The organism is Agrobacterium vitis, from assembly GCF_037039395.1.
Taxonomy (GTDB): Bacteria; Pseudomonadota; Alphaproteobacteria; order Rhizobiales; family Rhizobiaceae; genus Allorhizobium; species Allorhizobium vitis_E.
The window spans coordinates 456928-514598 of the sequence record NZ_CP146242.1; the positions used below are offsets into that span (position 1 = coordinate 456928).

The following is a 57671-nucleotide window of genomic DNA, read 5'->3' on the forward strand; positions in this document are numbered from 1 at the left end:
GACGTGTCGCGCGAGACGCAATTGGACGTCGCCCGCATTCTCGATGAAGCAGCCAGCAAGATTGAAAGGCTTTGACCATGCCCAAAACCATTGCCACCATCCCGACCCAAAACGGCTGGAAATATGTCCAGCAACTCTGCAAGCATTGGAGCCACAAGCTGACCGTCGAGCTTGGCGACAACCAGGGTACAGTGACCTTCGACACGGCCACCGCCGTGATGACCTGCGACGAGGCAGGACTGACGGTCACCATCGAGGCAGAAAACGACGAGTTGCTGGAGCGCTACAAAGGCGTGGTCTCCAGCCATCTCGACCGCTTCGCCTTCCGCGAAGCGCCCCTGCCCTTCGACTGGAAGCCTGCGTGAACCAAACTTATTCGCGATAGTGATCGCGCAGCCAATCCAGCGCCTTGCCCAAAACCTCCACCGCCTGATCGACCTCGGCACGGGAGATAATAAACGGTGGCGAAAACAGCATGCGGTCGCCGGTGGCGCGGACAATCACGCCACCCGCGACGCAATGATTGCGCACTTGCGCGCCGACATCATCGGGCTTGGCGAAGCGACGGCGCGATGCCTTGTCCGCTGTCAGTTGCACTGCGCCGATCAGCCCAAGGCTGACCACTTCCCCCACCATCTGATGATCGGCAAGCGAAGCCAGCGCCGTCGCGAAATACGGGCCGATATCGTCGCGCACCCGCTCCACCAGCTTTTCCTCTTCCAGGATGCGGATATTTTCCAATGCCGCCGCCGCGCAGACTGGATGGCCGGAATAGGTGTAGCCGTGATTGAAATCGCCGACCTCATTGATCAGCACTTCGGCCACCCGATCCGAGACCAGCACGCCACCGACCGGCAGGTAGCCTGACGATAGGCCCTTGGCAATCGGAGCCAGATCCGGCTCAAAACCGAAATGCTGATAGCCGAACCAGCTACCCAACCGGCCAAAGCCGCAGATCACTTCATCCGAGACCAAGAGAACGTCATAGTGCTTGCAGATCCGGACAATCTCCGGCCAATAGGTCTGCGGCGGAATGATCACGCCGCCCGCTCCTTGCACCGGCTCGGCCACGAAAGCCGCAACGTTTTCGGCACCCAATTCCAGAATTTTCGCTTCCAACTCCTGCGCGGCCTTCAAGCCAAACTCGTCAGGCGACAGGGTGCCGCCCTCACCATACCAATAGGGCTGGTTGATGTGGTGAATGCCCTCGATCGGCAGATTGCCCTGTTCATGCATATATTTCATGCCGCCTAGCGAAGCGCCCGCAACGGTCGAGCCGTGATAGCCATTCTTACGGGCGATCACCTGGGTCTTGCTGGGGTGGCCGAGCGCCTTCCAATAGACCCGCGCCAGGCGAAACCATGTATCGGTTGCCTCGGAGCCCGAATTTGTGAAGAACACATGGTTCATCTGCGGCCCAGCCAGGCTGGTCACCTTCTGCGCCAGCAACGTCGCCGGTGGCGTGGTGGAGCCGAAAAACGTGTTGTAATACGGCAATTCCTGCATTTGCACATAGGCGGCATCGGCAATCGACTTGCGACCGTAGCCGACATTGACGCACCACAGCCCGCCAAACGCATCCAGATATTTCTTGCCCGTCGCATCCCATATATGGACGCCTTCGGCTCGCTCAATAATGCGGACACCCGCTTCATTCAGTTTTTTGGTGTCGTTGAACGGGTGCAGATGATGGGCGGCATCGATGGCGGCAAGATTGGAAAGGGCGGCGGGTTTCTCGTTCATGGCAGGCTTCCTGTGGCGGCGGTGTCGCATTGAAAGGCGGCAATTTATCCGCTACGACCATGACGATATGCCCCAGCTTTGGCAAGAACCGCCAAGGGCTGGCAGACCTCTTTCGAAAGCCCGCCATGACCCAGATCGACGCCTCCACCAGCACCGCTTCCGACCCGCAGGCCCGGATCGAAATCCTGCTGGTTGGCATGAATGGCGACCTGCGCGGCAAGATGATCCCGCTCAATGCCGAGGATAAGGTCTGGAAAAACAGCGTCCGCCTGCCCGCGTCTACGCAGTCGCTGGATATCTGGGGCGATGATAATGACGACCTGACCGGCATTTCGCTGACGCTGGGCGATCCCGATGGCCTGTGCATTCCCGACAAGCGTTCGCTTAGCCCCATGCCCTGGGCGCCGGCAGGCTCCAGACAGGTGCTGGCCACCATGCATACACTTCAGGGCCAGCCGCATTTCGTCTGCCCGCGCGCCATTCTGGCCCGGGTGCTGGAGCGGTTTACGGCATTGGGTCTCACGCCCGTCGTGGCGACCGAGCTGGAATTTTACGTGATGGAAGATGATTGGCGCGAGACCGGTCGGCCAATGCCGCCCAAGGCGCTGACCTATCGCGGCGAGCCGAACGGCTTTCAGCTGTATGACATGCGGGCAACCGGAGCGATGGAGGATTATCTGGCCACCGTACGCGCCTATGCCGACGCCATGGGCCTGCCCGCCGATGCAACGACGGCGGAATTCGGCCCTGGCCAGTTCGAGGTCAATCTTCTGCACCGGCCCGACGCCATGGCTGCGGCGGATGACTGCATCTACCTGAAGCGCGTCGCCGAATTTGCCGCCCGCCGCCATGGGCTGAAATCCACCTGCATGGCCAAGCCCTATGGCGATCAGGCAGGCTCCGGCCTGCATGTGCATGTCAGCATTATCGATACGCAAGGCCACAATATTCTCGATGCCAAGGGCGGCGAACCGGTCAAGCTGAAATCGGTGACGGCGGGCCTGTTGCAGACCATGCGGGAAGCACAGCTGATTTTTGCGCCTTTTGCCAATTCCTATCGCCGTTTCCAGCCCGGCTCCTTTGCGCCCGACCGGATCGACTGGGGTTTCGGCCATCGCGGCACCGCGATCCGCATTCCGGATAAAGACGGCCCGGCAGCACGGATCGAGCACCGGGTGGCAGGCGCCGACGCCAATCCGCATCTGTTGCTAGCCGCCATTCTCGGCGGCATGTTGCAGGGGCTGGAGGCCGACCTCGATCCCGGCCCAGTCACCACGCCGGATGCGCCAGCCACCAGCCCGGACCTGTTGACCCACGACTTCCTGACCGCCGTCGATGCCTTCCGCACCTCGGATTTCATCGCCGATATTTTCGGTCGCCAATATCGCCAGCTCTATGGCGACACCAAGCGCAAGGAAGCGATCACCTATCTGCGTACCGTGTCGGATTTCGATTACAGGACCTATCTGCCACGCCTGTAAAAGGCGCGGCCCGTCCTCTTTGGACTTCGCGCCAGCAGAATCGCTCCGCGAAATGTGATCCCACCGAGATCGCAATCCCTATAATAAAATACTAAAATAATGCTAACACACAGAATGCAGCACCAACTTCCCCCTGAAATCGTGGGGAGGCCAGGCCAGACTGTGGAAAACATTTTGCCTTCTGCGGACAAAGCCCCTGTTGTCAGAAACCGACAATGTTTTTTTGAAGGCAGGGCTTGTTTTTTGGGCAGTTTTACCATTTGGTCAACAACCGAACGAATTCCCTACGGGCGCGGAGACAACAAGAATGACCCAGATGAAAATCAGATTGGCAACGGCAGTGCTGGCAGGTTCCCTGCTGTTTGGTGCAAGCAGTGCATTGGCGGAAGCGGTGCTTCGGCGCGGCAACGCTGCAGAGCCCAAGTCGCTCGATCCAGCCCATATCTCGATCGACATCGAAGGTCATATCATGCAGGACCTTTACGAAGGTCTCGTGGTGTTTGACAATGCCGGTAAGATTCAGCCAGGCGCTGCTGAAAGCTGGAAAATCTCTGCGGATGGCACGGTCTACACATTCAACCTCCGCAAGGATGCCAAGTGGTCTGATGGCTCGCCTCTGACGGCAGGCGACTTCGTCTTCTCCCTTCAACGTGAGGAAAATCCGAAGACAGCCGCCGAATATGCCAATATTCTTTATCCGATCAAAAATGCCCAGAAGGTCAACAAGGGTGAATTGCCCCCCGAACAGCTTGGTGTGAAGGCTGTGGATGACCACACGCTGGAAATCACCCTGGAACAGGCAACGCCATTCTTTCTGCAATTGATGACCCATTATACCTCCTTGCCGATCAGCAAGGCCAATTATGAAAAATTCGGCGACCAATTCGTCAAGCCGGGCAACATGGTGTCCAACGGCGCCTTCAAGCTGCAAGCCCATGTGCCGAATGACAGCCTGACCGTCATCAAGAATGAAAATTACTGGGATGCGAAAAACGTCAAGCTCGACAAGGTGATCTTTTACCCGATCGACGATCAGGCCGCTGCCCAGCGCCGCTATGAAGCCAAGGAACTGGATGTCAGCTACGGTCTGCCGCTTGACCAATTGAAGCGCCTCAAGGCTGCATTTGGCGCGCAAGTCCATGCCACACCGTCACTTGCAACCGAATATTACGCTTTCGACACCCGCGAAGCGCCCTATAGCGACGTGCGGGTCCGCCAGGCTCTGTCCATGGCAGTCGACCGCGATTTCGTCGCCAATGACATTCGCTCTGGCGCGGTGATCCCGGCCTATAGCTTTGTGCCGCCGGGCATGGAAGGCTATGGCACCGGCCCGCAGCCTGAATTCGCCAAGCTTTCGCAGATCGACCGCGAGGACAAGGCTGTTGAACTGATGAAAGAGGCCGGTTACGGCCAAGGCGGCAAGCCGCTGAACATCGAAATCCGCTATAACACCAATGCCGACCACGAACGGCTGGCGACCGCCATTGCCGACATGTGGAAGACAACCTTTGGTGCCACGGTCAAGCTGACCAATCTCGATGTAGCCTCGCATTACTCCTACCTGCAGGAAGGCGGCAAGTTCAACGTTGCCCGTGCGGCCTGGGCTGCCGACTATGCCGACCCGGAAAACTTCCTGGCGCTGCAAATCAGCGACAACAAGACCTTCAATTATCCCCATTGGAATAACCCGGAATTCGACGCGCTGATGGCGAAATCCTATAAGGAAACAGATCCGGCCAAGCGCATGGAGCTGATGAAACAGGCTGAAGCCATTCAGGTGAAGGAACAGCCGATCATGCCGCTTTATTTCCGGTCCAATCTGTGGATGGTCTCTGAAAACGTGCAGGGCTGGGGCGACAGTGGCGTTGATTGGCACCTCTCCAAGTATCTGAGCCTGTCCAAGTAACCTCAAAGGAGAGCGACGCGCGGGGACCGAAAGGTCTGACCGCGCGTCTGCTATTTGACCATGATCAACTTTGTTCTGCGCCGACTAATGAGCGCGATACCGACGATCTTTATCGTCGTGACCATTTCATTTTTCCTGATGCGCTTTGCGCCGGGTGGACCGTTCAGCCTCGAACGGCCATTGCCGCCGCAAACCATGGAAAACATCATCGCGACATTTCACCTCAACGATCCTTTGTGGAAGCAATATCTACATTATCTCGCCAATGCCTTCCAAGGAGATTTTGGTCCGAGCTTCGTCTACAAGGACAATACCGTTGCCCAGTTGATTTCGCAGGCGCTTCCCTATTCCATCAAGCTTGGCGGCACCGCGCTGATTATCGCGCTGATTTTAGGCGTCATTCTGGGAACAATCGCAGCGCTTCGTCAAAACGGCTGGATCGATTTTACCGTCATGTCTTTTGCGACGATTGGCATTACCGTGCCGAATTTCGTAGTCGGGCCGGTATTGACGTTGATTTTCGCCTTGATGCTGTCATGGCTTCCTGCCGGTGGCTGGGGTGATGGCTCGCTCTATTATCTGGCACTGCCGATTACCGTGCTGGCCCTGCCCCAGGTCGCCATTATCGCCCGCCTCACCCGCGGCTCGATGATCGAAGCCTTGCATACCGACCATATCCGCACGGCCCGCGCCTATGGCCTGCCTTCGCGGACGGTCATCATAACCCATGCCATGCGTGGAGCGCTGCTGCCGGTTATTTCCTATCTCGCTCCGGCAGCTGCGGCTCTTTTGACCGGCTCTGCCGTGGTCGAGAGCATTTTCACCATTCCAGGCGTCGGACGCTTCTTTGTCATCGGCGCCCTGAACCGGGACTACCCGCTGGTGATGGCAACAGTTCTGCTGGTTTCGATCTTCGTGATCGTCTTCAATCTGCTTGTCGACATCGCCTACGGCCTGCTCGATCCGAGGGTCCGCCATGACTGATACCACCATCACCTCCCCTTCGATTGAAGGCCGCAGCCTGGGCCAATTGGCGCTCCTGCGGTTCCGCCGGAACAAGGCAGCCATGGGCGGCTGTGTGATCCTGCTGCTCATTGCCCTGTTCTCTTTTGCCGGGCCTTTGTTCAGCAGCCACAGCTATGATCAGGTTTTTTCCTCCTATGTTTCTGTCCCGCCGAGCTTGAAACCCTTTCCTGACCCTGCTTCTCTTCAACAGGTTGCGGAAAGTGCTGCCACACGGGCGCGGCTGAAACTGGACAGTTTTACGGTGGAAAGCGGCACGTTTACCGCCAAGATTTCCTCTGACAAGCCTGTCGATCCACGGACAATCCGCTATTTCGACCGGGTCAATGAGTTTCATGACACCCGAGTCACTGAGACCACGCCCGACCAGCTTTCGATGACGTTGAGCGGACGTGTCAGCCAAGAATATTTCTTTTTCGGCACCGACAGCAATGGCCGCGACCTGATGGTTCGTGTCATGCTGGGCGGACAGATCTCGATTGCCGTCGGCATTGCCGCCAGCCTCGTCTCGCTCGGCATCGGGGTGATCTATGGGGCAACCTCCGGCTATCTTGGCGGACGGGTCGACAATGTGATGATGCGCATCGTCGAAATCCTTTATTCGCTGCCCTTCGTGTTCCTGGTTGTGGTCATGGTGGTGTTTTTCGGCCGCTCTATCCTGCTGATGTTCCTGGTGATCGGGGCCGTACAATGGTTGGAAATGGCCCGGATCGTCCGCGGTCAGACCCTGTCGTTGAAGCGCCGTGAATTTGTCGGCGCGGCAGAGGCCTTGGGCTTGACGGATTGGCAGATCATTCGCCGCCATATCATTCCCAACACCATTGGCCCGGTCATCGTCTTCGTCACCGTCGTGGTGCCGCAGGTGATCCTCACCGAAAGCTTCCTCTCCTTCCTCGGTCTTGGCGTACAGGCGCCACTGGCCAGTTGGGGAACATTGATTTCGGATGGCGCGCAAAACATTCAAAACACGCCATGGCTGCTGATCTTCCCGGCAATTTTCTTCGTCGTCACCCTGTTTTCGCTCAATTTCGTGGGCGACGGGCTGCGCGATGCGCTTGATCCCAAGGACCGATAAGCATGGACAAGACCGAAAACCAGACGGTGCTGACCGTCAAGGACCTGAAGGTCACCTTCACCACGCCCGATGGCGAGGTCAACGCGGTCAAGGGCGTTTCCTTCAATGTCAAGAAAGGCGAAACGCTGGCCATCGTCGGCGAATCCGGCTCCGGCAAAAGCCAGACGATGATGGGCATCATGGGGTTGCTGGCCTCCAACGGCCAAGTCGCAGGCTCGGCCCGCTACGGTGAAACCGAACTGGCAGGCGCCAGCCTCTCGACATTGAATGACGTGCGCGGCTCCAAGATCACCATGATCTTTCAGGAGCCGATGACCTCGCTCGATCCGCTGTACACGGTCGGCAGGCAGATTTCCGAGCCGTTGATTTTTCACCGTCGCATGAGCCGGTCGAAGGCGCGCGCCCGCGTGCTGGAATTGCTGAAGCTGGTCGGCATCCCGGAACCGGAGCGGCGGATCAACAGCTATCCGCATGAATTGTCGGGTGGCCAGCGCCAGCGCGTGATGATCGCCATGGCGCTTGCAAACGAGCCGGACCTGCTGATCGCCGACGAACCGACCACGGCACTGGACGTGACGATCCAGGCGCAGATCCTCGATCTTCTCGCCGATCTGCAAAAGCGCTTCGGCATGGCCATCGTGCTGATCACCCACGATCTCGGCGTGGTCAAGCATGTGGCCGACCGCGTGGCGGTGATGCGGCGCGGCGAAATTGTCGAACAGGGCAGCCGCGACGATATTTTCGAGCGTCCCCAGGCCGATTACACCAAGATGCTGCTGGCCGCCGAACCATCAGGCTCCAAGGTGGCACCGCCCTCCGATGCGCCTGTCATTCTCGAAGGCCGCAATGTCGTGGTGGATTTCAACATCAGCTCCGGCATCCTGTTCAAGGGCAATAAAAAGTTCCGCGCCGTCGATCATGTCAATCTGAAGCTTCGCCAGGGCCAGACCATCGGCATCGTCGGCGAATCCGGCTCGGGTAAATCGACGCTAGGCCGGGCGCTTTTAAAACTGCTTTCGGCCGATGGCCGCTTCAGCTTCGAAACAACGGATATTTCCGGCCTCGACCGCGCCGGGATGCGTCCCTTTCGCCGTCAATTGCAGCTGGTGTTTCAGGACCCCTACGGCTCGCTCTCGCCACGCCAGACGGTTGGCGAGATTATCACCGAAGGGCTTTACGTACATGAACCGAACCTTAGCAAAGCGGAGCGCGACAAGCGCGCCATTGCCGCATTGAAGGAGGTTGGCCTCGATCCGGCCTCGCGCAACCGCTATCCGCATGAATTTTCCGGCGGCCAGCGTCAGCGGATCGCCATCGCCCGCTCGATGATCCTCAAGCCGAAAGTGGTGATCCTCGATGAACCGACTTCGGCCCTGGACCGTTCCGTGCAGCGGCAGGTGATCGAGTTGCTGCGCGACCTGCAACAGAAACATGATCTGTCCTACGTGTTCATCAGCCACGATCTGTCTGTGATCAAAGCGATTTCCGACCATGTGATCGTGATGAAGAACGGCAAGATTGTCGAGGAAGGGCCGACGGAAGACATTTTCGAAAGCCCGGCGGAAGATTACACCAAGGCCCTGATTGCGGCTGCGTTTACGCATTGAACGGCCTCCAAACCGCTCCTTATGCAGCAATGCCCTGAATACAAAAACGCCCGGCTCGACCGGGCGTTTTCATGACATGCTCTATCCTGGCCCTATGCTGGAAAGAGGGGTGGTGCCAAGACCTTCAGTTCCCCGGGATGGATTTTGATCTCTACATCGCGAGGCATGTGCAACAGTTCACCATCGATCACGCAGGCGACGCCGTGACGGTGTTTTGGGAAATGCAGCTTGACGATTTGTGAGGTGGCCGATGTGACAGCCTGGTTTTCCGTGAGTTTGCCGCGCAAAATATCAATCGCCAACCCCACCATTCCAACCGAATCGAGGGGTGCAGCAAGATAAATCCCAAGTTGTCCGGTGGTAATATCATCGGCATAAAACAACGGATTTGTTCCAACCGGGTTGTTGCAAACCGAAACGGCGGACACTTCCTTGCTATCCTGGCGTCCATCGGCGTCGATATCGAAGACGACGTCGAAGCGAGGCGGATTGAACATCACGCTAATCGCCGCGCTGGTACTGGCCCGCATTTTGCCAAAGCGCGACGCATAGTCCATCCGGTTGCGCAGGCGGACCATGCGGGCGTGCAGGCCAGCGGAGAACTGGTGTACATACGGCTGGCCATTGGCAGTGGCGATGTCGACGGATTGGACCTCCGCCGATGCCAGCACCTCCAGAACCTGCCAGATATCGAGCGGCAGTTTCAGTGAGCGTGCAAACAGGTTCATTGTCCCGGCGGGTACGACGCCGAGCGGCAGACCGGTTTTCCAGGCAATGCCCGCCGCCGCCGATATGGTCCCGTCGCCACCACCGGCGATCAGCGCGTCATAGCCCTGCTGTGCAGCAGCCTCAAGGGTCTTGACGATGTCACGGCCAGCAACGGCCATGGTTTCGATCTCATGACCGGCATCGCGGAAGATTTGCTCGGCGCGTGCGCAATAGGCATCCATGTCGGTGGTGCGAAAGGTTCCGCCCTCCCGGTTGAAAACGGCCTTGATTTTCATTCCCGCGCTGCTCCTTTTGACCGCCGCCCAGTTCCAGACTGGTGTGTCTTACGTTGAAACCGCACGACAACGCATTTTAACGATCCGCCGCCAATTATGTTGCATGCGTCTGCTGCAAATCGGGTTTGCAGCCGAAAAGATCAAGATCACCATTATCGTTCTACCGCAACGCACACATGCATGCTAAGGGTAGCGGCATCACGTTTGACCATCCCACCGGCAAGTTTGCGACCTCGACTGTCTTGCCTTGTGCATGACCGCCGCATGGTTAGCGGCTGGATGATGGATGCGCCAAATGGGTTATTTTGCGATTCAGCTGCCTCGAGCAGTCCTCCCTGCTGCCTTTCTATTGAACAGCACCAGCCTTGCTCCGGTGCCGGGATGATTTTATGAACGATACGATCCGCTTTGCACCCTCAGCTGTCAGACCAGGTCCAGACCGGACCGAAGCCGCCCTATCACCGCGCACGGTTCTGTTGATTGAATTTGCGCTGGCCGTCGGTGGGTTTGGTATCGGCACCGGCGAATTCGCCATCATGGGCCTCCTGCCGGAGGTGGCGCAGACCTATTCCGTCAGCGTACCCGAAGCAGGCCGGGTGATCAGCGCTTATGCGTTGGGCGTGGTCGTCGGAGCGCCGATCATCGCCGCGCTGGCGGCAAAGCTGCCACGCAAGACATTACTGCTGATGCTGATGGGCCTGTTTGCTCTTGGCAATATCACCAGCGCAATGGCCCCTAGCTTTCTGAGTTTCACAATCCTGCGCTTCATCACCGGCCTGCCGCACGGCGCTTATTTCGGCGTTGCCGCCCTGGTGGCCGCATCGATGGTCGAGCCGCATAAGCGGGCCCGCGCCGTTGGCCGCGTCATGCTGGGCCTGACCATTGCCACGCTGATCGGCACGCCATTTGCCACCTTCCTTGGCCAGATGATGAGCTGGCGGGCCGCCTTCATGCTGGTCGGGGCAATTGCGGCGCTGACGGCGGTGCTGATCGCGTTCAACCTGCGCAAGGACACGGTAGCGGAAGGCGCCAGTATTCGCCGCGAACTCGGCGCTTTCGGCCGGTTGCAGGTGTGGTTGACGCTTGCCGTCGCCGCGGTCGGCTTTGGCGGCATGTTCTCGATCTTCAGCTATATCGCCAAAACCACCACGGACACCGCCGGACTACCCGCCTCGATGATTGCCGTGGTGCTGGCGCTGTTCGGCATCGGCATGAATGTCGGTAACGTCGTTGGCTCACGCATGGCCGATTACTCGCTAAACGGCACAATCGGCGGCATGCTGGCCTTCAACGTCGTGCTGATGACGATCTTTTCGCTGACTGCCGCCAATCCGGTCATGCTGTGCATTTGCGTCTTCCTGACCGGCTGCGGTTTTGCCGCCTGTCCCGCCGTGCAGACGAGACTGATGGATGTTGCCGCCGACGCACAGACGCTGGCGGCAGCATCGAACCACTCAGCCTTCAACATCGCCAATGCCCTTGGCGCCTGGCTGGGTGGCATGGTCATTTCCGCCGGTTATGGTTATGGCGCCACTGGCTATGTGGGCGCGGTTCTGTCTTTCTTCGGCCTGATCGTCTTTCTCATCTCGGTGGCGCTACAGCGCCGATCAGCATCCTGACCGGTCCTTAAAAAGCCCGCTACCGGCCCGCGCCAGCAGCGGGGCTTGAGCGTGTTCTGTGTGCATGGTTAACTGAGCGTGAGTGCTGCGCCCACCGGTTTTCCCTTTCGAAGGCTTAGCAAGCCACGGTGAAATTTATTGAGCAAGTCCTTGCACCATCTCGGAAATTTCCGCGTGCGCCGCCCAACACGATAGCGGAATAAACCTCGAGATGAGGCCTATATCCAGACAGTACAGGCAATCACCGATTTGTGTAGTGCGCCGCACGCTTTCACCCCGGTTTGAGCCGTTATCCCCCTCTTGACTTTGCGCAGACAGAGGCGCAGCTAATATGAACGGGCGGGAGCTTTCCGCACGGATTTCAACGGAGTCATCGATAAGATGCCAAGCGACAGTAGCAGTCGATTGTCCATGCCGTACGCGGTCGCCCTGCTCTGACGGTTCCGTCAGCTTGCTGGTCGGTTGCGCTACGGCGGATCGACGGAAAGGCAAGCACAATGAATATCCAACGCCTTCCTCTGCGGGCCGGTTATGCTGCCCGACACCTTCTAAACGACAGCCTCAATGTCGTCACCGTTACGGACCGGATCGAACAGCTGAATGCGCTGGACGTTTCCGAGGCCGCCGCCATGCTGGCTAGCCTGCCGCAGCCAAAGGCGCTGCGCGTCATTGCCCGCCCCGAACTGGTGCATGCTGCCGACATCATCGCGGCGTTGCCGGTCGATACAGCCGTACGCCTGCTGAAAGCCACTGCCCACGACCGGGTCGCCGACATTTTCCAGGCGATGGACGACCGCAGCCGCATGGTGATCTTCTCGCGGCTCGATGCGGCCACGGCCCATGCCGTCGAACATCTGATGGCCTATCCGCAGCGCACCGCCGGATCGATCATGACGACGGAATTCGTCAGCGTGCCCGATGATTTTACGGTGGCCGAAACGCTGGCCCATGTGCGGATGGTGGAAAATGCCAGCGAGACCGTCTATGCGATTTATGTGCTGGATCGTATCACCCGGACGCTCATTGCCGTGGTCACGCTGCGGCGGCTGATCACCGTGGAGCCCGAGGCCTCCATTCTGTCGGTCGCCCAATGTCACGGTGTCGTGCATGCAGGCCCGCTGATGACGCAGGAAGAAGTGGCTCGCTTGATCCGCCGCAACAATCTGCTGGCCCTGCCCGTTACCAACGATGCTGGTCAAATGCTGGGCATTGTCACTGTCGATGACGTGATCGACACGATGATTGCCGACACGACCGAAGACGCCCAGAAATTCGGCGGCATGGAAGCACTCGGCAAGCCCTATATGCAGATCGGCTTTGCCGGAATGATCAAAAAACGTGCCGGCTGGCTCGCCGCCCTGTTCCTTGGCGAAATGCTGACGGCCAGCGCCATGCAATATTTCGAAGGCGAGCTGGAAAAGGCCGTGGTGCTGACCCTGTTCATCCCGCTGATCATGAGCTCGGGCGGCAATTCCGGCTCACAAGCAACATCGCTGATCATCCGGGCTCTGGCGGTGGGAGAATTGAAGCTTTCCGACTGGTGGCGCGTTGCCATCCGTGAATTGCCCACGGGCATGACGCTGGGGACCATTCTTGGCCTGGTTGGTTTCGTTCGCATTGCGCTGTGGCAGCACATGGGTCTCTATAATTATGGCGACCATTGGCTGCTGGTTGGCTTCACCGTGTTTGCCGCCCTGATCGGCATCGTCACATTCGGCTCGATGGCGGGCTCAATGCTACCTTTCCTGCTGCAACGCCTGCGGCTCGACCCCGCCAGCGCCTCGGCCCCGGCTGTGGCAACCCTGGTCGATGTCAGCGGCCTGGTGATCTATTTCACCGTCGCGCTTGTGATTTTGAGCGGGACGCTGCTGTAGGCTTGGGATTGAGCGAGTAGCGGCTTGAATGACGCACTCGCTTACACTGTAATGTCTTATACGAAGGGTCATTTTCAATGACACTTCGTATTCCGTTTTCGAATATCTCAAGCCCTTCATGCATTTGAGATATTCGAAATCTCTTCAAAGCGAGGATGCGTCAGCATCTTCGAGCTTTGGTATTACAGTGGACATGGCTCTGTTGCGATTGAACGGAACATGAGTTCGATTGGTCAACATTGGGTCTCCTGCAACCTTATGGCTTATCCCTTGCCGGGGTTGCAAAATTCCACGGAAAATGAAACCTTCCCGACAATGGAATGTTTGGGAGGTTATCCATGCCAACAGAAAATGAAAGCAATGCTCCGATAGACGGGGGATTGGTTATCGCAGTATCTGCCGTTCAGTTGGCGGCGGTCCTTGAAGGGGAAACGGTCGAACAAGGCGGAACGCTGGGCAACAGGGTCATAGGCGGATTACGCTTGCTCGGCTGCGCTGCGGAAGGCCTGACGGCCGGAGCACTTCTTGCCACACCAGAACCGACAATGTTGACCAAGGTCGGTGGAGGAGCTTTAGCGCTTCATGCCGCAGATCAATGCACCACAGGCGGACGGCAATTATGGACGGGGCAAAACGAACGCTCCTGGACGGAGAAAGGCACGTCGTCCCTCGCGAAATCTCTTGGTGCATCGCCCCAGGCAGCAGACAACATCGGCATGGCGATGGACTTTGTGGTGCCAATCGGTGGGGCTGCAATGGCTGGCGCAGTTCGCGCAGCCGCCATCAGATCCGGCCGTATCTCTTTGATGCAGCATGAAGCGCAGGCGGGAAGCCGCCTTGGCGGCCATACGATAGAGAGGCATATTGCCAAGGATGAAGCATTCCTACGCCAACGGATTGCACAAACAGCAACCAATCGCGCGCCCCCTCCCGTTATCTCGTCCTTCAGCAGTCTGCGCATCGCTGAAGATCAAATTTCCAGAGCATTGAGGTTGAACCAAGCACGGATCATGCAATGGTCACAGAATGCCGCCATTGGCTCCAAGCTGGAACCACCCATTGTGTTCGATGCAGGACGGGTGATCGGACAAGGTGTCGTCCGAGCATCAGGGCAAGTTCAACAAATGACGAGGCTCCGGATTATTTTAAAGAAAGAGACTTATAATGGCATGACCCATTATATTCTCACCTCCTATCCCGTTCCGTAAGAGTAACGATTGACCATGCCAACAATGACTGACGATTTCGACGCACTTTCAGGCCTGATTGGCAGCTATCTTCATCAGGATATGGATTTGGAATATCAAAGCGTACCCGAAGCGATTGCTGGCTATGCCCGATTGACCGAGGACACCAGAAAGCAACAATTAGTGCAAGAAATGCACGAGTTCTTGCACCGTTACCACAATGACATCGAAGGCGAATTTTCCAAACGCTACTGGTTTGATTTTTCACCCCAGACACTGGGCCAGACAGTTCCCGAATTCTTTGATATGGTGCGCGACATCCTCACCGACCCCGATAGCTATCACCGATTCCTGCCGACGAACTGATCGTCGTGCGCCTTATACGGCGGCGACATGCTTTTCGTGATCGGTCAGAATATAATCCCGCGTCAGTGGCAGGACGTTGTTTTTCTTGGCTATCTGGATCTGAAAGACGACAAGATCCTCGTGATAGAAGGCGGCTTCGGCGGTGGAGAGATAATAGTCCCACATCCGGCAGAAGCGTTCATCGTAGAGGGCGGCTGCGTCTGCCCATCGGGCGGTGAAGCGGTCGTGCCAGTGGCGCAAGGTTTTGGCATAATGGATGCGCAACACCTCGACATCAGTGATCGTCAGGCCAGCCTTTTCAATTTCAGGAACGATCTCGGACAGTGCCGGAATATAGCCGCCGGGGAAGATATATTTGTCGAGCCATGGCGTGGTGAAGCCCGGCGTTGCGGAACAGCCGATTGTGTGCAGCACCATCACGCCATCATTGGCCAGCAGTGTGCTGCATTTGCTGAAAAACGTCCTGTAAGCCGCAAGACCGACATGCTCGAACATGCCGACCGAGACGATACGGTCGAATGTGCCTTCCAGACTGCGATAATCCATCAGCCGGAAATCGACATTGGCCGCCTCAGTCTCAGGCTTGCGGGGCCGCTTGAGCGCATAGGCTAGCTGCTCTTCTGACAAGGTGACGCCCAGCACCTCTCCGCCGACAGCCCTATCGGCCAGATGAAGCGCGAGACCGCCCCAGCCGCAGCCGATATCCAGCACACGGTTTCCCGGCTTGAGGCGCAGCTTGGCGGCAAGATGGTCTTTCTTGGCGCGCTGGGCGTCGTCCAGGCTCTGATCGTCACGCTCGAAATAGGCGCAGGAATACTGCCGATCTTCATCCAGAAACAGTTCGTAAAGCCGTGCATCCAGATCGTAATGGTGCGCGACATTCTGCTTGGATCTGGCGGGAAGATTGCGGTGGCGAAAGATCCTGAACCGGGTCCTTACATCGTCGATAATCCGGGCGATCAGCGGATGGGTGGCATTTTGCGCCTCCCGTAGCACCATGGAAACGAAATCGAACATGGTTCCCTGATCAACGAAGAACCGCTCATCCATATAGAGATCGCCCAGCCGCATATCGGCATCGATCAGAAACGCCCATTGCGCGCGCGTATCAGCGAAGCGAACGGTGACAGGCTCACCCGTACGGTCACCAAATGACAGCGTCTTGCCGCTGGCTGTCACAATATCCAGACAACCGATGGTGACGATGCGCGACAGTGCCGAGGCCAGGGCCCAATCCGAAATAGTGTTAAAAATGGATCTTGGTGGTTGTTTCAAGCGGTCTGCATTTCCGGGATGCAATGCCATGATCTTCAACAGCCTCTGGAGTGGAACTGAGAAAAGGGGTCCGGCGATACGGCTGCATGATACCTTCCTTAAAGTCAGTCAGGTTCAGACTGAACCACACTGACCCCAAGATCTGTTTGTTTCGTTTGTCTTTTCGGAAAAATCGGTTTCCACTTTTCTCTGACAAACTATAGAACGCCTTGATTTAAGTAGGATATCACCCAGCAAATTCGAAGTTCTACCGCAGCTTATGCGGTTGACGAAGCGAACGAGGCTAAAACGAAAGTCTCGGAGTTTGACATCGTCTCAGCACCAGCCCAGCAGATCCCAATCAACCGGCTAATCATGGTGTAAAAAAGGATCATGCAAAAAATAGGAAGAGCCAGGCGCATGAGGACCTATAACACCCAAAAAAGGACGACCCTCATAGGTTGAATTTTTATTACACAATACCTAGAATTGAGTCCATCTATTTTAGAAAGGCTCAATATGATCGACCGCAGAACTCTTCTCCTCACCTCCATGTCGGCTGCAATCGCCTCTCTGATTGCACCCAAGGGTAGCCGTGCCGCCAATTATGTCCGGTATAATGTCGCGTCGGACAAGGGCAAGGAGATGCTCAAAATCTATACGAGTGCCGTCCAGGAGATGAAAAGCTGGAAGGATTCAGATCCCCGCTCCTGGACATTCCAATGGTATATCCATGCCAGCCCGGCGAGCAAAGACACCGAAATCAAAAAGGTGTTCGGCACATCGTCCTCCAAGGAAAAGGCCTTGGCCGAGGCCAGCTGGTATACCTGCCAGCCCCACGCCCCTCAGGCAAATGGCACGAAGACGCAGCCGGACTATTTCCTGCCATGGCACCGGCTTTATGTTCTCCAACTTGAGAATATCGTCCGCCAGGTTACCCAGAACGACGCGTTCACCCTGCCATACTGGGACTATACCAACGCAAAATACTATGCCATTCCTGAGGAATTCAGGGACCCCAGCAGCCCTCTCTACAAGCAAAACCGCAATATCAATAATGGAAAGGGCTATGCGAACGTTAATGGCGGGCAGCCGATCAACCAATATTATCTCGACAATAACTTGCCCAATCCACTCGCACTGCCGGTCATGCAGGGAAATGAATACACGGATTTCTGTAGTACACTCAACGGGAACCTGCACAACCATGTCCATGACCTCACCGGCAATTCTAACAATATGGGGTATGTGCCGACTGCCGCCGGAGATCCGGTTTTCTGGATGCATCACTGCAATATCGACCGGATCTGGTCCAACTGGAATGCCCTGGGCGGTGAAAACCCCAATAAGACGGTCGACCCCAAAACGAAGGAGGTGATAGACTGGTCTACCGTCAAATTCACCTTCGTCGCACCCGACGGAACCGCATTGGTGGCCGATCTCAGCTCGGTGTCCAACCCGGCGACCCTGCCCTATAGCTATGATTCTCTGCCGCAGCCGGTCAGCGCCAATGTGAAATTGGTCGCAGATTCGGCGGCTGCCGCAAGCCCCCTCACCTTGATGTCGTCAGCGCCCAGCCACAGCGAGCAGACGCAGGCAATGAAAATGGACAGCCACGCCCTAATCAAGCTCGGGCAGACAGCAACAACCGTGACGCTCACGTCGGCGGCGGCGAACAAGGCGGAAAACAAGAACCGGCGGACGGCGCTGAAAGCGGGTCCGCAAAAGGGGCGGATTTACGTCGTGCTCAAGTCCGTTATGGTCGCCAGCAACCCCAACACGTCCTACATGATCAACCTGACGCTGGCGGGTCAGAAGGATAGGCGGTTTGTCGGCTACCTCAACTTCTTTGCCGCAACACATGCGGGGCCGGATGCGACCCATGGCGACAGCAGTGTGCTGTTCGACATCACCGACCTCGTGCCCAAGACGGATCTGGACGGCCTGACGCTACAGGATGCCACAATCACGCTCGAACCGATCGGCGAGCCGGAAGCAGGCTCCGATCCAACGATCATGGGCGGCATCGAGTTGCAGATCCGCTGAAACAGAGCAAGGCCGGAATAGCTTCCGGCCTTGCTCGCTTCTTCTGTCATCCTGGAATGACCGGCAATCAGATCCCGTCGATCTGGCGGACCCAGCCATGCGGGTCATTGCTTTTGCCACGCTGAATATTGACCAATTGCTCGCGGATTTTCAACGTGGCCGAACCGGTTTCGCCATTGCCGATCACAAAGCCACCGTCGGTGAATTTGACCTCGCCGATCCCAGCCACCACAGCCGCCGTGCCGCAGGCGAAGGCTTCCTTCAGCTTGCCGCTTTTGGCATCCGCCTGCCATTCCTCGAAAGAATAGGGCCGTTCATGCACCGTCATGCCTTGGTCTTTGAGGAGCGAGATCAGCGAATTGCGGGTAATCCCTGGGAGGATGGTGCCCCCCAGAGGGGGCGTCACCAGCGAACCATCGTCCATGACGAAGAACACGTTCATGCCACCCAGCTCTTCCAGCCATTTGTGCTCGGCGGCATCCAGAAAGGCCACTTGATCGCAGCCGTGTTCGACCGCTTCCTGCTGAGCAATCAGGCTGGCCGCATAATTGCCGCCACATTTGGCGGCACCGGTGCCGCCGGGCGCGGCGCGGGTGTAGTTTTCCGAAACCCAGATCTTCACCGCCTTGGCACCGCCCTTGAAATAGGGGCCGACCGGTGAGGCTATGACGCAGAAAATATAGTCGCGCGCCGGGCGCACGCCCAGAAATGCTTCACTGGCGAACATGAAAGGCCGCAGATAAAGGCTGCCCTCACCCTCTGGAATCCACTTCGCATCGGCCTTGACCAATTTATCGATGGCTTCGAGAAACAGTTCCTCGGGAATTTCCGGCATCGCCATGCGCCGTGCAGACTCGTTGAAACGGCGGGCATTTTCGTCCGGGCGAAACAGCACGACGCGACCTTCCGCCGTACGGTACGCCTTCATCCCCTCAAAAATTTCCTGGGCGTAATGCAGCACCGCGGCTGCCGGATCGATGGCAAATGGTCCGCGCGCGGTAATCTCCGCCGAATGCCAGCCCTTCACCACATTCCATTGGATCACCGCCATATGATCGCTGAACAGCGTGCCAAAGCCCAGGCTCTGGAAAGCCTCCAGGCGCTCTGCTTCCGGCATGGGGTTCGCATTCGGCTTGACGATGAATTCCGGCTTTGCGGTTGCGGCAGACATGACAGGTGATCTCCTCAAATCAGTCAATAGGTCAATATTACTGACCTATTGACATTTCGTATAGACGATCACCAGCTTTCGCAAGTCATTTCAAGTGCAAACCGGTACGGTTGATAAAAATATCCAACCAACGGCCTGCTCCCCTTAAAGGAGGTCCGTGCGGGCCGCCTTACCCAAATATTACATATTCGGATAAACCGGTCCTTCGCCTCCTTTCCCCAACAGAGGTCCGTGCGGACCGCCTCACCCAAACATTACATGTTTGGATAAACCGGTCCTTCGCCTCCTTGTGGCGGCACCCAGGTGATGTTCTGGTTCGGGTCCTTGATGTCGCAGGTCTTGCAGTGGACGCAGTTCTGGGCGTTGATGACGAAGCTCGGCTCGCCCTCCTTCTCCACCCATTCATAAACCCCGGCGGGACAGTAGCGGCTGGACGGACCGGCATAGACGCCAAGCTCGGAACTCTTCTGCAGGGCCATGTCCTTGACCTTGAGATGAACCGGCTGGTCTTCCTCGTGATTGGTGTTGGACAGAAATACCGAGGACAGGCGGTCGAAGGTCAGCACACCATCCGGCTTGGGATAATCGATCTTCTTATGCTTTGCAGCCGGTTCAAGGCTCTGGGCATCGGTCTTGCCATGCTTCAGCGTGCCGAATACGGACAAGCCGAGAAGCTGGTTGGTCCACATGTCCAGCCCGCCAAGTGCCACGCCGAGCACCGTGCCGAGTTTCGACCATAGCGGCTTGACGTTTCGCACCCGCCGCAAATCCGTGCCGATTTCGCTGCCACGCCAGCTGTTTTCGATCTCGACCGGCTCATCATTGGCGCGGCCTGCGGCAATTGCCTCGGCAATCTTTTCCGCCGCCATCATGCCTGAGAGAACAGCATTATGGCTGCCCTTGATGCGCGGCACATTGACCATGCCCGCCGAACAGCCCAGCAGCGCTCCACCGGGGAAGGACAATTTCGGCACCGATTGATAGCCGCCTTCGGTAATCGCCCGCGCTCCATAGGAAATCCGCTTGGCACCCTCGAAGGTTTCACGGATCGCCGGATGGGTCTTGAAGCGCTGGAATTCTTCAAACGGATAGAGATAGGGGTTCTTATAGTTCAGATGGACGACAAAGCCGACCGCGACCTGATTGTCCTCCAGATGATAGAGGAAGGAGCCACCGCCGGTTTTCATGTCCAGCGGCCAGCCGAACGAGTGTTGGACCAGGCCGGGCTTATGGTGCTCAGGCTTGACCTGCCACAGTTCCTTGATGCCCAGGCCGAATTTCTGCACATCGCTGTCGCGGGACAGATCGAATTTGGCGATCAACTGCTTGGCAAGCGAGCCACGCACCCCTTCGCCGATCAGCACATATTTGCCCAGCAATTCCATGCCGCGCGTGTAACTGGAGCCGGGTTCGCCGTTCTTTTCGATGCCCATATCACCGGTGGCAACACCGATCACTGCGCCAGCCTCATTATAAAGCAGCTCGGTTGCGGCAAAGCCCGGATAGATCTCGACACCGAGAGCCTCGGCATGGCCCGCCAGCCAGCGACAGACATTGCCGAGCGAGACGATGTAATTGCCATGATTGTTCATCAGCGGCGGCATCAGCGCGTTGGGCAGACGAATGGAGCCAGCCGGTCCGAGAAACAGAAAATGGTCGGCCGTGACTTCGGTCTTGAACGGATGATCGGCTTCCTTGCGCCAATCCGGCAGGAGCTTATCGACACCGACCGGATCAACCACGGCCCCGGAGAGAATATGGGCGCCGACTTCCGCGCCCTTTTCCAGAACCACAACCGTCAGATCAGGATTGACCTGCTTGAGGCGAATGGCCGCCGAAAGCCCCGCAGGCCCCGCACCCACAATCACCACGTCGAATTCCATGCTCTCGCGCTCGGGCAGCTCTTGTTCGCTCATCGTTTTTCTCCGCTCGGCTTTTTCCCCATATGGATATCTTCCTTGTCAAATCAAACCGGGCTTGTCGAGCCAGGTTGCGACAGGGCAAGGCGTGAAATCCCTGCGGGGTGCTATGAGGGCCAAGAATATCTTCCGTTTACGTGCACGTCAATTACAGAGCGGCCGGGAAATGGATGATCGGACCTTATCGCTTTCTGCGCCTTTGATTTTGCATCCCCGCTTGTTAGGTTCGCGTGAAAATCGCATCGTCATTCACAAAAAGGAATTCACAATGGATCTCGGCATTTCCGGCAAGCGGGCGGTTGTTCTCGCCGCATCCCGCGGACTTGGGCAAGGCATCGCCAATGCACTGGCCGCCGAAGGCGCACATGTGTTGATCTGCGGGCGCACGAAAGACAGGCTCGAGGCCAATTGCGCTGACATCGTCAAGGCTGGCGGCAAGGCGGATTACGTAGTGGCGGATCTTACCGACCCCGGTTTCGTCGCCACCCTCGTTGACGCCATCGCCGTAAAACTTGGTGGCATCGATATCCTCGTCAACAATACGGGCGGGCCGACACCAGGCACTGTAGAAGATATGGACGATGAAAAGCTCCATACCTTCTTTCAGTCCATGGTGGTGCGGATCATTACGCTGACCAACGCACTGGTTCCCCAGATGAAGGCGCAGGGCTTCGGACGCATTCTCACCGTTGCTTCGTCTGGCGTGATTGAGCCGATTGCCAATCTGGCGCTCTCCAACACATTGCGCGGCGCTTTGGTCGGCTGGAACAAGACACTGTCTTCCGAAATAGCCTCCTTCGGCGTCACCGCCAATCTTCTCCTGCCCGGAAGGATCCATACCGACCGGATCGATGAGCTGGACGGCGCCAATGCCAAACGCCAGGGCAAATCGCTGGAAGAGGTTCGCGAGAGCTCGATCAAGACCATCCCACTAGGACGGCTCGGAAAGGTGGAAGAATTTGCCGCCGCAGGTGCTTTTCTCTGCTCCGTCCCCGCCGCATATATCACCGGCACCATGCTGCGGGTCGATGGCGGCGCCGCCAAATCTCTTTAAATACAACAGCCCAAACCGTCGTATTTAGTGACGAACCAATACTACTGTCACTAAATACGACTTTATTACAAGAATTTAAGGATAACTCACCGCGAGTTGATCGATAGTGTGCTCCGCTGTTATTTTCGCGGTGCATTAATTCAATAATGATAGGATGAACGACCAGCTCAAGCTTCATCAGGCCCTGACACATGAAAAAATTCTGGACCGCCTCCAGCATCATCGCAATCCTTGCCGTCGGCGGGTGGATATATCGCGACCAAATTCCTTATCTCGACAAGGTACCGTTTCTAAGCCAAACCAGCCAGACGGCGGGCCACAAAGCAGGTGCCGAACAGGCAACGGCCCAGACCAATGGGCAATCCTCAGGCCAATCGTCAGGACAGGAAGCCGGCAAATCGGCCAGCCAGGGCAGCGGCCAAGGTGGCGGCCAAGGTAGCGGAAAGAGTGGCGGTCGGCGTAATGGCGGACCGGCATCGGTCAAAACCGTTGCTGCCAGCATGGGCAATCTGCCGATGGATGCCACGGCAACAGGCTGGGCCGAAGCGGAAGATACCACGACACTGGCCGCCCTCCAGAGCGGTCTGCTTCAGGACGTGATCGCCAAGGACGGACAGGAAGTGAAAGCGGGAGATCTGATCGCCCGGCTGGACGACCGGATCGCCCAGGCGACCGTGGACAAGGACAAGGCCAATATCGTTGCCGACCAGGCCAGCCTGGCCGAATACGAGGCGGCCTTGACGCGTGCGGAAAGCCTGCTCAAGCAGAGTGCGCAATCGCAGCAGGCCTATGAACAGTCCAAGGCATCGCGGGATTCGGCTGCTGCCAAGGTTGATGCCGACAAGGCCACGCTGGCATCCGATATGGTCGATCTGGAGCATATGAAAATCCGGGCGCCCTTCGATGGTAGGCTCGGAAGTATCCAGCTCAGCATCGGCGCCTATGTCAGCGCCGGAACCGCCATCGTCAGTATCACCCGCTACAATCCGATCTATGTGAAATTCCAGATGGCGGAACGCTACCTGCCACAATTGCATCAGGCGTTTTCAGGCAAGGACGTGGTGGTCGATGTCGATCCCGCCTCGACCGGCGGCGTGCCGGTTCAAGGCAAGCTGTCCTTCTTCGACAATAGCGTGGACACCACCTCGGGGACTATTCTCGTCAAGGCGGAATTTCAAAACGACAAGGGCATTCTCTGGCCCGGCCAGAGCGCCAATGTCACAGTTCGCTTCCAGACCGAAGACCGCAACATCCTCGTGCCAACCGTCGCGGTTCGCCCCGGTGCTGAAGGCTTCTTCGTCTATACGGTCAACAGCGACAGCAAGGTCAAGGCAACCAAGGTTTCCGTCCTGCGCGCCAATGGCGACATGACAGCGATTGCCTCAGGCCTCAAGGAAGGCGATCACGTCGTGGTGGAAGGCCAGGTGCAGCTTGCCGATGGCCAGACTGTTCTGGAACAGTTTGCCGGCCAGAAAGTGGCTGAAAACGAGCCGAAGGATATCACCCGATGATCCCTGCATTTTGCATCAATCGGCCTGTTGCCACCATTCTGCTTGCCATCGGCCTGGTTCTGGCCGGGTTGGCCGGTTATCGGCTTTTGCCGGTGGCCGCTTTGCCCAAGGTGGATTTTCCAACCATCAACGTGACGGCGACCCTGTCCGGCGCCTCGCCGGAAACCATGGCGACGTCCGTTTCCACCCCGCTGATCAAACAGTTCGAGACCATCCCCGGGATCAGCGAAATCAGCGCGACCAACTCGCTGGGCAATTCCTCCGTCGTTCTCCAGTTCGACCTGAACCGTGATATCGATGCCGCCGCTGCTGACGTTCAGGCGGCGATTTCCCGCGCCAGCCGTCAGTTGCCCAGCAACATGACGTCCGATCCGAGCTACCGCAAGACCAATCCAGCCGACTCACCGGTGCTGCTCCTGGCCATCAACAGCGATGAGATGCCGCGCAGTCAGGTGGATTCGATTGCCGAAAACATCATTTCGCCGCTGCTGTCGACGCTGAACGGCGTAGCGCAGGTCAGTATCTATGGTTCCCAGACCTACGCAGTGCGGATCGGCGTCGATCCCGCCAAGCTGCAAGCGCGCGGACTTGGCGTCGATACGCTGACCTCGGCGATTACCGGTGCCAATAGCCAGGTACCTATCGGCACCTTGCAGATGGCCAATCAGTCGCTGACCATCAATGCCAATACCCAGCGCACCAATGCCGAGGAATTCAAGTCGCTGGTGATTTCCACCAGCAATGGCGCACCAATCCACCTTTCCGATGTCGCCAATGTGCGCGACAGTGTCGACAATCTCGATGCCGGCAGTTGGTTCGATGGCAAACAGGCGATCATCCTCGCCATCCAGCGCCAGCCCGACGCCAATACGGTCGAGGTGGTCGATGAGGTGATGGCAAAGCTGCCTGCCCTGCAAAAGCAGCTGCCCCCCTCGTTGAAGATCAATGTGATGAACGATTCATCGACCGCCATCCGCGAGGCGATCCACGACGTTCAGTTCACATTGTTCCTCACCATCGCGCTTGTCATCCTGGTCATCTATCTGTTCACCGGCCATCTGACCGCGACCCTCATTCCCGGTCTTGCCGTGCCGCTTTCGCTGATTGCCACCTTTGGCGGCATGTATGTGCTTGGCTACAGTATCGACAATATCTCGCTGCTCGGCCTGACGCTGGCGGTGGGTCTGGTGGTGGATGACGCCATCGTCATGCTGGAAAATATCCTGCGCCATGTCGAAGAAGGCATGCCGCCGCTTAAGGCCGCCCTTAAAGGTGCCGGTGAGGTCAGCTACACGATTATTTCCATGTCGATCTCACTCGTGGCAGTGTTCATTCCCATCCTGTTGATGGGCGGTGTTGTCGGACGCCTGTTCAATGAGTTCGGCATGGTCGTCACCATGGCAATCCTGTCGTCTGCCCTGGTATCTCTGACGGTCACGCCAATGCTGGCAGCCCGGATTTCCTCCCACAGCAGCCGCCCACCGCTGATCGTACGCTGGTTCGACGCCGGTTTTGCCAAGACGCAGAGCGGCTATGACAAGTCTGTCCGCTGGTGTCTCAACCACCGTTTTGTGGTGATGATGGTCTTTGTCGCCTCCATCGCAGGCTCCGGCTGGCTGTTCCACACGCTGCCATCCAGCTTCTTCCCGCAGGAAGATATTGGCCGGTTGACGGTCAGCACCCAGGCCCGTGAGGATATTTCCTACGCGGCCATGCGCGATCTTCAGTCAAAGGTCGCTGAGGAACTGAAGACCAATCCTGCTGTAGATCATGTCACCTCCATCGTCGGTGGCTCAAGCCGCAGCCCGCTTAACAACGGCACGATCTTCGTTCAGTTGAAACCGAAGGACGACCGTCCGCCTCTTGCTCAAACCCTCAACGAGATGCGACAGAAGCTGTCGAAGATCGCCGGTATCCGCGGCTATATCACCCCGCAGCAGAACCTGCGCTTCGGCGGCCGCAGCACCGCCAGCCAGTATCAGTTGGTTGTCCAGGCGCTGAGCACGAAAGCCACGGACGAATGGTCATCGAAGATCCAGGCCGCCATGCGCCAGGACCCATTGTTTACCGATGTGACCAGCGATGCGCAGAACAATGCCATCGCCGCCGATATCAATATCGACAACGGCAAGGCCGCCGCTTTCGGCATTACCAACGATCAGCTGCGCAAGACCCTGGAAATGGCGTTCAGCGGCTATAATGCCGCCCAGATCCAGTCGACCGGCGACAGCTACGATGTCATCGTTGAGTTCGACCGGAACAAGCCGTGGGACGACGAGTTCCTGCGCGATATCCTGGTGCGTTCATCGTCCACGGGAACGCTGGTGCCGCTGTCGAACTTCGCCACGGTCAAGCGTCATACTGCCCCTGTCACTGTCAACCAAACCGGCCAGCTGGTTTCGACCACGGTGTCGTTCAACCTGCCTGACGGCATATCGCTGAGCGACGCCACCGCCCGGATCGATCAGATCAAGACCGAGATTGGCATGCCCAATGACGTCTTCACCTCCTATGGCGGTACGGCGGCGATTTTCCAGCAGTCGCAAGGAAATACCGGTCTGCTGATCCTGGCCGCCGTGCTGACGATCTATGTGGTGCTGGGCGTGCTGTATGAGAGCTTCATCCATCCGCTCACCATTCTTTCCGGCCTGCCGGCGGCGGCTTTCGGGGCGCTTCTGGCCCTGAAACTGCTGAATTTCGACATGTCGGTCATCGCTCTGATCGGCCTGCTGATGCTGATCGGCATCGTCAAGAAAAACGCCATCATGATGATCGACGTGGCAGTGGAATTGATCCGCGAACATGGCGAAACACCGGCAAAGGCCATTCACGAGGCCTGTGTGCGGCGTTTCCGGCCGATCATGATGACCACTTTCTGCGCGCTTCTCGGAGCACTGCCCATTGCGCTAGGCCATGGCGCCAGTTCCGAACTGCGCCAGCCGCTCGGCATCGCCGTTGTCGGCGGCCTGATCGTCTCACAATTGCTCACACTGTTCATCACGCCAGTGATCTTCGTGGAAATGGACCGGTTCGGCAAATTCCTGACCAGGCTTGTTCGCCGAGACAAGGGGCATCACGCGGCAAACAGCGAAGATCGGCCATCCAAACCAGCCATGGCGGCTGAATAGCGGGAGCAAATCAAATGATTGTCGTGCGTTGGGCTTTAACCATTGTCGGCTTACTGGCCATTGCCATGGGCATTCTGTGGATGGCGCAGGGTGCCGGGATTTTCCCCTACCCGCAATCCAGTTTCATGATCAACCAGACCCCTTGGATCATCTGGGGCGGCTTGCTGGCCCTGTTCGGTCTTGCACTGACCTGGGGGGCGGGCCGGGTTTTGCGATAACCTTGCGCAGTTCATGATTGTCACTTCAAAGCGCCGCGTTTGACCGAACGCGGCGCTTTTATCCGTCAAGCATCGGCTTTTGTCAGGGACAAAGTCGACCCGGTTTTCCCGATAGGACAAACGAAAACAGGAAATGCGGGAGTCTGTCTGGTTCAACCTGAACCAGACAGACTCTGCTACAGCGAACCTTTGCGCACCGTCCAGGGCGCACGGCGCTTTCGTGCGCTGGCAGCGGCTCTTTTCTGGAAATCGATCCTTGCATCCTGCCCCAGCCTGTGTCATCAGGCCCGCTCCTTAAGCAAAGCCCCTCTCAGGCAGAGGCGCGCCCGCAACCGTCCAATCATTCACGCCCATAGACAGGCATCAGGGAGCAGCAGCCATGGCAAACGCGCTTGGGCTTGATTTCGGCACGACCAACACGGTCCTGGCACAGAGCATCAATGAGAGCACCACCCATTCGGTGCAGTTCACCTCCATGGCCGGAACCACCGACAGCATGCGCACGGCGCTATCCTTCATGAAGGATGCCCAGCTTGGCGCGCGTGCCCTGAAGGTAGAGGCCGGACAGGCTGCCATTCGCCAGTTCATCGACAATCCCGGCGATTGCCGTTTCCTGCAATCGATCAAGACCTTTGCCGCCTCGGCGTTGTTTCAGGGCACGCTTGTCCATGCACGGCGGTTTCAGTTCGAAGACCTGATGGAAGTGTTCCTGAAACGGCTGGAAGCCTATGCTGGCGATGGCTGGCCTACGAATGCCAGCCGCATCGTTGCGGGCCGACCAGTGCATTTTGCTGGCGCCTCGCCCGATCCCGAGCTTGCCATGCGCCGCTATAACGAGGCGCTGACCCGGCTCGGCTTTCCGGAAATCCATTATGTCTATGAGCCGGTGGCCGCGGCCTTCTATTTCGCCCAGCACCTGACGGCGGATGCCACAGTGCTGGTTGCCGACTTCGGCGGCGGCACCACCGACTATTCGCTGATCCGGTTCGAGCGCAAGGCAGGGGTGCTGTCGGCAGTGCCGGTCGGCTATTCCGGTGTCGGATTGGCTGGTGACCAGTTCGATGCGCGCATCATCGAGCATCTGGTGGCGCCTGAAATCGGCAAAGGCAGCCAGTTCAAGAGTTTCGACAAGATCCTGGATATTCCAAGCAATTATTACACCAGCTTTTCACGCTGGAACCAGTTGTCGGTGTTCAAATCCTCGAAGGAATTCGCCGATCTGAAGCAATTGGTGCGCCAGAGCCTCGCTCCCGACAAACTGGAACTGTTTATCGACCTGGTCGAGCATGACGAAGGCTATCCGCTCTACCAGGCTGTGTCCTCCACCAAGATGGCGCTCTCTTCAGCGGATGAAGCGGAGTTCAATTTCTCGCCCCTGGGCGCGGCTGGCCGCAAGACCGTCAAGCGCCAGGATTTCGAGAGCTGGATTGCCGACGATCTCACACGCATCGAATCGGCACTCGACGATGTCTTGACCCGGACGAACACCGAGGCAGGCGCCGTGGACAAGGTGTTTCTGACTGGCGGCACATCCTTCGTTCCGGCGGTGCGGCGGATCTTCACCGAGCGCTTCAGCCAGGACAGAATCGAGAGCGGCGGCGAAATGGTATCGATTGCCCATGGACTGGCGCTGATTGGCGACCGCGACGATATTGCTCTTTGGACAGCATGACCTGGAGACAGCAGGACCGGGGGGGACGGCATAACCGGAAGCAAATACGGTTTTCTGTTCCTTTCTGCGAATAGCTTGTCTAGAACAGAGCAATGATTGCCGCTCAGGACATGACTGCCGCCGAACTTGCCGCCCTTCTGGCTTTTCACGCCGAAGCCGGGGTGGATTGGCTTGTGGAAGATGCGCCTGTTGACCGGATCGCACAATTTGCAGCAGAACGGCAGGCGCGCACCAGGGTCACGCCACAACAGGCCCCGGTTCAGGCCCCAAGTCAGGCCAAGGATCAGCGGGCCGCGACCGCCCCTGTCGGTTCGCAGAATGGCCCTGCCCTCACCCGCGACCGCCCGGCCCCTCGGCCTGCTGCATCGACACCGCTTGCCATTCCCGATGAAACAGCAATCAACGACGCCCGGTTTGCAGCCGAAAGCGCTCGTTCGCTGGCCGAGTTGAAAACGGCTCTGGAAGGATTTTCCAGCTGCAATCTGAAGACCAGTGCCCGCTCCACAATCTTCGCCGAAGGCCCCGCCGAGGCAGGCATCATGGTGATCGGCCCCATTCCGTCAGCCGATGACGATCGCGAAGGTCTGGCCTTTTCCGGCCGAACCGGCGCACTGCTCGACCGGATGCTCGCCGCCATTGGCCTTGGTCGCGACGCGCTGCTGCTGACCACCGCCATTCCCTGGCGCGGCCCTGGCGACCGCATGCCAACCCCGGCCGAAGCCGCCATCTGCAGGCCCTTCATAGAGAGACAGATCGCCCTGGCCGAACCGAAAGCCGTTCTCCTGCTCGGCAATTTCACCGCCCGGTTCTTCTTCGGTGGAACGGCGACAATCCATTCGATGCGCGGAGAGTGGCGTGACGTGGCCGCAGGCGGTCATGGTGTTGCCGCCATGGCAACCTTTCATCCGCAGGAATTGCTGCAAGCTCCCGCCACCAAGGCTCTGGCCTGGCAAGATCTTCTCGCCTTCCAGCAACGGCTTGTTTGACACACGCCTTGCAATGATTGCCGATTGTTCGCTTGCTAAACGAACCCATGCGCAAACCGCATGGCAGTCATCATTTTAGAGCCATTGAATTTTCTATATTGCAGTGCAATATATTCATTGTTGCAGGTGTGTGTCGGGCATGAATGGCCGGCAATCGCCGCACAGTCTTGGGAGGACCCTTTACAGGAACCAGGACGATGAACCGGAAACGCATTACACGGCCAATCCACAGCAAGTTCGAAACGGTGCGCGGGCAAATCCGTTCGCTTAAGGGCCTGCATAGCTATTACCGCATGGGCTATGTCGCCTGCGAACAATTGGCCTCCACGGCCTGGATACGATTGGAAAGAGACATTCGATGACCCACGGTTTCGACGCAACAAAGGCCAGACGCCTCGCCATCCGCCCAGTGCGGGCTTTTCAACAGATCCACGCGGCAATCAGCGCATCGCGCGATTTCAGCCGTTCGGCCCGCGCCGACGGCGATGACACCGTGTTGCAGGCCGCCATTCCATTCTGAAATGATTCCGCTTCAAAACGGGACGGCAGTTTTCATCTGGAATGGATTTTGACTGCAACATCCTTGCTTGCGGCATCGCGTTCAGCACCCTCTGTTTGATGCCGAACGCGCTACCGTGACAGGTTCGTTTTGCGGATGCGCTTGCTGCGTTTCTCCTGCCAGTATCATCTCTTTTTCAAAGACCGCATCGAGAAAAGCTGATTTGCGCGCCAGCCAATCGCGATATTCCTGATAGAAGTCTGCCGCCAGCCAGATGTGGCTGGCGCGGCCAGATCCATTACGGCGAATGCAGCCGTGCTGTTCGGCCTTTCTCAAGGCTCTTTGCAGATGGGTGCGCGACATGACGAAGCGTTCCGCCATGGCCGGGATGTCAATGACTCCCAGATCGTAGAAGCCATCCTCAAGGACCGCATTGGGCGTGAGGGATATGAACCTGTCGACGACCAGGGCGCCACTTTCCGTCCACAGAAACAGGCCAATGCGCTCACCTGGATCGCGCCATTGCCCATCATCGAGGCAAAGGCGGGCAAATTCCGGTTGAACCAGGAAGAGCAATTCGGGGCGCTGTCGGAAATGCTCCAATCTCTCGCCACCATCGACATGATCGAGTACGGCGAGATTGACGCTAAGCCATCGCTGCATTGCATCGATACTGGCCTCGCTCGCCTCAAAACTGCGCGGACGCTTGGCGCTGGCGGGGTGAAGGCGGATGAAGCGATAGGACAGAAGTTGATCGACATAGGTCAGAACCGTATTGCGGCTGGCAATCCCGGTCTGGCAGATCCAGTCCGCCAAGCCGCTGGCCGTCAATCCCGGACCGCTGATGCGTCCCGCCAGATGATCCGCATAGAGCGCAAAGGCGGCCTGGGTCATCATCCAGCGCTGGTGCGAAACAAGCGCACGCGCCAATCTTGGCGTCTCATCGAACTGATCCCCGAACCGTGCCGCCATGACAGCTATCGCCTCGGCGAAGCGCCAGGAGGATGCAAGCGTTGCAACAGAAAGCGCCATGGACAATCCCAAGTTCAGCAATAAATGAATAAGGAAAGCAGCAAGAGCCTATACCCAGCGAGCCATCGCCACCTACATCGTTAATTTTTTATTGATTATAACAACAAAACCCGTCGTATTGCCAATAAATTCTTGTGAGCCCTATCACAACAGACAGGAATACAAGGAGATGCTTAACCTAAAAATGATTCATACGGTCATACCGCATAAATTAATGTCATTTGCGCAAAATCAACATTATCCAAACTGCGCCATCCTGAGCCAGGCCGCGCGTATCCGCCATAGAAAGCGGCAGGTCGATATTATACCATGCCACAGTCGACTTTGGAGCATGTTTTCACTACAGCGTCCGTTAAGATCCCTATGGCAGGTGTTCCCACGTTTCGAGCGAGGACTTTTCCAGGATGCAGAATACGAGGAATATTGAAAATGACCCTTCGTATTCGATTTTTGAATATCTCAAGACTTCGGTGCGTTTGAGATATTCAAAATTCGTGCAAGGCCAGGATGCGTCAGTATCTTCGCCTTGATCTAGTAAACCTGCTGTCGCCTGTCATATCTGCGGCATAATTTTCGCCGTAAGTGGGTCCAGGTTACAGTCGCCCCAGTCGCAGCCTCATTCCTGTTCGGACCATGCCATGATTGCCAGTCTCGCCTCCATCGGCGCCCTCATGCTCTCAACCCTGCTGATGATGGCCGGATTCGGGCTGATGAATTACATGCTGCCGATCCGGGCGATTGCCGAGGGGTGGTCGACATTCACCATTTCGATCATCGCCACCGGTTATACCTTTGGCTTCACCACATCCTGCGTCGTCACGCCTCGACTGGTGCAGAAGGTGGGACATGTCCGGGTGTTTTCCGCCCTGATCACCCTCCTGACCATGTCCGTCCTGCTCTGCGCCATCGTTGTCGACTGGCGGGCCTGGACCCTGTTCCGGGGCATCGCCGGCTTTGCCATTGCCGGCAGCTACCTGATCATCGAAAGCTGGCTGAATGAGCGCAGCAACAATGAAAACCGTGGCGGATTGTTTTCCATCTATATGATTTCCTGCCTGGTCGGCTCGATTGGCGGCCAGTATATCGTGCCGCTTGGCGATCCAAGCCAGGTGACACTGTTCGTCGTCTGCGGATTGATTTTTTCCGCAGCACTCTTTCCAACCGCTCTGTCCACCGCCCAATCGCCCGCGCCGCTCGCCCAGGCACGGTTCGACCTGAAGAAACTCTATATCCGCTCGCCCATTGCTTTTGTCGGCTCGTTGCTGTCAGGCGCTTTGTCGGGAACCTGGAGCAGTCTCGGTGCGGTTTACAGCCAGCGGGTCGGTCTTTCGACGGCGGAAGGTGCTACCTTTCTGGCAGCCGTGCTGGCTGGAGGCGCCATCGCGCAGATGCCGTTAGGACGCCTATCCGATCGCATGGACCGCCGCCGCGTTATGGTCGGCGCTGGCTTGTTCGGGGTGTTTTGCTGCGCGGTGATGATCGTGCTGGGCGGAATTTCGCCATTGGCGCTCTATATCTGCGGCTTCTTTGTCGGCACCGTGCTTTATCCGGTTTATTCACTCAATGTCGCTCATGCCAATGACATGGCCGACCCCGATGAATATGTGACGATCTCGAGCGCCATCATGATTCTCTACGGCTTCGGCACCGTCACCGGCCCGCTGGTGACAGGCGCCATCATGCAGGGCGTCGGCCCCAACGGATTGCTGTTCAGCCTCGCCATCAGCTTTCTTCTCTACGCTGGCTATGCTGCCTGGCGGATGCGGCAGCGCAGCGCTATCCCTGACCAACCCGGCAAGACCGAGTTTCAGGCCTCCTCCATCCCGCTCCAGGGCACGGAAGCCGTCTCCAGCAAGATCACCGATCTCTGATCCAAGACACTCATACCAAGCCTCGAAGATGCTGACGCATCCTCGTCTTGAAGGCATTGCAAATATCTCAAATGCATTACAGCGCCGTGCGTTTTATAAAACGCACAAAGGACGCCGTAACACTTTAAATCTGCTGCATAATTCTTCCCTTAAATCGATTCCGATTTAAGGAATTATGCAGTAGAGGCTTGAGATATTTGCAAAGGGAATAGCAAGGGCCATTGAAAATGACCTTTGGTATCAGGCGCCGGGCGTGGATGCCTTGCGCGCCGCGCGGCGCTCCAACCCCAATTGATGCTCGCGCAGGATAATGAAAATTCCGGCACCCGCCACTATCAGTGTGCCGACCAGGGTGTGAATGCTCGGAAGAGCATCGAACAGCAGATAGCCGATCAGCGAGCCAAACAGGATGGAGCTGTATTCGAACGGCGCGATTGTCGAAATATCAGCATGGCGGTAACTTTCCGTCAGCAAAATCTGGGCGAGACCGCCGCAGATCCCCGCAAAAGCCAGGAGACCAAGCTGGCGGACGGAGAGATCGTTCCAGCCGAATGGCAGACTGACAAGCGATATCAGCGCCGCGATGATCGAGAAATACAATACGATCGTGGCGGTTTTTTCTTCACGAACGAGTTGGCGGACCTGCAACATCGCCGCTGCTCCAAGCGCGGCGGAGGCGAGAACTGCAAGCGTCCCCAAGCCAGCCTCGGAACCATAAAATCCGTCCTGTAACAGGGTCAGCTTCGGCCAGGAAATAATCACCACACCGACCAGGCCGATGGCAACGGCCGACCAGCGATAGAGCCTGACGGTCTCACCCAGGAAAACCGCAGCAAACACCACGGCAATCAGCGGCATGGCATAACCGATGGCAATTGCATCCGGCATCGGCAGATGCACGAGGCCGTAAAAGCCACAGGCCATGGCAGCGATACCGATCAGCCCGCGCTTGACATGCCCAAACACATTGGCCGTCTTCAACCCGGTCCTGATCTGCCCCAGATAGGCGAGATAGGCCAGAATGGGGATGAGCGCGAAGGCTGAGCGGTAGAAGGTGATCTGCCCCGCTGGCACGTCATCGCCTGCCAGTTTGATCGCTGTCTGCATGGCAACGAAGACCGTAACAGAGGCGACCTTGAACACAATGCCCCTGATCGGGCCTCCGATCGGACCCGCCGATACTTCACTGTTCATTACGCTGGACTCACAAGGCCGACTGATATGCGGGCCATGACATCAAGGGGACGACCGGCCATGGGTTTCAGCCAGCACGTCGGATAACCCGACCATTGCCGATTCGGACCGACCGCGCAAGAACAAGGTCAGCATTCACGGACACTCCCGTGTCGCAAACAGGCGATGCGCAATGGGGTGGACAACCACAAATACTGTCGCAACCCTAAATAAATAATTACAAAATTACTATATTTAAATCATACACTTATCCCCAAAACTCAAAAATCCTCGACCTATCCTCGATAAATAAATCGTACCCAAAAACAATAGATTTGAATTTATACTTACTTAACCAAGTCATGCGTTAATTTACTGCAAAGCAATATATTATTTTTCTTCCCACTTTGGGTCATCGCGGCCCTGGCTTCAGGATTTATCGCCATGTCGAATTCTCCAGCACCGCTCCGCCAGAACCGGGTCGTGACTGCAACGCCTCGCTCCATGCGGCTGATTACGGAAAGCATTGGCGGCGATCTCGAAACGTTCAGCATGAACAATACATTGGTGGTCAAGCAAATCCGCCTGCTGGCCATCAATGCCTTGATTGAAGCAGCGCGCGCCGGTGATACGGGCAAAGGTTTCGCGGTCGTTGCCAATGAAGTCCAGCGCCTGGCTCAAAGCGCGGCCGACATCGCCAAACAGTTCGAGGACAATGTACTGAGCCGCATAAAGCTTGGCCGGGCCATGGCTGATGGTCTGGTTCAGGAAATGGAAGGCGTGCGGCTGACCGATCTCTGCCTGACCCTGGTGCAATTCATCGTCCGCAATCTGTTCGAACGCACCGCCGATGTTCGCTGGTGGGCAACGGACAATGCCCTGTGGTCGGCGCTACAAAATCCAACCACCGAAAGCTTCAACCACGCCTCGGAACGGCTCGGCGTCATCAACCGGTTCTATACGGTCTATCTCGACCTGGTGATGACGGATGCCAGTGGCCGTGTCGTCGCTTCTGCCAATCCACGCTACCGCAACAATCTTCAGAACAAGAATTTTGCCCAGGAAACATGGGTCAAGGCCGCCGGTCAAACGAAAAGCGGCGACGACTATATCGTTGACGAGGTCAAGAAAAGCCCTCTGCATGACAACCGCGACACACTGGTCTATGCGACCGGAATTCGGGCGGGAGGCCGTTCTGACGGCGACCTGCTGGGAATGCTTGGCGTCTATTTCGACTGGCAGGCCCAGGGCCAGGCCATCGTCGAAAAAGAAGCCAACCTGCCGCCGCATCTCGTCGACAAGACCCAGGTCATGCTGCTCGATGGCTCGATGCGGGTGATTGCCAGCTCCCATCCGAGCCGGATTTACACCCATTTCCCACTGCACAATAGCCAAGCAAACCAAAAAGGCAGTTACTATGATGACAGCGGAAACATCATCGCCTTTGCCAAAACGCTTGGTTACGAAGACTATGACGGCCTTGGGTGGTATGGCGTGATTATTCAACAAACCGAGGCGGATCAAGACATCCGCGCAAAGCTTGATATCGGTCTGTGAGCCAGGGCAATATACCAGTGGCTCCCGCCGAGACCTGTCCGCACACCCAAAACCAGATCTCGAGCCAAAATATTTCTGGAGCATTTCCAACAAAAGTGCAAAGCGGTTTTGGCAATCGGAAATGTTTGAAAACAACGAGATAGCTCATTTCCGTATGTTCGTGAGACAGGGAAATGATCTGGCGACATCAAGAATAGACAATAATAGATCGGATTTTAGCAATCGTTCAGAAATTGATGTCATCATGCCCATGAATTGCGCTGGCCCGTTCCATCGAAACGCTCGCGTGTAGTCGATTTGCAATAGGACGATCAGGATATATTGATGCGTACAGAAACGGGCCAGGTTGTCAGCCTGGCGGATTATCGCCCGACCGAGTTTGTCCTGGAGCGAGTGGACCTGACTTTCGAGCTTGATCCAACAGACACCAAGGTCGAGGCCCGCCTGATCTTCCATCGTCGTGAAGGTGCAGATGTCGCCGCACCGCTGGTGCTGGATGGTGACGATCTGGTTCTCTCCAGTGTGCTGTTCGACCAAATCGAGCTGGAGCCGGAGCGTTACAGCGCAACCGCGCGCTCACTGACGATCCGCGATCTTCCTGCTGCCGAACCCTTTGAGATCACCATTACCACGCTGATCAATCCTGAGGCCAATACCCAGTTGATGGGGCTTTACCGCTCGAACGGCATCTATTGCACCCAGTGCGAGGCCGAGGGCTTCCGCCGCATCACCTATTTCCCGGACAGGCCGGACGTATTGTCGGTCTATACCGTCAATATCATCGCTGACAAGCAAGCCAATCCGCTGCTGTTGTCGAACGGCAATTTCCTGGGTGGTGCGGGCTATGGCGAGGGCAAGCATTTCGCCGCCTGGTTCGATCCCCATCCCAAGCCCAGCTACCTGTTTGCACTGGTGGCAGGTGATCTCGGCCTGATCGAGGATACGTTCACCACGGTGTCCGGCCGCGAGGTGGCGCTGAAAATCTATGTGGAACACGGCAAGGAACCACGCGCCGCCTACGCGATGGATGCGCTGAAGCGCTCGATGAAATGGGATGAGGATGTGTTCGGGCGCGAATACGATCTGGATATTTTCATGATCGTCGCCGTGTCGGATTTCAACATGGGGGCCATGGAAAACAAGGGCCTGAATGTCTTCAACGACAAATATGTGCTGGCCGACCCGCAAACCGCCACCGATGCCGACTATGCCAATATCGAGGCGATCATCGCCCACGAATATTTCCATAACTGGACCGGCAACCGCATCACCTGCCGCGACTGGTTCCAGCTCTGCCTGAAGGAAGGGCTGACGGTCTATCGCGATCACCAGTTTTCCGCCGATCAGCGCTCACGCGCCGTCAAGCGCATCGCCGAAGTCCGGCATTTGCGCGCTGAACAGTTCGTTGAGGATTCCGGGCCGCTCGCGCATCCGGTACGCCCGAATACCTACAAGGAAATCAATAACTTCTATACGACCACCGTCTATGAAAAAGGCTCTGAAGTCACCGGGATGATCGCCACCATCCTCGGACCCGACCTGTTCAAGGCCGGCATGGATCTCTATTTCGAACGTCACGACGGCGATGCGGCAACGGTCGAAGATTTCGTTGCCTGCTTTGCGGAGGTCTCCGGGCGCGATCTTACCCAGTTCTCTCACTGGTATAATCAGGCCGGTACGCCGAATGTGACGGTATCCTGCGACTACGATACCGGCGCGAGCCTGTTTACCATCGAGTTGGAGCAGGTGATCCCGCCGACACCCGGCCAGCCAAACAAGCAGCCGATGCATATTCCGCTGCGCTTTGGGCTTCTGGCGGCAGATGGCGCGCCGCTTGACACAGCAACCGTGGGCGGCGGCGAAATCAGCGGCGACGTGCTGCATTTGACCGAACGTCGGCAGGTATTCCAATTTTCAGGCGTGAAGGAACGTCCAGTCCTGTCGCTCAACCGGGGCTTTTCGGCACCCGTCATCCTGCATTTCAGCCAGGCAAGTGCTGATCTTGCGCTGATCGCCCGCCACGATAGCGACTTGTTCTCCCGCTGGCAGGCCCTGACCGACCTCGCCTTGCCGGTTCTGTGTGACGGCGCACGCCAGCTCTCCACCAAGAGCGGCACGGCCAAGAGCGCTTCCGATAAAACATCCATCGCGGCAAGCGATGCCCTGAAACAAAGCCTGCTTGCCATCATCGCCGACGATGCGCTTGAGCCCGCCTTCCGCGCCCAGGTGCTGGCGCTGCCGAGCGAAGCCGATATTGCCCGCGAACTGGGCAGCGACATCGATCCGGACGCCATCCATCGGGCGCGCCAGGCGGTGCTGGCCGATATTGCCATCGATGGCGCGGATCTGTTTGCTCGCCTCTATGACGACATGGCGTCTGAGACCCCCTATAGCCCGGATGCTGCTGCGGCAGGCAAGAGAGCGCTGAAAAATGCAGCACTTGGCTATCTCGTTCAGGCCAAAGGCGAGCCAGCCAAGGCCGCCGAGGCCTATGGCAAAGCCGATAACATGACCGATCTGTCGCATGCGCTCGGTGTTCTCGCCTATCACTTCGGCGATACGGAAGAAGCGCAGGCAGCACTGGCCAATTTCCAGACCCGTTTCGCCCAGAATGCATTGGTTCTGGACAAGTGGTTTTCCATCCAGGCCACCATTCCGGGACACGGTGCGTTGGAACGGATTCAGGCGCTCATGCAAAATCCGCTGTTCAACGCCAGCAATCCCAACCGCGTTCGTGCGTTGATCGGCAGCTTCGCCTTTTCAAATCCGACCGGCTTTCACCGCGCCGATGGCAAGGCCTACGATTTCCTTGCCGAGCAAATTCTGGCCATCGACAAGCGCAATCCGCAGCTTGCCGCCCGCCTGCTGACATCGATGCGGACCTGGCAAAAACTTGAGCCGATCCGCGCGGCCAAGGCCAAGGCGGCCCTTGCCCTTATCGAAAGCTCAAATGGGCTTTCCAACGATGTCCGCGATATCGTCGAGCGAATGCTGAAAGGCTGAGCACCTCCAGTTTATGGTCTTCCCAAAGGGGCGGTCGCAAATGCGTCCGCCCCTTTTTCTGCGCAAGCCTGGAGGGCATGCGCATGTGCTGGCGAAGCAAGCATGATTCGGTGCCTGATATGTGCGGCTGCAACAGGCGTGCGATCATGAAAAGCTGATTCTTCGCAAGAGGTTAACAAGTGGTTAGTTTTTTCGACTGGACAGGAAGAATCCCTGATGATTCATTAGGTTAGATTTGGAGCGAGCGGCGCGCCGAATCAGGACGAGGGATCAAGGCAGGGACAATGGAAAACGTGCAGCGGGCGACCGCAGCCGATGATCGGTTGCGACCGGAATTTCCCGGATATCTGTCATTTCTGGATGCGGTCAAGAACCACGGAGGCGTTGCTTACGTCGTCCGAAACCTTTCGATTTCCAATACTGACGCGGCCCTTCGCCAAGTCATTCCTATTCTGGTGGTTGCTTTTCTAATCGTCATCGCCATGGCGCGTGGCATGGGGCTTGTCTCGGAATATGCGCGAATGGAAAGCGCCATCCGCCATTCCACCGCGATGATGGCCTCTGCAGCGGCGGCGGCCTTATCTTCCGGCCCCGAGCTTCCGGCAGAACTTGGCCGGGACAAGGCCGAAGCGCTGATCAAGCGTTTTCTGCCGCCCAATCTTCTCGATGACGAAAGCTTCGTTCTCTTGCTCGACCCCGAAGGCCGGGTGGTCGCCAGTTCCGGCAATGGCAGCAGTTTTGTCGGCATGCAGATCATGACGCTGTTTCCGCAGGTCGCGGTGCTCCGTAATTTCGGAGACCAGACCGGTGCGGTCGAAACCGACATCAACGGTTTTCGCCATATCGCCGTGCTGACCCCGACTGGCACGGACGGCGCGCTTGTTCTGGCGGCCCATTCGCTGAAATCCGCCGCCGATTACTGGCGGGCGGAACTCGCTCTCAACGTCACGCTGTTTTCGGCCATCTCGCTGATCCTGATGGGCATTCTCTATGCCTATTTCGCCCAGGCAAAACGGGCGCGGGAAACCTCTGACGTGTTCGTCGATTCCAATCGCCGGGTCGAAACTGCCCTGTCGCGCGGTCGCTGCGGATTGTGGGATTTCGATCTCGCCAGCCGAAAACTGGTCTGGTCGCGCTCTATGTTCGACATTCTCGGCCTGCCGCCGTCTGGTGACCCGCTCGGCTTTGCCGACGCCGCCCGGCTGATGCACCCTGATGACGGCAATCTTTATGCGCTGGCCCGCACCATTGGCCGGGATGGGGACCGCCATATCGACCAGGTGTTTCGCATGCGTCACGCCAACGGCCATTATGTCTGGCTGCGCGCCCGCGCCCAGGTGATCCGCACCAGTTCCGGCAGCCCGCATGTGATCGGCATCGCCATGGACGTGACGGAGCAGCACCGGCTGGCGCAGCGCTATGCCGAGGCCGACCAGCGGCTGGCCGACGCCATCGAATGCACCTCGGAAGCCTTCGTGCTTTGGGACAAGAACGACCGGCTGGTGATGTGCAATGCCCATTTTCAACACGTCTACGGCCTGCCCGACAGCGTGCTTGTGCCCGGCGTCGAGCGCGCTGTGGTGGATGCTGCCGCTGCCCGGCCCATCATTCAACGGCGCATTGCCGATCCCTCCGCCAAGGGAAGCTCGCGCACGACAGAGTTGCAGCTGGCCGACGAGCGCTGGCTGCAAATCAACGAGCGGCGCACCCGCGATGGCGGCCTGGTCTCTGTTGGCACCGATATTACTCTGCTGAAGCGCCATCAGGAACGGCTGCGCGAGCAGGAGCGCCGGCTGATGGCAACCATTGGCGACCTGTCTTCGTCGCAGAAAAAGCTGGAACGGCAAAAGGCGGAACTGTCGGAAGCCAACGAGAAATACCTGGCCGAAAAGCAGCGCGCCGAGGCCGCCAACAAGGCCAAGTCGGAATTCCTCGCCAACATGTCGCATGAGTTGCGCACGCCGCTCAACGCCATCCTCGGCTTTTCCGAAATCCTCTCCACCGGCATGTTCGGGCCGATCGGCTCACCGAAATACGGCGAATATGCTCGCGATATCCACGATAGCGGCAAGCATCTCCTCAACGTCATCAACGACATTCTCGACATGTCGAAGATCGAGGCGGGCCATATGCTGCTGAAATGCGAAAATGTCGATTTCGCCTCGCTGATCGACGAAACCCTGCGGCTGACGACCATTTCCGCCAAGGACAAGAATATCGCCATTGAGCAACGCATCGTTTCGGGCCTCGCCATGACCGCCGACCGGCGCGCTCTGAAGCAGATCCTGCTCAACATTCTGTCGAATGCGGTTAAATTCACCAATGAGGGCGGACGTATCGCGGTACGCGCCCACAAGATCGACGGCGCGGTGCGGCTGCTGGTCTCTGATACCGGCATCGGCATTCCCAAACAGGCCATCAGCAAGATCGGACAGCCCTTCGAACAGGTGCAGAGCCAATATGCCAAGAGCAAGGGCGGATCGGGCCTGGGCCTGGCGATTTCCCGCTCGCTGATCGTGCTGCATGGCGGTAGCCTGCGGATTCGCTCACGCGAGGGCAAAGGGACTGTTGTTTCGATCACCGTGCCGGATAGACCGTCGCAACTTCCCCCCTGCCGCAAGTCCGCCGCTCAGGGCCGGGTGCTGACAACCGCCTGAAAAATCCGCCGAACCGCCTTGGACAGGCGTTTCAACTCGGCCTCCAGCACTTTGAGGTCCGGGCAGTCGGCAACCCGCAGGACGACATCGATCAGGCCCGCCGGTGCATCCTGCGGCCTGAATCCTCCTTCGACACAGGCCCTGATTACCTGCGACAGTTCCGTGTAGAGCGTGAGGGCCGCAAGGCAGAGATCGAGATCACCCGCATCCATCGCCCGCGCACCACCCTGCTTCAAACGCTGGGCGGTGGTGATATCCGTCTGCGAAAACTCCGGCCCGTCCTGTGCCGTCAATCCATGATCCGGTTCTACCAGGGCCAGGTATTGAGCGAGAAATTCCAGATCGACCAATCCGCCGGGTATCAGTTTCAGGTCCCATCCGTCCTTCGGCGGCTTTTCGGTGTCGATCAGGCTGCGCATCTCACTGACATCGGCAGCAATCGCGGCGCGGTCGCGGGTCTGCGCCAGGATATCGGCAATGATGGTTTGGGCCTTGGCGACCAGCGGGCCATCGCCGGTGATCAGCCGGGCGCGGGTCAGCGCCATATGCTCCCAGGTCCAGGCCTCCTCGCGCTGATAGCGCTCGAAGGCTCTCAGCCGGGTTGCCACCGGCCCCTTGTTGCCGGAAGGACGAAGCCGCATATCCACCTCATAGAGCACGCCTTCGGCGGTCGGTGCGGACAAGGCGGCGATCAATCGCTGGGTCAGGCGGGTATAATAGCGCACGGGATCGAGTGGTTTTGCTCCATCGCTCTCCCCGTTTTCATCATCATACTCATAAAGCACGATCAGATCGACGTCGGAACCTGCGGTCAGCTCCCGCGAGCCAAGCTTGCCCATGCCGACCAGCGCCAGTTGCCCGCCAGAGATCCGGCCATGCACCCGTTCCACTTCACGGCGCACAGCGTGAAAGGCCTGCTCGATCACCAGATCGGCGAGATCGGTAAAGGCATGACCCGCCACCGTTCCGGAAATCGCCCCGGTCATCAGGCGAATGCCGATCAGGAAACGCTGCTCGGCGGCAAAGATCCGCAGGCGGTCGAGCAGTTCCTCGTAATTCGACACACCGCCAATAAAAGCATCGAGGCGCATGGCAAGATAATCGCGCGTCGGCAGATCGGCCATCAGACCGGGGTCGAGCATGCCATCAAAAACATGCGGACGACTGGCAATGGTGGCAGCAAGCCGGGGCGCGGCAGCCATGATGGTAACGATCAATTCCAGCAGTGCCGGGTTGTTGCCAAGCAGCGAAAACAGCTGGATACCGGCGGGAAGGCCCGACAGAAACGCATCAAACCGCAACAGCGCCTCATCGGCGCGACGGCTTTCGCCAAATGCCTTGAGGAGACGCGGGGTCAGTTCCGTCAACCGTTCGCGGGCCTCCACAGATTGCGTGGCGCGGTAGCGTCCGTAATGCCAGGTGCGGATCACCCTGGAAATGTCTTCAGGCCGGTGAAATCCAAGCTTTTCCAGCGTCTTCAACGTATCGGGATCGTCCTTTTGACCGGTAAACACCAGATTGCCGCCAACAGACAGATCGTCTTCCTGTTCAAACAATTGACCGTAACGCCGCTCGACCAGCCGTAGCCGCTTTTCCAGGGCCTGCGAAAAGCCTGCCGGAGTATCGAAGCCGCACATCAGCGCAATCCGCTTCAACTCGGTCTCGGTGGTCGGCAGCGTATGGCTCTGCTCATCATGCACCATCTGGATGCGGTGCTCGACATCACGCAAAAACCAATAGGCTTCGGTCAGTTCATCGCGGGTGCTGGCATCGATCCAGCGGGCCTGTTCCAGCGCCGCCAGTGCTGCCTCGGTGCCGCGCACCCGCAGATCCGGCATCCGTCCACCAGCGATCAATTGCTGGGTCTGGGCGAAGAACTCGATCTCGCGAATCCCGCCGCGCCCGAGCTTGACGTTATGGCCCTTGACCGCAATCGCTCCATGGCCCCGATGGCTATGGATCTGTCGCTTGATCGAATGAATATCGGCAATCGCCGCATAATCCAGGTATTTTCGAAACACGAAAGGCGCCAATTCCTTGAGAAAGGCCTGACCTGCCGCAAGATCCCCCGCCAGCGCCCGGGCCTTGATAAAGGCGGCGCGTTCCCAGTTCTGCCCACGTCCCTCATAATAGATCAGTGCTGCCTCAACCGGCATGGCGAGCGGCGTGGCCCCTGGATCGGGCCTGAGCCTCAAATCGGTACGGAAGACATAACCATCACCGGTGCGCTCCTGCAAAATGCGGATCAACCGGCGCATCATCCGGCCATAGGTTTCGGTTGCTTCCTCGGGGGCGACCAGGATTGCCGCATCCGGCTCAAAAAACACCACGAGATCGATGTCCGACGAATAGTTGAGCTCAAACGCGCCAAGCTTGCCCATGCCCAGCACGATCAGGCCACTGTGTTTCGATGGCGCATCGCGATCGGCAAGCTGTAACTTGCCCGCCTCATGACCCGCCAGCAAAAGATGGTCGATGGCGCAGGCGATTGCTGCATCCGCCATCCGCGACAGCCATAGCGTCGTCTGACGGGGATGAAACAGTCGGCCCAGATCGGCCAGCGCCAGCAGAAAGGACAGGCCGCGCTTGGCCTGGCGCAACCTGGTCATCACCATAGCCTCGGTTGGCGGCACTCCTTCCTGCGCCGGTCGCCAGGCATGGCGCGCATGCTCCACCAACCCATTCAGGCTCTCCTCCAAAGGGGCATGCAGCGCGCGCACAAGCAAATCAGGACGCAGCGCCGCCGTCTCACGCAGATAGGGAGATAGCGTCAGGGCAGCGATAATGAAGGATTTGAGCGGTGTCTCATCCGAAAGCAAGGCTGCGATCTCAGGCGTGTCCCTGCCAAGCTCCTTCAGCACGGCAAGGACAGCCTTGGTCTCCACCTTGTTCAGCGGTTTGACGACATCTTCGGCGACATCGCGCAGAAAGACGGTTTCCGGCAAAACGGGCTGGTCCTTGGGCATGCACATCCTCCATCCCGCCTGTTTCGGTCTGCCTTTTACAAGGCGGCCTTTTTGGCCATGGCGGGTTGAGAGAAGTTTATGCGGTTACACGCGGAAAGACCATGGTGGCCGTCAGCCCGGGACACTCGGAATTGGCGGTATCGGTATCGCTCAGCTCCAGCCTGCCGCCATGCAGCGCCATCACCGCCTCGACCAGCGACAGGCCAAGACCAGTGCCGGGTTTGCTTCGGCTTTCATCCAGCCGCACGAAACGCTTGACGACATCTTCCCGGCGCTCCGCCGCGATGCCAGGGCCATGATCGCAGACGCTGAGACGCGCCTCGCCGCCCGGCGTCTTTACCAGCACCACGCGGATTTCGCTGCCGCCTTCACCCGCATATTTAATGGCATTGTCGAGCAGATTAAAAATCGCCTGGCCGATCAGTTCGCGATTGCCCCGCACGCTAATGCCGGGGGCAATATCGCTTGTCAGCACATAGCCCGCCTCCTCGGCCACCGGCTCGTAAAGCTCGGCGGTATCGGCGACAATGCCGGAGGCATCGAGATCGGAAAGCTCGGCGGCAATCGAGCCCGCCTCGACGCGGGAAATCATCAACAGCGCGTTGAACGTGCGGATCAACTGATCCGATTCGCCGATAATCCCTTCCAGCGCCTGGCGCCGTAGCTGGTCATCATCCTCGGCCAGGGCATCGGCGGCCTTGTTGCGCAGCCGCGTCAGCGGCGTCTTCAGGTCATGGGCGATATTGTCGGAGACCTGACGAAGGCCCTCATTGAGCTTTTCGATCCGCTCCAGCATATCGTTCAGCGAGCGCGACAGCCGGTCAAATTCATCGCCGGAACCGGAGACCGGCAGACGCTGGCCAAGATCGCCCGCCATGATCTTCTTGCTGGCGGCAGACACCCGATCGATGCGCTTCAAGGCGTTGCGGCCAATGGCAAACCAGATCACCAAAGCCCCCGCCCCCATGATCGCGAGCGCCACCATCAGCGCCTTGCGCACCAGAATGCGGAATTTGGTCGGCTCGCCCAGATCCCGCCCGACCAGAATACGCAACCCATTGTCCAGCGCCAGCACATTGGCAATCGCCAGATGCGGGCGGGAAGGTCCTGATTCCGCATAGCGGTTATAGGCGAAGGGAAAATCCGTCCAGCCCTCACGGTCCAGCACGCCCGGCTCGACCGAACTGACATTGCCCGCCAGAAACTGACCGTTTGGCCCGGCAATGACATAGAGATTGGCGCCGGGCTGGCGCATGCGCCGTTCCATCAGCCGCAGCAGGTTATCGACACCGCCCTTTTCGTAGGCGCGCTCGATTTCCGTCACTTCCTGTTGCAGGCTCTCTCGCGTCTGCTGATTGAGCAGCCGTTCCGACAGTGCCGTGACGTAGATCACCAGAAAAGCGGCGCAAAGCGCAAACAGAATGATGTAAAGCGCCGAAAGCCTGACGGCGGTAGACTTGAACAGAAATCCGGCACGCGACATCGGGGCTCGTCAGCTTTCGTCTTTGATCATGTAGCCCGCACCGCGCACCGTTTTCAACAGCGGCCGGTCGAAATCCTTTTCGATCTTGGAGCGCAGCCGCGACACATGCACGTCGATGACATTGGTCTGCGGATCGAAATGATAGTCCCAGACATGTTCCAGCAGCATGGTGCGGGTCACCACCTGCCCGGCATTCTTCATCAGATATTCCAGCAGGCGGAATTCGCGCGGCTGGAGAAGGATTTCCTTGCCCGCCCGGCGCACTTCGTGGGAGAGGCGGTCCAGTTCCAGATCGCCGACCCGATAGATCATGTCCTGTTCCGGCGTGCCCTTGCGTCGCCCCAGGACTTCGACCCGGGCCAGAAGCTCGGAAAAGGCATAGGGCTTGGGCAGGTAATCGTCCCCACCGGCGCGAAGGCCGGTCACCCGGTCATCGACCTGGCCAAGCGCCGACAGGATCAGCACCGGCGTATTGATGCTGCGCTTGCGCAATTCAGAAATCACCGACAAGCCATCGCGGCGCGGCAGCATCCGGTCGATGATCATCACGTCATAGGTATTTTCGCAGCCCATGAACAGGCCTGCCTCGCCATCGCTGGCGTGGTCGGCCATGATCCCAGCCTCACGGAAGGCCTTGGTCATGTATGCGGCGGCTTCAAGATCGTCTTCGATCACAAGTATTTTCATGCGCGCGACATTAGTGCCCGCATTGCCTGATGCACAGCCTGTTTTACCGGTTTCCATGCTTTGTCCCGTCCCGAATGCCATGATCTGCGCCTCTTCGTTCACGAAAACACATCTTCTGCCGGAAGATTGACGGCGACTGGAAAAGTCCAGCCGCCGCCAATAGCCTGATCATCAGCCCTGGTTGATCGGCAGGGCGATGAAGCGGCTGCCATTGTCGGTTTCCACCTGGAAGAGCGCCTTGGTGCGGCCATCCTTCTTGGCCTGTTCAAGGATCTTCTTGACATCGGCGGCGCTGGAGACCTGCTGGTTATTGACCGAGGTGATCTTCTGGCCAGTCTTCAGCCCCTTGTCGGCAGCGTCGGAATCAGGGTCGACATTGGTGATCGTCAGGCCCTTGCCGTCATCGGCACGCTGGACAGTGACCCCAAGATTGGCAAGCGCCTGCTCGGTGGCCGGTGCGTTCTGCTCGGGCGCGCCCTGGTCCTCATCACCGCTGGCCGCATCCTTTTCAGCAGGCAAGGTGCCGAGATCGACCTTGACGGAGGTCGGCTTGCCATTGCGCCAGATCGAAATATCGACCTTGGTATTGGGCGGGAAGGCCGCAATGCGCTTGGCGAGATCACGCGGGTCCTTAACCGGATCGCCATTCACGGCGGTGATCACATCGCCCTGCTTGATACCGGCCTTGTCACCGGGCGAATCGGCCTGCGGTTCAGCCACCAGCGCGCCCTTGGCGTCGGCCAGACCGAGCGATTCGGCAATATCCTTGGTGACGGGCTGGATCTGCACGCCAAGCCAGCCGCGCTGCACCGAGCCATGCTTGATCAATTCAGCAACCACATCCTTGGCGGTGGCAGCCGGAATAGCGAAGGCGATGCCGACGCTGCCGCCCGATGGCGAGAAGATCGCCGTATTGATCCCGACCACCTTGCCGCTGAGGTTGAAGTCCGGCCCACCCGAATTGCCCCGGTTTACCGGTGCGTCGATCTGGATGTAATCATCGTAGGGGCCGGAGCCGATATCGCGACCAAAGGCCGAAACGATACCCGAGGTCACGGTTCCGCCGAGACCGAAGGGATTGCCGACGGCCACGACCCAGTCACCAACGCGGATCTTGTCATCCTGCGCCCATTCGACATAGGTGAATTTCTTGGTCGGCTGATCGACCTTCAAAACGGCGAGATCGGTGCGCGGGTCCTTACCGACCAGCTTGGCATCGTATTCGGTGCCATCATTCATCACCACCGTATAGGCCTGACCATCGGAAACCACGTGATTGTTGGTTACGACATAGCCGTCCTCGGAGATGAAGAAGCCCGAGCCTTGGGCAATCGGACGCAGCTTACCATGACGCTCGGCATGCGGTCCGCCCTTAGGGCCTCCTGGACCACCCGGACCGCCGGGGCCTGGCATGCCCCATTCCTTGAAGAAGCGCTTCAGCGGGTCAGGGGAGCTGGTCGAAGTCACGGCCATTGAAGGAGAAGTTGCTGCCGTCCTCGGAGGCCTGTTGCACATCCGATTTGACGCGGATGGAGACGACGGCGGGAGAGACCGCACTGACCAGATCGGCAAAGCTCGGCACTTGCGGCGCCTGGACCTCGACGGGCGCGGCCAGCGCAGGCGTCACCGTCACGGCACCCGCCAGCATCAGGGCCGCCAGCCCTGCCGCGGTGCCTGCCCGCAGCCTGGAAGTAACGGAGCGATTATGGAAGGATTTCGACATGGATCTCTACCTTATCTTGTTCTGGTTGGCATCGTATCTTGCGAAGACCGGAGCGACCCGGCTTCAGGCGGTGGATGACAAAGATATAGGATGGATCACGTTACAACGAACTGTCCGGAACATGAAAAGTTGGTAATGCGGAAATTTACGCGCCGGAAAGGTTTTTCAATAGGTTCGACGCCGGTCGCTTGATAAAGTCTGGACGGCCTTTACACATCCTGAGCCGATCCGGGGATTTCTATGCATCGTATTCCACTCTGTTTATTCGCGGCGATACTGACCGGCTGCGCAGCCGCCCCGCACAAGGAGATCGGCGCCATTCGTTTGATAACCGACGCCAAAGGACGCCCCGCAAAAATCTATATGGAAAAATCGACCGGTAACGCGATAACCGATCGTCGTGTCATGCTTTTCATGCGCACCACTTTCGCCAAACGCGTGCCCCACCCGCTTCCCAACCGTGTCTATCGTCAAGGCGTGAGTGGCGTGGCAAGCGATCACCCCACAACGATCGAGATCCCGCTTTTCTGATAGGGGCATATCCCTGCGTTCTGCGGCTGAACCCTGCTGGTTTTCGTGGGAACCGCCCCCTACTCTTCCAACAGCCGTTTCAGCCGCGCCTCTTCATCCGCACTCAACGGCTCCGCCGCAGCCACGCTCCTACGGCGGCGGCTGTAGGCGAAGGCTGCGCCCACGCCGACCACCAGCAACAGACCGGGCGCCCCCCACAGCAGCAAGGTCTCTGACGACAATCGTGGTTTCAGCAACACGAATTCACCGTAGCGCGACACCAGATAACGGATGACATCGTCATCGCTATCGCCCTTGACGATCCGCTCGCGCACCAGAAGCCGCAGGTCGCGGGCCAGTTCGGCATTGCTGTCGTCGATGGATTGGTTCTGGCAGACCATGCAGCGGAGTTGCGACGACAGGTGCCGGGCGCGGGCCTCCAAGGCCGGATCTTTCAGCATTTCATCGGGATTGACGGCGAAGGCGGGCTGGCCCAGCAATAGCCAGAAGCCGAGGAAGACGGCAAAAAGCGCCCTCATTCCGCCGCCTCCAGGCCCTTGAGGGTACCATTGGCCGCCGCCGCCTTTGCCTTGCGGTTTGGAGCACCGACGCGCAAACGCCGATCGGAAAGCGAGACGAAGCCGCCGATCATCATCACCAGCGCCCCGCCCCAGATGCAGAGAATCCACGGTTTCCACCAGATCCGCACCACCATGCCGCCATCGGCCATGGCATCGCCGAGCGAAACGTAAAGCTGGCTAAAGCCGAAACTGCGGATACCCGCCTCGGTGGTCGGCATGCGCCTTGCCGTATAAAGCCGTTTCGACGACCAGACATCGCCTTCGGAGACCCCGCCGCGCCGGATGGTGAAATGGCCACGATCCTCGGTATAATTCGGTCCCTTGGCGGAGCGCAACCCGTCATAGGTCAGGGAAAAGCCACCGGCCTCCACGGTCTGGCCGGGCTTCATCTCCACCACCATTTCGCTTTGGAACGTGGTAACAGCGACAATGCCGAGCACGGTGACGCCGAGGCCGAAATGCGCGAGCGCCGTGCCAAAGGCCGAGCGCGGCAGGCCGATCAACCGGCGAAAGGCGACACTTCCCTTCTGCTTGCCGAAAGCCGAGCGATGAGCAAGATCGGCCAGCGCCCCGAACATCAGGAAAAAGCCCGAGGCCAGCCCCAGCACAGACAGAACCGGGCCGCCATTCTGGAGATAATAGAACACAAGCCCAACCAGAAAGGCCAGTGCCGCCGCCAGATAGAGCCTTTGCAGCGCGCCCAGCAGATCGCCGCGCTTCCAGGCCAGCATCGGCCCGAACGGAACGGCGACGAGAAGCGGGATCATCAGCAGGCCGAAGGTCAGGTTGAAGAAGGGTGCGCCAACCGAAATCTTTTCGCCGGTCAGGGTTTCCAGCAGCAGCGGATAGAGCGTACCGATCAGCACTGTCGCAGTCGACACCGTCAGGATCAGATTGTTCAGCACCAGCGCGCCTTCGCGCGAGATCGGCTGGAACAGCCCGCCCGCCTTCAAATGCGGAGCCCGTAGCATGAACAGGAACAGCGCGCCGCCAATGAACAGGATGAGGATGGCGAGAATGAAAATCCCGCGGCTGGGATCGGTGGCAAAGGCATGCACCGAGGTCAGCACGCCGGAGCGCACCAGGAATGTGCCGAGCAGCGACAGCGAGAAGGTCAGGATGGCGAGCAGCACTGTCCAGATTTTCAGCGCATCGCGCTTTTCCATCACCAGCGCCGAATGCAACAGCGCAGTGCCTGCCAGCCAGGGCATGAAGGAGGCGTTTTCGACCGGGTCCCAGAACCACCAGCCGCCCCAGCCCAGCTCGTAATAGGCCCAGTAGGAGCCCATGGCGATGCCCGCCGTCAGGAAGGTCCAGGCCGCCAGCGTCCAGGGCCGGACCCAGCGCGCCCAGGCGGCATCGATCCGCCCGTCGATCAGAGCGGCGATGGCAAAGGAAAAACAGACGGAAAACCCGACATAGCCGAGATAAAGCAGCGGCGGATGGATGGCGAGGCCGGGGTCCTGCAGGACCGGGTTCAGGTCCTGCCCCTCGGCAGGCGCCGGATTGAGGCGGATGAATGGATTGGAGGTGATCAGGATGAACAGAATGAAGGCCGTGGAAATCCAGGCCTGGACGCCGAGCACATTGGCTTTCAGCCGGTCGGGCAGATTGGTGCCGAACAGCGCCACCAGCGCCGAAAACAGTGTCAGGATCAACAGCCACAGCATCATCGATCCCTCGTGATTGCCCCAGACCGCCGAAAAGCGGTAGATGGCGGGCATCAGCGAATGGGAATTCTGATAGGCATTCAGCAGCGAAAAATCCGAGACCAGATAGGCATAAGCCAGCACACCAAAGGCAAACAGCACCAGCGCAAACAGTGCATAAGTGCCGGTGACCGCCGTCTGCATCATGGCGGTATCGCCCCTGCGGGCGCCCAGCATCGGCAGGACCGAAAGCAGGAGTGCGGCGGCCAGCGCCAGCACCAGCGCATAGTGGCCGATCTCAATGATCATTTCGCCTCTCCCTCACCCTTCCAGACGCCGTCCTTCTTCATCCGGTCGGCAACTTCCTTCGGCATGTAATTCTCGTCATGCTTGGCCAGAACCGTATCGGCATCAAACAGCGTGCCGCCAGCGCCAAACACGCCTTCCGTCACCACGCCCTGCCCTTCACGAAACAGATCCGGCAGAATGCCCGTATAGGTCACCGGCACCGTGGCCGTACCATCGGTCACGGCAAAACTGACGGTGGAGCCGGTGTCGCGCTTCACCGAACCTTCCGCCACCAGCCCACCTAGCCGGATGCGGGTGCCAGGTCCAACCGGTGTTTTGGCGAGATCGGAAGGCATATAGAAATAGGCAATGGACTGGCCGAAAGCGAACAGAACCAGCAACACAGCCGCCATGATGAAACCGACGCCCCCGGCGATGACGGCCAGACGTTTCTGCTTGCGGGTCATTTCAGCGCCTCCTCGACCGGCAATCCCAATTGCTGCGCCATGGCGATCAGCTGCTTGCCTTGCTCCCCGTCGGCGGGGAAGGTCTTCAACCCGGTTTTCAAGGCCTCGAGCGCCCGCTGGTTGTCCTTCAACACGGTATAGGAGTGCACCAGCCGCACCCAGCCTTCGAAATTGTTTGGATCGGTTTTCAGCTTGGCATCCAGGCTTTCAACCATGCCCTTTATCATCGCCTGACGGTCGCCATCCGGCAAGCCCTGGGCTGCGGCCACAGCGGCGGCATCGGGATTTCCGAGGGGTGCCGCCGTTGCCGCAGCCTGAGGATCATTGCGGGCGATATGACGGGCGACCAGCGGCTGCCACGGCGCATTGGGCGGGGATTGGGCCGCAATCGTCTTGAAGGCGGCCAGCGCCTCGTCGCGTTTGCCGGACTGTTCCAGCGCCAGCGCCAGATAATAGGCGGCGCGCGGATTGTCGCCATTCAATGCCATGGATTGCGAAAACAGATCGCGGGCGGCATCCGTCACCACGCCGTCGCTCTGGGCAATCAGTGCTTCGCCAAGGCCGTTGAGCCGCTCGGGGCTGGCGCCTTTCAACCGGATGGCATTGCGAAAGGCCAGTTCCGCCTCGCCCATACGGTTTTGTTGCAGATAGATCGGCGCAAGCACATCCCAGCCTGCGCCATCGTCAGGCTTTTGCATCAGATGGCGTTCCGCCTGGGCAATCAGCAGGCTCATATCGTTGCCGGGGTTTTCCAACCGGGCCTGCAAAGGCTGTGAGGGCAGGCCGGGGCTGCCGAGGGCGAGATAAAGCCCAAGGCCGACCGCAGGTACCAATAGGACAACGAAGGCCTGCGCCAGACCGTTGCGCGCGGTTTTGCGAGGCGCACTTTGAGCTGCCTGACCGGTTTCATCGCCCTTATCGGCGGCCAGAAGGCGGCGGGCAATCTCGGCGCGGGCATAGTCCACCTGCTCGGCGGAAATCAGCCCGCCCGCCCGGTCACGGTCGAGTTCCTGCAATTGATCGCGATAGACGGCCATCGCGCCATCGCGGGTCTCGCGCTCGCCCCGCTGCTGCGCCCGTGTCAGCGGCAACAGAAAGGCTGCCGCAACGGCAAAGGTCAGAACAGCAATTTCAACCCAGAACAGCATAAGGCTCCCTGAACCCGAAGGGTTCTATGACGTCGCGACAGGCCGTGCAGACCGCTTGGCACAGCTGATTGTGTCTTAAGGAGCGGAGCTTCCATCAGCCTTGACTTAAGTCAAGAGCAAGACACATCAAAATGCGCAGATGTGATTCAGGTCAGCGGTGTCCATGTCCCGTCTTCATTGCGGCAGGCAACGCCGCGTGCCTCGACCGCCTTGCCATCGACCGTCACCTTGTGGCGATATTGGCGGCAGTTCTGATTGCCGACCTGATAAGGGGCTGCGGCTACCACTTCACCGGAAACATCGTCATCGCGCCAGGTTACGGTCTGGCCGCCGGGGGCCACTTCCAGGGCCTGATATTCGGCCGCCAGCGCCCGCTGCTTCTGGCTGTTGTCCAGTTCCGCACCGGTCCGCGACACAATGCCGCCCTGAAGCGCGTTGAGATAGAGCGAGCTTGAGGTGGTGGATTTGGCAAGCAGGCCGGTGCTGCCGCCGGTCGTCTTGCAGGAGGTCAGGGTCAGGGCGCAGCCCAGCAAGGCAAATGCAAAACCGGTGCTGATCTTCCTCATAGCCTGCAATTCCAAATTCTGTTTTTCATGACATTGAGCGCGGTCAAACCACACGTTGCTGTAGTCTCTCATGATAAGCCCGACACCGCACGACTTTGCAAGTCGCCATTTCGATCCGTACCTTAGAGTTTGCCAACTTGACATTTGTTAAACTGGAGCGTGTCAGAAAAATCCGAATTCGACTTCCAATCACACGTTAACTGGCAGACATTAACTGGCAGGCATCAACTGCGCCAAAGCTGCATCACGCCCCGTCCCGCGACAGGGCGGGTAAAACCAGCCTGGCCAGCAGCCCCCCGTTGACGCCGCGTGACAGGCCTAGCTTGCCCTGGTATTCCGAGGTTATTTCCTTGACGATCGACAGGCCTAGCCCGGTCCCGGGCTTGCTTTCGTCCAGCCGCCGACCGCGCTTCAGCGCCTCGCCGATCTGGTCCGGGTCAAGACCCGGTCCGTCATCCTCAACGATGATTTCCAGCCAGGCCCTACGGCCCGGATCAAGCCCGACCTCGCCGCCCGGCGCGATCCTTGCCGTCACCGTCACAGTCGTTTCCGAGTGACGAGCAGCATTTTCCAGAAGATTGCCAAGGATTTCCTCGAGATCCTGGCTTTCCATCGCCAGAACCAGACCTTGCCCCGAGGCTTGGCTCTCCAGGTGAACTTCGAACTGTTTGTCCGGATTGAGCTTGCGCATCACCCGCACCAGCCGTTCCAGAACCGGCTCCACTTCGGCGCGCGACAGCACCGATTCGCGCTGGGCCGCGATGCGGGCACGGTTGAGATAGGTGCCGACCTGGCTTTGCATGGCGGATGCCTGGGCCTTGATCACCTCACCATGCGGCGGATCGAGCACCCGCGCCTCGTTGAGCAGCACGGCAATCGGGGTCTTCAGCGAATGGGCGAGATTGCCGACCTGCATGCGGGCGCGCTCGACAATGCGGTGGTTGCTGTCAATCAGGGCGTTGATTTCATTGGCCAGCGGCTCGATCTCCCGGGGGAATTCACCCTCGATCCGCTCGGCCTCGCCGCCCCTGATCCGCTCCAGCGCCCGGCGCGCCCGATCCAGCGGTTTCAGGCCGAAAATAATGGTCACGGCATTGACCAGCAGGCCGCCGACCCCGAACATCGCCAGAACGGCGTAAAGCCGGTGGGAAAATCCGGTGATTTCGTCTTCCACCACTTTCAGATTGCCCGACACCCGGAACCGCGCCGCCCGGCCGGATTCGTCGAGGATCACCTCGGTCTCGGCAATCCGCAGCCGGTTGCCGAAACTGTCGGTCATGCCGTAAAAACGCTCGTAATTCTGGTCGAACGGGCTTTCCTCAAAGCTCGGCACCGGCAGATTGGTCAGCCCCAGCGAGGTGGAGGCCAGCGGCGCGGCATTGAAGGAACCGAGCGGCTCGACCAGCCAGTACCAGCCGGTTCCGGGCTGTGAAAACCTGAGATCGCCCAGCGCCGGACTGCCGGACAGGCTTTCACCATCGCCGACTGAGACGGAATTGACGACATTATAGAGCTGGGCGCGCAAAAGATCGTTGAAGGAGCGCTCGGCCCCTTGCCGATAAAGCGCCGAAATCACCACGGCCATGGTGACCAGCGCGATGATATACCAGAGAGTGGCGGAGAGCAGGACGCGAAGGGTGAGAGACTTGACCCTGAACACCTAACCCTCGACACTGTCAGGCGCTTTGATCCGGTAGCCGAGACCGCGCACGGTCTCGATCATGTCCAGACCGATCTTCTTACGCAGCCGCCCGACAAACACTTCGATCGTGTTGGAATCGCGGTCGAAATCCTGGTCATACATATGCTCGACCAGTTCGGTGCGCGACACGACCTCCCCCATGTGATGCATGAGATAGGACAACAGCCTAAATTCATGCGACGTGAGTTTCAGCGCCTTGCCCGAAACCGTGACTTTGGAACTCTTGGTATCGAGCCGCACCGGCCCGCAGGCGATTTCCGAGGAGGCATGGCCGGCGGCACGGCGAATCAGCGCCCGGATGCGCGCCAGCACCTCTTCGACGTGGAAAGGCTTGGTGACATAGTCGTCGGCACCGGCGTCGATACCGGACACCTTGTCGCTCCAGCGGTCGCGGGCCGTCAGAATCAGGACCGGCATGGCACGTCCGGCAGAGCGCCATTTCTCCAGCACGGTAATGCCATCCATGGTCGGCAAACCGATATCAAGGATCACGGCGTCATAGGGCTCGGTATCACCGAGATAATGACCCTCCTCGCCATCCATGGCCTGGTCGACCACATAGCCTGCCTCCTGAAGCGCCTCGACCAGCTGGCGGTTCAGGTTGACATCGTCCTCGACGACGAGAATGCGCATTCTTCACTTCTCCGTTTTGCCATGCTGGCGCCAGCCGGGCGATCTTGCGCGCAGGCCCAGTAAAACCAGCCCGCATGAGAAAAAATATCCAACAGATAGAAAGTCTTACACTACTCCTTGGCCCAAAACCAGCCTCAGCGGGACACCTGGACCGTCATCTTGCGGGGCCTTGCATTGTCGCCGGTGCCCGGTACGAGAATGGTGATCACGCATTGGCCGCCCGACAGCCGCACGGAAAGCAATTGCCCGCCCGCCTGCTCCACGGCCCTGAGTGCCGCCGAACGGCAATCGACCCTGCCATTGGACTTGCTGTCGTTGCTGTCGGAATTGTCACTGTTCTGATTCTGGTTCTGCGCCTGAACGATGACAGGTGAAGAAGACCCGCTGGTGCCGGATAACATCTGCGACATAGGCACGGCATCGGGGACCGGCGCTGTCGTCGCCGGTACCGTCCAGGCAATAAGCCCGGCTGCGATACTGCCTATGATCGATTTGGATGCCATCAACTGCCACTCTGCCGCATTCGGTTATCGTGGCGTAAGTGTTACCGAAGAACGGCTGAATGGCAAATGAATGCCTGGTAATCTTGGCCCGCAGTTCAACCCTTATGACAGAGATGCGACAATGCAAGCATTTCAATTTATTAAACTATCCACGTCATAGGCGGCAATGAACGCCTAGATTTCAGCAAAGATCAGGTTTTCTCCGGGGGGAACAGGTCCGATTTGGGCACGATGGCATGGCTTGCCACCAGCCGGCCATAGAGCGCCACCAGCCCGCCCACCGATCCGGCCAGCGCCACCAGTCCGTCGGTCAACTGCCCCTGTTCCAGAAGTCCAAGCTCGAACCCGCCGAGTTGCAGGCCTGACGCCAGAATAGCGACCAGCGCACCCCAGACAGCCTTGGACAGATACCATGGTTTGCCGTCATTCATGTCAATTTCCCTTGTTTTTCGGTGGAGGTTTTCGGGTTGAAGATCAGAAGGTGAATGCTGCTTCAGCCGCGATGCCGCTGGCATGGCGGCCAATCTGGCGGACCCGGATGGAAAGCGCCGAGATTGCGGCGCCAAAGTCTGCGGCCTGCAAATCGGCGCTATAGGCATAGGCCGCAGAGGTCAGGGTGACGCTGCGCAGCGTCGTTTTGCCTGCGTCGAGAATATTGAGCTGGTAGCGCTCGCTTTCCTCATCCAGCGGAATATCGGATGGTGTCCAGTTGTCGGCATCGGTGCGGCCACGCCGGACCCAGGTGAGCGCAATATCGCCACTCGGCGCGCGGCTGGCGCGCAGATGCACCGGGGAAAGCGGCGTCAACGCCCGCAATCCGCCGGAAAAACTGAACGGCCCCTTGGCCGCAAGACTGGTGCCGGCGGCCTCGGCGATCCAGTTGAGCGTCAGGCCGATTTCGCTGTCGGCAAGATCAAGCGCCGTGACCGCACTGTTGAGCAGAACCACCTGCGCGCCCGCAACGGCACCGGCCGTCATGGCGTCCTCCGTGCCATAGAGACCGCGCAGCAGGTCTGACAATTGCCAGACGCCGCTTTGCAATTCCTCCGCCGTCTGGAAACCGATCACCTCCCAGACCTCGTTAGCGGCCTTGACCGCAAGCCGGTTGTCGCCATTCAACACCGACAGG

At 58.5% G+C, this 57671-nt stretch carries 45 protein-coding genes and 1 pseudogene (2 of these 46 only partly in view); 25 read left to right on the forward strand and 21 right to left on the reverse strand.

The genetic code is table 11. The features are described from left to right. Positions 1-75, forward strand: the final stretch of a protein-coding gene (locus tag V6582_RS04730; protein ID WP_156633619.1) for a PadR family transcriptional regulator. Its footprint begins 534 nt before the window's first position; only the last 75 of its 609 coding nucleotides appear in the window; the start codon falls outside the window, past its left edge; its stop codon occupies positions 73-75. 2 nt (positions 76-77) lie between these two features. Further along, positions 78-365 (forward strand): DUF2218 domain-containing protein, encoded by a 288-nt coding sequence (locus V6582_RS04735; protein ID WP_156633620.1) that lies wholly within the window; start codon positions 78-80, stop codon positions 363-365. A gap of 7 nt (positions 366-372) precedes the next feature. Here the strand turns inward: V6582_RS04735 and V6582_RS04740 are convergent, their stop codons facing one another. After that, positions 373-1743, reverse strand: coding sequence for an aspartate aminotransferase family protein (locus V6582_RS04740; RefSeq protein WP_156633621.1), 1371 nt, complete (start codon positions 1741-1743; stop codon positions 373-375). A gap of 125 nt (positions 1744-1868) precedes the next feature. Between V6582_RS04740 and V6582_RS04745 the strand changes: the two genes are divergently transcribed. The 5 genes from V6582_RS04745 (at position 1869) to V6582_RS04765 (ending at position 8835) form a co-directional block, all read left to right on the forward strand. Then, positions 1869-3224, forward strand: coding sequence for a glutamine synthetase family protein (locus tag V6582_RS04745; RefSeq protein ID WP_156633622.1), 1356 nt, complete (start codon positions 1869-1871; stop codon positions 3222-3224). Positions 3225-3531: 307 nt separating this feature from the next. Beyond that, complete coding sequence (locus tag V6582_RS04750) at positions 3532-5130, forward strand: peptide ABC transporter substrate-binding protein (protein WP_156633623.1); 1599 nt, start codon at positions 3532-3534, stop codon at positions 5128-5130. 60 nt (positions 5131-5190) lie between these two features. Further along, positions 5191-6114, forward strand: a complete 924-nt coding sequence (gene oppB, locus V6582_RS04755) for an oligopeptide ABC transporter permease OppB (protein WP_060715931.1) — start codon at positions 5191-5193, stop codon at positions 6112-6114. After that, entirely contained in the window at positions 6107-7228 is a 1122-nt protein-coding gene (locus V6582_RS04760) for an ABC transporter permease (RefSeq protein ID WP_156633624.1), read from the forward strand. The genes oppB and V6582_RS04760 overlap by 8 nt, the downstream gene beginning before the upstream one ends. Before the next feature lie 2 nt (positions 7229-7230). After that, positions 7231-8835 (forward strand): ABC transporter ATP-binding protein, encoded by a 1605-nt coding sequence (locus V6582_RS04765; RefSeq protein ID WP_156633625.1) that lies wholly within the window; start codon positions 7231-7233, stop codon positions 8833-8835. A 92-nt stretch (positions 8836-8927) separates the two neighbouring features. Here the strand turns inward: V6582_RS04765 and V6582_RS04770 are convergent, their stop codons facing one another. Then, positions 8928-9839, reverse strand: a complete 912-nt coding sequence (locus V6582_RS04770; protein WP_156633626.1) for a diacylglycerol/lipid kinase family protein — start codon at positions 9837-9839, stop codon at positions 8928-8930. Positions 9840-10228: 389 nt separating this feature from the next. Here V6582_RS04770 and V6582_RS04775 point away from each other — a divergent pair, with 389 nt between their 5' ends. The 4 genes from V6582_RS04775 (at position 10229) to V6582_RS04790 (ending at position 14885) form a co-directional block, all read left to right on the forward strand. Further along, positions 10229-11458, forward strand: a complete 1230-nt coding sequence (locus V6582_RS04775) for an MFS transporter (protein WP_156633627.1) — start codon at positions 10229-10231, stop codon at positions 11456-11458. A 497-nt stretch (positions 11459-11955) separates the two neighbouring features. Continuing rightward, entirely contained in the window at positions 11956-13332 is a 1377-nt protein-coding gene (gene mgtE / locus V6582_RS04780; protein ID WP_156633628.1) for a magnesium transporter, read from the forward strand. A 338-nt stretch (positions 13333-13670) separates the two neighbouring features. Next, on the forward strand, positions 13671-14540 hold the full coding sequence (locus V6582_RS04785; protein ID WP_015915420.1) for an RNase A-like domain-containing protein: 870 nt from the start codon (positions 13671-13673) through the stop codon (positions 14538-14540). A 15-nt stretch (positions 14541-14555) separates the two neighbouring features. Beyond that, positions 14556-14885, forward strand: a complete 330-nt coding sequence (locus V6582_RS04790) for a contact-dependent growth inhibition system immunity protein (RefSeq protein WP_234889806.1) — start codon at positions 14556-14558, stop codon at positions 14883-14885. A gap of 12 nt (positions 14886-14897) precedes the next feature. On the opposite strand, the gene V6582_RS04795 is transcribed toward V6582_RS04790, so the two are convergent. Beyond that, positions 14898-16190 carry a class I SAM-dependent methyltransferase gene (locus V6582_RS04795; RefSeq protein ID WP_156633630.1) on the reverse strand — a complete coding sequence of 431 codons (1293 nt, stop codon included), beginning with the start codon at positions 16188-16190 and terminating at the stop codon, positions 14898-14900. Positions 16191-16658: 468 nt separating this feature from the next. Here V6582_RS04795 and V6582_RS04800 point away from each other — a divergent pair, with 468 nt between their 5' ends. Then, positions 16659-18185, forward strand: coding sequence for a tyrosinase family protein (locus V6582_RS04800; protein WP_156633631.1), 1527 nt, complete (start codon positions 16659-16661; stop codon positions 18183-18185). 67 nt (positions 18186-18252) lie between these two features. Here the strand turns inward: V6582_RS04800 and V6582_RS04805 are convergent, their stop codons facing one another. Then, on the reverse strand, positions 18253-19356 hold the full coding sequence (locus V6582_RS04805; protein WP_156633632.1) for a branched-chain amino acid aminotransferase: 1104 nt from the start codon (positions 19354-19356) through the stop codon (positions 18253-18255). 254 nt (positions 19357-19610) lie between these two features. After that, positions 19611-21272 (reverse strand): electron transfer flavoprotein-ubiquinone oxidoreductase, encoded by a 1662-nt coding sequence (locus tag V6582_RS04810; RefSeq protein WP_349508923.1) that lies wholly within the window; start codon positions 21270-21272, stop codon positions 19611-19613. 271 nt (positions 21273-21543) lie between these two features. Between V6582_RS04810 and V6582_RS04815 the strand changes: the two genes are divergently transcribed. From V6582_RS04815 to V6582_RS04850, 8 genes are all read left to right on the forward strand, one after another. Then, a complete protein-coding gene (locus V6582_RS04815; protein ID WP_156634379.1) occupies positions 21544-22329 on the forward strand; it encodes an SDR family oxidoreductase in 786 nt (261 codons plus the stop codon). A 191-nt stretch (positions 22330-22520) separates the two neighbouring features. Further along, the gene (locus tag V6582_RS04820) at positions 22521-23840 is read left to right on the forward strand and encodes an efflux RND transporter periplasmic adaptor subunit (protein WP_156634377.1); all 1320 of its coding nucleotides are present in this window, start codon (positions 22521-22523) and stop codon (positions 23838-23840) included. Then, positions 23837-26968 carry an efflux RND transporter permease subunit gene (locus tag V6582_RS04825; protein ID WP_156634375.1) on the forward strand — a complete coding sequence of 1044 codons (3132 nt, stop codon included), beginning with the start codon at positions 23837-23839 and terminating at the stop codon, positions 26966-26968. The genes V6582_RS04820 and V6582_RS04825 overlap by 4 nt, the downstream gene beginning before the upstream one ends. A gap of 14 nt (positions 26969-26982) precedes the next feature. Then, complete coding sequence (locus V6582_RS04830; protein WP_156634373.1) at positions 26983-27186, forward strand: hypothetical protein; 204 nt, start codon at positions 26983-26985, stop codon at positions 27184-27186. Between the two features lie 379 nt (positions 27187-27565). After that, a complete protein-coding gene (locus tag V6582_RS04835; RefSeq protein WP_156634371.1) occupies positions 27566-28858 on the forward strand; it encodes an Hsp70 family protein in 1293 nt (430 codons plus the stop codon). A 92-nt stretch (positions 28859-28950) separates the two neighbouring features. Then, positions 28951-29844: a uracil-DNA glycosylase gene (locus V6582_RS04840; protein WP_156634368.1), complete on the forward strand. Its 894-nt coding sequence runs from the start codon at positions 28951-28953 to the stop codon at positions 29842-29844. 197 nt (positions 29845-30041) lie between these two features. Continuing rightward, positions 30042-30206 carry a hypothetical protein gene (locus V6582_RS04845; RefSeq protein ID WP_156535192.1) on the forward strand — a complete coding sequence of 55 codons (165 nt, stop codon included), beginning with the start codon at positions 30042-30044 and terminating at the stop codon, positions 30204-30206. Next, the gene (locus V6582_RS04850; protein ID WP_156634366.1) at positions 30203-30364 is read left to right on the forward strand and encodes a hypothetical protein; all 162 of its coding nucleotides are present in this window, start codon (positions 30203-30205) and stop codon (positions 30362-30364) included. The genes V6582_RS04845 and V6582_RS04850 overlap by 4 nt, the downstream gene beginning before the upstream one ends. Before the next feature lie 81 nt (positions 30365-30445). Here the strand turns inward: V6582_RS04850 and V6582_RS04855 are convergent, their stop codons facing one another. After that, positions 30446-31375: a hypothetical protein gene (locus V6582_RS04855; RefSeq protein WP_156634364.1), complete on the reverse strand. Its 930-nt coding sequence runs from the start codon at positions 31373-31375 to the stop codon at positions 30446-30448. 638 nt (positions 31376-32013) lie between these two features. On the opposite strand from V6582_RS04855, the gene V6582_RS04860 reads away from it, so the two are divergent. Continuing rightward, on the forward strand, positions 32014-33246 hold the full coding sequence (locus V6582_RS04860; RefSeq protein WP_156634362.1) for an MFS transporter: 1233 nt from the start codon (positions 32014-32016) through the stop codon (positions 33244-33246). 240 nt (positions 33247-33486) lie between these two features. On the opposite strand, the gene V6582_RS04865 is transcribed toward V6582_RS04860, so the two are convergent. After that, positions 33487-34440: a DMT family transporter gene (locus V6582_RS04865; RefSeq protein ID WP_156634359.1), complete on the reverse strand. Its 954-nt coding sequence runs from the start codon at positions 34438-34440 to the stop codon at positions 33487-33489. 423 nt (positions 34441-34863) lie between these two features. On the opposite strand from V6582_RS04865, the gene V6582_RS04870 reads away from it, so the two are divergent. The 3 genes from V6582_RS04870 (at position 34864) to V6582_RS04880 (ending at position 41636) form a co-directional block, all read left to right on the forward strand. Next, positions 34864-35976: a methyl-accepting chemotaxis protein gene (locus V6582_RS04870; protein ID WP_156634357.1), complete on the forward strand. Its 1113-nt coding sequence runs from the start codon at positions 34864-34866 to the stop codon at positions 35974-35976. Positions 35977-36300: 324 nt separating this feature from the next. Then, on the forward strand, positions 36301-38979 hold the full coding sequence (gene pepN / locus V6582_RS04875; protein ID WP_156634355.1) for an aminopeptidase N: 2679 nt from the start codon (positions 36301-36303) through the stop codon (positions 38977-38979). A gap of 284 nt (positions 38980-39263) precedes the next feature. Continuing rightward, a complete protein-coding gene (locus V6582_RS04880) occupies positions 39264-41636 on the forward strand; it encodes a PAS domain-containing sensor histidine kinase (RefSeq protein ID WP_156634353.1) in 2373 nt (790 codons plus the stop codon). On the opposite strand, the gene V6582_RS04885 is transcribed toward V6582_RS04880, so the two are convergent. The 4 genes and pseudogenes from V6582_RS04885 to V6582_RS04900 all read right to left on the reverse strand — a co-directional run bounded on the left by V6582_RS04885 (position 41609) and on the right by V6582_RS04900 (position 48495). Continuing rightward, positions 41609-44608, reverse strand: coding sequence for a bifunctional [glutamine synthetase] adenylyltransferase/[glutamine synthetase]-adenylyl-L-tyrosine phosphorylase (locus tag V6582_RS04885; protein ID WP_420360227.1), 3000 nt, complete (start codon positions 44606-44608; stop codon positions 41609-41611). The genes V6582_RS04880 and V6582_RS04885 overlap by 28 nt on opposite strands. Before the next feature lie 70 nt (positions 44609-44678). Beyond that, positions 44679-46085, reverse strand: coding sequence for a sensor histidine kinase (locus V6582_RS04890; protein ID WP_156634348.1), 1407 nt, complete (start codon positions 46083-46085; stop codon positions 44679-44681). 9 nt (positions 46086-46094) lie between these two features. Further along, the gene (locus tag V6582_RS04895; RefSeq protein WP_085946615.1) at positions 46095-46829 is read right to left on the reverse strand and encodes a response regulator transcription factor; all 735 of its coding nucleotides are present in this window, start codon (positions 46827-46829) and stop codon (positions 46095-46097) included. Positions 46830-46943: 114 nt separating this feature from the next. Next, positions 46944-48495 (reverse strand): annotated as a pseudogene (locus V6582_RS04900) (Do family serine endopeptidase). A gap of 240 nt (positions 48496-48735) precedes the next feature. Here V6582_RS04900 and V6582_RS04905 point away from each other — a divergent pair. After that, a complete protein-coding gene (locus V6582_RS04905) occupies positions 48736-49026 on the forward strand; it encodes a hypothetical protein (RefSeq protein ID WP_060715953.1) in 291 nt (96 codons plus the stop codon). A gap of 59 nt (positions 49027-49085) precedes the next feature. On the opposite strand, the gene V6582_RS04910 is transcribed toward V6582_RS04905, so the two are convergent. The 10 genes from V6582_RS04910 to V6582_RS04955 all read right to left on the reverse strand — a co-directional run. After that, on the reverse strand, positions 49086-49544 hold the full coding sequence (locus V6582_RS04910) for a cytochrome c-type biogenesis protein (protein ID WP_156634346.1): 459 nt from the start codon (positions 49542-49544) through the stop codon (positions 49086-49088). Beyond that, a complete protein-coding gene (locus V6582_RS04915) occupies positions 49541-51544 on the reverse strand; it encodes a heme lyase CcmF/NrfE family subunit (RefSeq protein WP_156634344.1) in 2004 nt (667 codons plus the stop codon). Before V6582_RS04915 ends, V6582_RS04910 begins: the two co-directional genes overlap by 4 nt. Next, a complete protein-coding gene (gene ccmE / locus V6582_RS04920) occupies positions 51541-51990 on the reverse strand; it encodes a cytochrome c maturation protein CcmE (RefSeq protein WP_070167839.1) in 450 nt (149 codons plus the stop codon). The genes V6582_RS04915 and ccmE overlap by 4 nt, the downstream gene beginning before the upstream one ends. Beyond that, positions 51987-53138: a c-type cytochrome biogenesis protein CcmI gene (ccmI, locus tag V6582_RS04925; RefSeq protein WP_156634342.1), complete on the reverse strand. Its 1152-nt coding sequence runs from the start codon at positions 53136-53138 to the stop codon at positions 51987-51989. Before ccmI ends, ccmE begins: the two co-directional genes overlap by 4 nt. Positions 53139-53284: 146 nt before the next feature. Continuing rightward, the gene (locus V6582_RS04930) at positions 53285-53704 is read right to left on the reverse strand and encodes a hypothetical protein (protein ID WP_156634341.1); all 420 of its coding nucleotides are present in this window, start codon (positions 53702-53704) and stop codon (positions 53285-53287) included. 244 nt (positions 53705-53948) lie between these two features. Next, positions 53949-55364 carry a HAMP domain-containing sensor histidine kinase gene (locus tag V6582_RS04935; protein WP_337739381.1) on the reverse strand — a complete coding sequence of 472 codons (1416 nt, stop codon included), beginning with the start codon at positions 55362-55364 and terminating at the stop codon, positions 53949-53951. Continuing rightward, a complete protein-coding gene (locus V6582_RS04940) occupies positions 55365-56039 on the reverse strand; it encodes a response regulator transcription factor (RefSeq protein WP_015915393.1) in 675 nt (224 codons plus the stop codon). Positions 56040-56173: 134 nt separating this feature from the next. After that, positions 56174-56542: a hypothetical protein gene (locus V6582_RS04945; RefSeq protein ID WP_156634339.1), complete on the reverse strand. Its 369-nt coding sequence runs from the start codon at positions 56540-56542 to the stop codon at positions 56174-56176. A 191-nt stretch (positions 56543-56733) separates the two neighbouring features. Further along, positions 56734-56973 (reverse strand): hypothetical protein, encoded by a 240-nt coding sequence (locus V6582_RS04950; RefSeq protein WP_156634337.1) that lies wholly within the window; start codon positions 56971-56973, stop codon positions 56734-56736. Positions 56974-57016: 43 nt separating this feature from the next. Continuing rightward, a protein-coding gene (locus tag V6582_RS04955) for a baseplate multidomain protein megatron (protein ID WP_197434485.1) crosses the window boundary here: on the reverse strand, positions 57017-57671 show its end. 3203 nt of this gene lie beyond the right edge of the window; 655 of the gene's 3858 nt are visible here — the last part of the coding sequence; its start codon lies beyond the right edge, outside the window; it ends in the stop codon at positions 57017-57019.

Excerpts from the sequence above, each read along its gene's own strand:
- V6582_RS04735 (WP_156633620.1), top strand. The coding sequence starts at position 78 with ATGCCCAAAACCATTGCCACCATCCCGACCCAAAACGGCTGGAAATAT.
- V6582_RS04740 (WP_156633621.1), bottom strand. The coding sequence starts at position 1,743 with ATGAACGAGAAACCCGCCGCCCTTTCCAATCTTGCCGCCATCGATGCC.
- V6582_RS04745 (WP_156633622.1), top strand. The coding sequence starts at position 1,869 with ATGACCCAGATCGACGCCTCCACCAGCACCGCTTCCGACCCGCAGGCC.
- V6582_RS04750 (WP_156633623.1), top strand. The coding sequence starts at position 3,532 with ATGACCCAGATGAAAATCAGATTGGCAACGGCAGTGCTGGCAGGTTCC.
- oppB (WP_060715931.1), top strand. The coding sequence starts at position 5,191 with ATGATCAACTTTGTTCTGCGCCGACTAATGAGCGCGATACCGACGATC.
- V6582_RS04760 (WP_156633624.1), top strand. The coding sequence starts at position 6,107 with ATGACTGATACCACCATCACCTCCCCTTCGATTGAAGGCCGCAGCCTG.
- V6582_RS04765 (WP_156633625.1), top strand. The coding sequence starts at position 7,231 with ATGGACAAGACCGAAAACCAGACGGTGCTGACCGTCAAGGACCTGAAG.
- V6582_RS04770 (WP_156633626.1), bottom strand. The coding sequence starts at position 9,839 with ATGAAAATCAAGGCCGTTTTCAACCGGGAGGGCGGAACCTTTCGCACC.
- V6582_RS04775 (WP_156633627.1), top strand. The coding sequence starts at position 10,229 with ATGAACGATACGATCCGCTTTGCACCCTCAGCTGTCAGACCAGGTCCA.
- mgtE (WP_156633628.1), top strand. The coding sequence starts at position 11,956 with ATGAATATCCAACGCCTTCCTCTGCGGGCCGGTTATGCTGCCCGACAC.
- V6582_RS04785 (WP_015915420.1), top strand. The coding sequence starts at position 13,671 with ATGCCAACAGAAAATGAAAGCAATGCTCCGATAGACGGGGGATTGGTT.
- V6582_RS04790 (WP_234889806.1), top strand. The coding sequence starts at position 14,556 with ATGCCAACAATGACTGACGATTTCGACGCACTTTCAGGCCTGATTGGC.
- V6582_RS04795 (WP_156633630.1), bottom strand. The coding sequence starts at position 16,190 with ATGGCATTGCATCCCGGAAATGCAGACCGCTTGAAACAACCACCAAGA.
- V6582_RS04800 (WP_156633631.1), top strand. The coding sequence starts at position 16,659 with ATGATCGACCGCAGAACTCTTCTCCTCACCTCCATGTCGGCTGCAATC.
- V6582_RS04805 (WP_156633632.1), bottom strand. The coding sequence starts at position 19,356 with ATGTCTGCCGCAACCGCAAAGCCGGAATTCATCGTCAAGCCGAATGCG.
- V6582_RS04810 (WP_349508923.1), bottom strand. The coding sequence starts at position 21,272 with ATGAGCGAACAAGAGCTGCCCGAGCGCGAGAGCATGGAATTCGACGTG.
- V6582_RS04815 (WP_156634379.1), top strand. The coding sequence starts at position 21,544 with ATGGATCTCGGCATTTCCGGCAAGCGGGCGGTTGTTCTCGCCGCATCC.
- V6582_RS04820 (WP_156634377.1), top strand. The coding sequence starts at position 22,521 with ATGAAAAAATTCTGGACCGCCTCCAGCATCATCGCAATCCTTGCCGTC.
- V6582_RS04825 (WP_156634375.1), top strand. The coding sequence starts at position 23,837 with ATGATCCCTGCATTTTGCATCAATCGGCCTGTTGCCACCATTCTGCTT.
- V6582_RS04830 (WP_156634373.1), top strand. The coding sequence starts at position 26,983 with ATGATTGTCGTGCGTTGGGCTTTAACCATTGTCGGCTTACTGGCCATT.
- V6582_RS04835 (WP_156634371.1), top strand. The coding sequence starts at position 27,566 with ATGGCAAACGCGCTTGGGCTTGATTTCGGCACGACCAACACGGTCCTG.
- V6582_RS04840 (WP_156634368.1), top strand. The coding sequence starts at position 28,951 with ATGATTGCCGCTCAGGACATGACTGCCGCCGAACTTGCCGCCCTTCTG.
- V6582_RS04845 (WP_156535192.1), top strand. The coding sequence starts at position 30,042 with ATGAACCGGAAACGCATTACACGGCCAATCCACAGCAAGTTCGAAACG.
- V6582_RS04850 (WP_156634366.1), top strand. The coding sequence starts at position 30,203 with ATGACCCACGGTTTCGACGCAACAAAGGCCAGACGCCTCGCCATCCGC.
- V6582_RS04855 (WP_156634364.1), bottom strand. The coding sequence starts at position 31,375 with ATGGCGCTTTCTGTTGCAACGCTTGCATCCTCCTGGCGCTTCGCCGAG.
- V6582_RS04860 (WP_156634362.1), top strand. The coding sequence starts at position 32,014 with ATGATTGCCAGTCTCGCCTCCATCGGCGCCCTCATGCTCTCAACCCTG.
- V6582_RS04865 (WP_156634359.1), bottom strand. The coding sequence starts at position 34,440 with ATGAACAGTGAAGTATCGGCGGGTCCGATCGGAGGCCCGATCAGGGGC.
- V6582_RS04870 (WP_156634357.1), top strand. The coding sequence starts at position 34,864 with ATGTCGAATTCTCCAGCACCGCTCCGCCAGAACCGGGTCGTGACTGCA.
- pepN (WP_156634355.1), top strand. The coding sequence starts at position 36,301 with ATGCGTACAGAAACGGGCCAGGTTGTCAGCCTGGCGGATTATCGCCCG.
- V6582_RS04880 (WP_156634353.1), top strand. The coding sequence starts at position 39,264 with ATGGAAAACGTGCAGCGGGCGACCGCAGCCGATGATCGGTTGCGACCG.
- V6582_RS04885 (WP_420360227.1), bottom strand. The coding sequence starts at position 44,608 with ATGTGCATGCCCAAGGACCAGCCCGTTTTGCCGGAAACCGTCTTTCTG.
- V6582_RS04890 (WP_156634348.1), bottom strand. The coding sequence starts at position 46,085 with ATGTCGCGTGCCGGATTTCTGTTCAAGTCTACCGCCGTCAGGCTTTCG.
- V6582_RS04895 (WP_085946615.1), bottom strand. The coding sequence starts at position 46,829 with ATGGAAACCGGTAAAACAGGCTGTGCATCAGGCAATGCGGGCACTAAT.
- V6582_RS04905 (WP_060715953.1), top strand. The coding sequence starts at position 48,736 with ATGCATCGTATTCCACTCTGTTTATTCGCGGCGATACTGACCGGCTGC.
- V6582_RS04910 (WP_156634346.1), bottom strand. The coding sequence starts at position 49,544 with ATGAGGGCGCTTTTTGCCGTCTTCCTCGGCTTCTGGCTATTGCTGGGC.
- V6582_RS04915 (WP_156634344.1), bottom strand. The coding sequence starts at position 51,544 with ATGATCATTGAGATCGGCCACTATGCGCTGGTGCTGGCGCTGGCCGCC.
- ccmE (WP_070167839.1), bottom strand. The coding sequence starts at position 51,990 with ATGACCCGCAAGCAGAAACGTCTGGCCGTCATCGCCGGGGGCGTCGGT.
- ccmI (WP_156634342.1), bottom strand. The coding sequence starts at position 53,138 with ATGCTGTTCTGGGTTGAAATTGCTGTTCTGACCTTTGCCGTTGCGGCA.
- V6582_RS04930 (WP_156634341.1), bottom strand. The coding sequence starts at position 53,704 with ATGAGGAAGATCAGCACCGGTTTTGCATTTGCCTTGCTGGGCTGCGCC.
- V6582_RS04940 (WP_015915393.1), bottom strand. The coding sequence starts at position 56,039 with ATGCGCATTCTCGTCGTCGAGGACGATGTCAACCTGAACCGCCAGCTG.
- V6582_RS04945 (WP_156634339.1), bottom strand. The coding sequence starts at position 56,542 with ATGGCATCCAAATCGATCATAGGCAGTATCGCAGCCGGGCTTATTGCC.
- V6582_RS04950 (WP_156634337.1), bottom strand. The coding sequence starts at position 56,973 with ATGAATGACGGCAAACCATGGTATCTGTCCAAGGCTGTCTGGGGTGCG.